This is a genomic window from Blautia sp. BCRC 81119 (assembly GCF_003184505.1).
In the GTDB taxonomy this organism is placed as follows: Bacteria; Bacillota; Clostridia; order Lachnospirales; family Lachnospiraceae; genus Blautia_A; species Blautia_A fusiformis.
Map to the genome: position 1 here is coordinate 1 of NZ_QJHD01000036.1, position 44,438 is coordinate 44,438.

The 44,438-nt window shown below is 42.6% G+C and carries 43 protein-coding genes and 3 pseudogenes; 4 read left to right on the top strand and 42 right to left on the bottom strand.

The genetic code is table 11. The features are described 5' to 3' along the window. The 13 genes and pseudogenes from DMI82_RS20160 to DMI82_RS17690 all read right to left on the bottom strand — a co-directional run. Positions 1-208 (bottom strand): annotated as a pseudogene (locus DMI82_RS20160) (hypothetical protein); the annotation flags it as partial. A 104-nt stretch (positions 209-312) separates the two neighbouring features. Further along, positions 313-459, bottom strand: coding sequence for a hypothetical protein (locus DMI82_RS19955; protein ID WP_158526511.1), 147 nt, complete (start codon positions 457-459; stop codon positions 313-315). 92 nt (positions 460-551) lie between these two features. Continuing rightward, positions 552-941: a ribosome silencing factor gene (rsfS, locus tag DMI82_RS17640; protein ID WP_021652066.1), complete on the bottom strand. Its 390-nt coding sequence runs from the start codon at positions 939-941 to the stop codon at positions 552-554. A gap of 6 nt (positions 942-947) precedes the next feature. Continuing rightward, positions 948-1,562, bottom strand: a complete 615-nt coding sequence (gene yqeK / locus DMI82_RS17645; protein ID WP_015525164.1) for a bis(5'-nucleosyl)-tetraphosphatase (symmetrical) YqeK — start codon at positions 1,560-1,562, stop codon at positions 948-950. Continuing rightward, entirely contained in the window at positions 1,549-2,190 is a 642-nt protein-coding gene (gene nadD, locus DMI82_RS17650; protein ID WP_021652068.1) for a nicotinate-nucleotide adenylyltransferase, read from the bottom strand. The genes yqeK and nadD overlap by 14 nt, the downstream gene beginning before the upstream one ends. Positions 2,191-2,206: 16 nt before the next feature. Continuing rightward, positions 2,207-2,497: a ribosome assembly RNA-binding protein YhbY gene (yhbY, locus tag DMI82_RS17655; RefSeq protein WP_021978046.1), complete on the bottom strand. Its 291-nt coding sequence runs from the start codon at positions 2,495-2,497 to the stop codon at positions 2,207-2,209. Positions 2,498-2,508: 11 nt separating this feature from the next. Further along, on the bottom strand, positions 2,509-3,801 hold the full coding sequence (obgE, locus tag DMI82_RS17660; RefSeq protein WP_110104101.1) for a GTPase ObgE: 1,293 nt from the start codon (positions 3,799-3,801) through the stop codon (positions 2,509-2,511). A 64-nt stretch (positions 3,802-3,865) separates the two neighbouring features. Further along, entirely contained in the window at positions 3,866-4,153 is a 288-nt protein-coding gene (gene rpmA / locus DMI82_RS17665) for a 50S ribosomal protein L27 (RefSeq protein WP_015525168.1), read from the bottom strand. A 5-nt stretch (positions 4,154-4,158) separates the two neighbouring features. Beyond that, entirely contained in the window at positions 4,159-4,479 is a 321-nt protein-coding gene (locus DMI82_RS17670) for a ribosomal-processing cysteine protease Prp (RefSeq protein ID WP_015525169.1), read from the bottom strand. Positions 4,480-4,491: 12 nt separating this feature from the next. Continuing rightward, positions 4,492-4,797, bottom strand: coding sequence for a 50S ribosomal protein L21 (gene rplU / locus DMI82_RS17675; protein ID WP_015525170.1), 306 nt, complete (start codon positions 4,795-4,797; stop codon positions 4,492-4,494). 141 nt (positions 4,798-4,938) lie between these two features. Continuing rightward, positions 4,939-6,162: a ribonuclease E/G gene (locus DMI82_RS17680; protein WP_110104102.1), complete on the bottom strand. Its 1,224-nt coding sequence runs from the start codon at positions 6,160-6,162 to the stop codon at positions 4,939-4,941. Continuing rightward, positions 6,146-6,862 (bottom strand): TIGR03936 family radical SAM-associated protein, encoded by a 717-nt coding sequence (locus tag DMI82_RS17685; protein WP_334292737.1) that lies wholly within the window; start codon positions 6,860-6,862, stop codon positions 6,146-6,148. Before DMI82_RS17685 ends, DMI82_RS17680 begins: the two co-directional genes overlap by 17 nt. After that, positions 6,837-8,708: a TIGR03960 family B12-binding radical SAM protein gene (locus DMI82_RS17690; protein WP_110104122.1), complete on the bottom strand. Its 1,872-nt coding sequence runs from the start codon at positions 8,706-8,708 to the stop codon at positions 6,837-6,839. The genes DMI82_RS17685 and DMI82_RS17690 overlap by 26 nt, the downstream gene beginning before the upstream one ends. A gap of 603 nt (positions 8,709-9,311) precedes the next feature. Between DMI82_RS17690 and DMI82_RS17695 the strand changes: the two genes are divergently transcribed. Continuing rightward, positions 9,312-10,148: a tyrosine-type recombinase/integrase gene (locus tag DMI82_RS17695; protein ID WP_158526512.1), complete on the top strand. Its 837-nt coding sequence runs from the start codon at positions 9,312-9,314 to the stop codon at positions 10,146-10,148. On the opposite strand, the gene DMI82_RS17700 is transcribed toward DMI82_RS17695, so the two are convergent. From DMI82_RS17700 to DMI82_RS17755, 12 genes and pseudogenes are all read right to left on the bottom strand, one after another. Then, a complete protein-coding gene (locus DMI82_RS17700; protein ID WP_021652076.1) occupies positions 10,145-11,488 on the bottom strand; it encodes a tyrosine-type recombinase/integrase in 1,344 nt (447 codons plus the stop codon). The two genes, DMI82_RS17695 and DMI82_RS17700, sit on opposite strands and share 4 nt — an antisense overlap. A 17-nt stretch (positions 11,489-11,505) precedes the next feature. Next, on the bottom strand, positions 11,506-12,678 hold the full coding sequence (locus tag DMI82_RS17705; protein WP_110104103.1) for a site-specific integrase: 1,173 nt from the start codon (positions 12,676-12,678) through the stop codon (positions 11,506-11,508). 446 nt (positions 12,679-13,124) lie between these two features. Then, on the bottom strand, positions 13,125-14,450 hold the full coding sequence (locus DMI82_RS17710) for a hypothetical protein (protein WP_129974506.1): 1,326 nt from the start codon (positions 14,448-14,450) through the stop codon (positions 13,125-13,127). A gap of 374 nt (positions 14,451-14,824) precedes the next feature. Beyond that, entirely contained in the window at positions 14,825-15,958 is a 1,134-nt protein-coding gene (locus tag DMI82_RS17715) for a hypothetical protein (protein ID WP_118752692.1), read from the bottom strand. A gap of 153 nt (positions 15,959-16,111) precedes the next feature. Next, positions 16,112-16,408, bottom strand: a complete 297-nt coding sequence (locus DMI82_RS17720; RefSeq protein ID WP_021652613.1) for a hypothetical protein — start codon at positions 16,406-16,408, stop codon at positions 16,112-16,114. A 157-nt stretch (positions 16,409-16,565) separates the two neighbouring features. Further along, a pseudogene (locus DMI82_RS17725) lies at positions 16,566-17,216 on the bottom strand (IS982 family transposase); the annotation flags it as partial. Between the two features lie 3 nt (positions 17,217-17,219). Next, complete coding sequence (locus DMI82_RS17730; RefSeq protein WP_021652615.1) at positions 17,220-17,531, bottom strand: carboxylesterase family protein; 312 nt, start codon at positions 17,529-17,531, stop codon at positions 17,220-17,222. Positions 17,532-17,563: 32 nt separating this feature from the next. Further along, positions 17,564-18,025, bottom strand: a complete 462-nt coding sequence (locus DMI82_RS17735; protein WP_021652616.1) for an NUDIX hydrolase — start codon at positions 18,023-18,025, stop codon at positions 17,564-17,566. Between the two features lie 22 nt (positions 18,026-18,047). Further along, a complete protein-coding gene (locus tag DMI82_RS17740) occupies positions 18,048-18,974 on the bottom strand; it encodes an AEC family transporter (RefSeq protein ID WP_110104105.1) in 927 nt (308 codons plus the stop codon). A 39-nt stretch (positions 18,975-19,013) separates the two neighbouring features. Next, entirely contained in the window at positions 19,014-20,462 is a 1,449-nt protein-coding gene (locus tag DMI82_RS17745; RefSeq protein ID WP_110104106.1) for a DNA/RNA helicase domain-containing protein, read from the bottom strand. Between the two features lie 21 nt (positions 20,463-20,483). Further along, positions 20,484-21,185 carry a DNA alkylation repair protein gene (locus tag DMI82_RS17750; protein WP_110104107.1) on the bottom strand — a complete coding sequence of 234 codons (702 nt, stop codon included), beginning with the start codon at positions 21,183-21,185 and terminating at the stop codon, positions 20,484-20,486. Beyond that, positions 21,182-22,498 (bottom strand): Na+/H+ antiporter NhaC family protein, encoded by a 1,317-nt coding sequence (locus DMI82_RS17755; RefSeq protein ID WP_330409312.1) that lies wholly within the window; start codon positions 22,496-22,498, stop codon positions 21,182-21,184. The genes DMI82_RS17750 and DMI82_RS17755 overlap by 4 nt, the downstream gene beginning before the upstream one ends. A gap of 314 nt (positions 22,499-22,812) precedes the next feature. Between DMI82_RS17755 and DMI82_RS17760 the strand changes: the two genes are divergently transcribed. Then, positions 22,813-24,396 carry a glucose-6-phosphate isomerase gene (locus DMI82_RS17760; RefSeq protein WP_044962188.1) on the top strand — a complete coding sequence of 528 codons (1,584 nt, stop codon included), beginning with the start codon at positions 22,813-22,815 and terminating at the stop codon, positions 24,394-24,396. A gap of 87 nt (positions 24,397-24,483) precedes the next feature. Beyond that, positions 24,484-25,314, top strand: coding sequence for a Cof-type HAD-IIB family hydrolase (locus tag DMI82_RS17765; protein ID WP_110104109.1), 831 nt, complete (start codon positions 24,484-24,486; stop codon positions 25,312-25,314). Between the two features lie 96 nt (positions 25,315-25,410). On the opposite strand, the gene DMI82_RS17770 is transcribed toward DMI82_RS17765, so the two are convergent. From DMI82_RS17770 to DMI82_RS17805, 8 genes and pseudogenes are all read right to left on the bottom strand, one after another. Continuing rightward, entirely contained in the window at positions 25,411-26,853 is a 1,443-nt protein-coding gene (locus DMI82_RS17770; RefSeq protein WP_110104110.1) for a DUF6935 domain-containing protein, read from the bottom strand. A 294-nt stretch (positions 26,854-27,147) separates the two neighbouring features. Then, a complete protein-coding gene (locus DMI82_RS17775) occupies positions 27,148-28,404 on the bottom strand; it encodes a competence/damage-inducible protein A (protein WP_110104111.1) in 1,257 nt (418 codons plus the stop codon). A gap of 31 nt (positions 28,405-28,435) precedes the next feature. After that, a complete protein-coding gene (gene pgsA, locus DMI82_RS17780; protein ID WP_015525184.1) occupies positions 28,436-28,975 on the bottom strand; it encodes a CDP-diacylglycerol--glycerol-3-phosphate 3-phosphatidyltransferase in 540 nt (179 codons plus the stop codon). Then, positions 28,959-30,296, bottom strand: coding sequence for a 30S ribosomal protein S12 methylthiotransferase RimO (gene rimO, locus DMI82_RS17785; RefSeq protein WP_021978070.1), 1,338 nt, complete (start codon positions 30,294-30,296; stop codon positions 28,959-28,961). The genes pgsA and rimO overlap by 17 nt, the downstream gene beginning before the upstream one ends. 100 nt (positions 30,297-30,396) lie before the next feature. Beyond that, a pseudogene (rpoZ, locus tag DMI82_RS17790) lies at positions 30,397-30,651 on the bottom strand (DNA-directed RNA polymerase subunit omega); the annotation flags it as partial. Between the two features lie 53 nt (positions 30,652-30,704). Further along, on the bottom strand, positions 30,705-31,325 hold the full coding sequence (gmk, locus tag DMI82_RS17795; protein WP_110104112.1) for a guanylate kinase: 621 nt from the start codon (positions 31,323-31,325) through the stop codon (positions 30,705-30,707). Then, positions 31,318-31,590, bottom strand: a complete 273-nt coding sequence (locus DMI82_RS17800) for a DUF370 domain-containing protein (protein WP_110104113.1) — start codon at positions 31,588-31,590, stop codon at positions 31,318-31,320. Before DMI82_RS17800 ends, gmk begins: the two co-directional genes overlap by 8 nt. Positions 31,591-31,635: 45 nt before the next feature. Next, positions 31,636-32,514 (bottom strand): YicC/YloC family endoribonuclease, encoded by an 879-nt coding sequence (locus DMI82_RS17805; RefSeq protein WP_015525190.1) that lies wholly within the window; start codon positions 32,512-32,514, stop codon positions 31,636-31,638. Between the two features lie 149 nt (positions 32,515-32,663). On the opposite strand from DMI82_RS17805, the gene DMI82_RS17810 reads away from it, so the two are divergent. Beyond that, positions 32,664-34,415, top strand: coding sequence for an Rqc2 family fibronectin-binding protein (locus tag DMI82_RS17810; protein ID WP_110104114.1), 1,752 nt, complete (start codon positions 32,664-32,666; stop codon positions 34,413-34,415). Positions 34,416-34,593: 178 nt separating this feature from the next. On the opposite strand, the gene DMI82_RS17815 is transcribed toward DMI82_RS17810, so the two are convergent. From DMI82_RS17815 to DMI82_RS17855, 9 genes are all read right to left on the bottom strand, one after another. Then, complete coding sequence (locus tag DMI82_RS17815; protein WP_110104115.1) at positions 34,594-35,832, bottom strand: AGE family epimerase/isomerase; 1,239 nt, start codon at positions 35,830-35,832, stop codon at positions 34,594-34,596. A gap of 169 nt (positions 35,833-36,001) precedes the next feature. Further along, the gene (locus tag DMI82_RS17820) at positions 36,002-36,205 is read right to left on the bottom strand and encodes a hypothetical protein (RefSeq protein ID WP_015525195.1); all 204 of its coding nucleotides are present in this window, start codon (positions 36,203-36,205) and stop codon (positions 36,002-36,004) included. 147 nt (positions 36,206-36,352) lie between these two features. Beyond that, positions 36,353-37,639, bottom strand: coding sequence for a chloride channel protein (locus DMI82_RS17825; protein ID WP_110104116.1), 1,287 nt, complete (start codon positions 37,637-37,639; stop codon positions 36,353-36,355). Between the two features lie 78 nt (positions 37,640-37,717). Further along, positions 37,718-38,374 (bottom strand): TVP38/TMEM64 family protein, encoded by a 657-nt coding sequence (locus DMI82_RS17830; RefSeq protein ID WP_110104117.1) that lies wholly within the window; start codon positions 38,372-38,374, stop codon positions 37,718-37,720. A gap of 91 nt (positions 38,375-38,465) precedes the next feature. After that, positions 38,466-39,827: a radical SAM protein gene (locus tag DMI82_RS17835; RefSeq protein ID WP_110104118.1), complete on the bottom strand. Its 1,362-nt coding sequence runs from the start codon at positions 39,825-39,827 to the stop codon at positions 38,466-38,468. 289 nt (positions 39,828-40,116) lie between these two features. After that, positions 40,117-40,326, bottom strand: coding sequence for a tyrosine-type recombinase/integrase (locus tag DMI82_RS20740; protein WP_207724838.1), 210 nt, complete (start codon positions 40,324-40,326; stop codon positions 40,117-40,119). A gap of 112 nt (positions 40,327-40,438) precedes the next feature. Next, positions 40,439-42,016, bottom strand: a complete 1,578-nt coding sequence (locus DMI82_RS17845; RefSeq protein WP_110104120.1) for a recombinase family protein — start codon at positions 42,014-42,016, stop codon at positions 40,439-40,441. Then, on the bottom strand, positions 42,013-43,704 hold the full coding sequence (locus tag DMI82_RS17850) for a recombinase family protein (RefSeq protein WP_110104121.1): 1,692 nt from the start codon (positions 43,702-43,704) through the stop codon (positions 42,013-42,015). The genes DMI82_RS17845 and DMI82_RS17850 overlap by 4 nt, the downstream gene beginning before the upstream one ends. Position 43,705: 1 nt before the next feature. Next, positions 43,706-44,242, bottom strand: coding sequence for a DUF4368 domain-containing protein (locus DMI82_RS17855; protein ID WP_242981870.1), 537 nt, complete (start codon positions 44,240-44,242; stop codon positions 43,706-43,708). Positions 44,243-44,438: the final 196 nt, after the last annotated feature.

Consider the following 44,438-nt stretch of genomic DNA (forward strand, 5'->3'; position numbering starts at 1 on the left):
TTTCGCCAAAGAAATCTGCGCCACTTCTAAAACGCTCTATAATCCTTTTGTCCCTATTTGTTAAGGGCTTATTCTCCTGTATTTGTTGCTTGAATCTATGTGCCATAGACAGTTTAAGAACCCACTTTGTATATTCTGTATGTTCTTCTTCTGTCCATTCCGATTCAGGCTTTTTGAATTTTATGACATCTGGCTTAAAATTTTTCATAATATATCCGGCATAGTCTGCGACCGGAATTGTTTTAGGTATTTCGTTATTTATAATTATATTTCCTCCACATCTTCTTTTTCCCTGATATTTCCAAATGTTAGTTATTGGTCACAAGGGATTGTTTCCCACTTGAATGAAAATTTCACATCTTCTAAAGTAGGGTTTTTCTTTATTTTTACGAGATTTTTTAGGTATTCATTTAATTCTTTTTTGTTTTTTAGGTAGATTTTAGCTTTAAATTTTTTCATTTTGCCTCCATTAAAAAAGCGTATCACCGGTTTTGCCAGTAATACGCTTCGTTTTGTTGGTTGGTTTGCTACAGAATAATTGTTTTTACAAATTATAGAAAAATGCTAGTTACTTCTGTACAATTCTCACCAAGAAATTCTTCCGCATCAAGAATCTTGCCGTCTCTCCAAATCCTCTCAAGATCGTAGAAAAGTCTGTTTTCCTCATCAAAGATATGGATGATCATATCACCGTAATCCATGAGGACCCAGCTGGAGTTTCTGGTTCCCTCGATCTGTTTTGCTTCATATCCGGCACGGCCAAGCATTTCATCTGCATTGTCAACCATTGCCTGTACCTGATTCTGGTTGGAAGCACTTGCGATCACAAAATAATCTGCGATCACGGAAACCTCATGGATATCAATGATCTTGATATCCTTTGCTTTTTTATCATCCAGTGCCTTGCAGGCGATCCGGACCATCTCTTTTTCGATACTCATAGAATTTTAATCCTCCTGTCTGTTGGCTGCATCCTGCATTTTTCTGTCATGGAGTTCTTTATAATAAACATAAGCATCCCTGGTCGTACTGTCGATTTCCTTGGGATTTTCCTCCAGATATTCCAGTGTATCCTTTAAAATCTCATACATACACTCATCCAGATCTTCAAAAGCAATCTTTCGCACCTTCGCAAGATTCGGAGCTTTGTCACGCATTGGTTCAATATAGTCTGAAATATATACGATCTTCTCAAGAAGGCTCATTCCCGGTCTTCCTGTTGTATGATAAGTGATCGCTGTCAGGATCTCTTCGTCTTTAATATCATATTTACTGCTGGCCACATAAGCCCCCAGTTTGGCATGAAGAAGAAACGGATGATCCTTTTCAAAATCTGATACCGGAATATCATGCTGGCTGCACAGCTTCAGTTTCTTTTTATTAGGAATACACTTTGCACTGTCATGAAGAAGTCCTGCAGCCTGTGCATCCTCCAGATCATAATCATAAACCATGGCAAGCGCAGCACAAGTGTACATAACCCCCATTGTATGCTCAAATCTGGCCTCATCCAGATATTTGGAAAGTTTCTTTTTTATCTTGATAAAATCATATTTTCCCATCTGAATCATTTCCTTTATAGATATCGTTTTTCTCAATATAGGAAATCACAGGCTTGGGAACATAATAGCGGAGACTCTGCCCGCTTTCATGCCAGGAACGGAGCAGCTCACTGGAAACATCAATATTCATGGTATCCAGTCGAATAAAATTCCCGTTATACTTCTGTGACAGAAGTTGCATCTGCTGATCAAGTTCCTTCAATGGAGTATGATCTCTGGTTGCCACTACCAGTACTGCTTCCTGACAAATGCGTTCCGGTTCCATCCAGGTATCAAAATTAAAAAGCGAATCTGCACCGATGATAAAATAATACTCTGTGTCCGGATTCGCTTTATTCAGCTGTTCCAGAGTCCGGTAAGTATACGTATAGCCTTCCTCATGCATCTCGATCAGAGACAGCTCAAAGTGAGGATTATCCTCTATGGCAAGACGGACCATTTCCGCACGCTGTTCATCAGTCGCTCTGCCCTTACGGTTCCGTTTATGAGGTGGATTTCCGCAGGGCATGAACAAAACTTTATCAAGCTCAAGCTGTTCATAGGCTTTTTCTCCCAGGATCAAATGCCCCATATGAATGGGATCAAAAGTACCACCCATGATTCCTATTTTTTTTGTTGCTTTGCTCATTTATAACCTCCCGAGATTACGGAAGAATGATTTTTTTCTTGTCCTTTTTACCTTCTCTGTAGAGAACGATCTTTTTACCGATCACCTGTACTACCTGAGATCTTGTTCTCTCTGCAAGAACCTGTGCCATTTCACGTGGATCCTCCAGACAGTTCTGAAGAACGCTGATCTTGATCAGCTCTCTTGCTGCAAGAGCTTCCTCAACAGCAGCGGTATTTTCAGGAGTAAGACCACCCTTGCCAAGCTGAAGGATCGGATCCATTGTCATGGCAAGGCCTTTTAAATATGCTCTCTGCTTACTTGTCATTGTCATACCTCTTATTTATAATAATCAAAATCAAAGCCATACATACGAACCGTATCGCCTTCCTGGATACCGGCTTTTTCCAGTTCCTCCAGGATACCGCCCTCTTTCAGGAATTTCTGGAAGAAGGCAAATCCCTTCTCAGAATCCAGATTTGTATAGCCAAGCATTTTTTCAATCTTAGGACCTTCCACAAGGAATACTTCCGGATCTTCCTCGCTGCGCTCCACAGTAAACGGAAGATTTTCATTTACAAGAACATCTTCCGGGAAGAATTCCTGTTCAAACACTACCGGTTTCATCGGGCTCTTATCCAGAAGCTCTTTCACATGGAAAAGGAGTTCTCTGACACCCTGCCCGGTAACGGCTGAAATTGGATAAACCGGAATACCCTGTGGCTCAAATTCTGCTTTCAGTTGATCAATAGGGCTTTCTTCGCCATCATCAAAAATACAGTCAATCTTGTTGGCTGCGATCACCTGCGGTCTTGCTGCAATTTCCGGATTGTAGGCCTCCAGTTCTTTATTGATCTTGTGGATATCCTCCACTGGATCACGACCTTCTACGGAAGCGGCATCTACAATGTGGATGATAACTCGTGTACGCTCAATATGACGGAGGAATTCATGTCCAAGCCCCACACCTTCCGATGCACCTTCGATCAGTCCCGGGATATCAGCGATAACAAAGCCGCCGTTATCAGTATCTACAACGCCAAGATTAGGGCTCAACGTTGTAAAATGATAGTTAGCGATCTTCGGCTGTGCATTTGTCACACGGGAAAGGAAGGTAGATTTACCTACATTCGGAAAGCCTACCAGACCAACATCTGCGATCACTTTAAGCTCAAGGAGAACCTCAAGCTCCTGAGCCGGCTGTCCAGGCTGGGCATATTTCGGTACCTGCATGGTAGCTGTTGCATAGTGCTGATTGCCTTTTCCACCACGACCGCCTTTTAATACGACCTGTCTACGATTCTCACCGGACATATCCGCGATGACCTTGCCGGATTCCGCATCCATGATCACCGTACCTTCCGGAACCTTCAGGACCACATCCTTACCGTCTGCACCATGGCAGCGTTTTTTACCGCCTTCCTGGCCATCCTCAGCTTTATATTTTCTTCTGTGTCTGTAGTCTCCGAGAGTATTCTGGCCCTCGTCGATCTCAAAAATCACATCACCGCCACGGCCACCATCGCCGCCATCCGGCCCGCCATTAGGTACATACAGCTCACGTCGGAAGCTTACATGTCCGTCGCCGCCTTTACCGGAGCGGATAATGATCCTTGCTCTATCTGCAAACATATTACACCTCTATTCCAAAAAAAGGCTCCAAACCGGATCGATTTGAAGCCTTTTACCTATTTCATTACTCTGCGTCTACAGGAACGATAGAAACCTGTTTCTTATCGCGACCTTTTCTTGTGAATCTTACGACTCCGTCTGTAAGTGCAAATAAAGTATAGTCTTTACCGCAGCCTACGTTTTCACCTGGGTGAATCTTGGTTCCGCGCTGTCTGTAAAGAATGTTTCCGGCTTTTACAAACTGTCCGTCTGCTCTTTTCGCACCTAATCTCTTAGACTCGGAATCACGACCGTTCTTTGTAGAACCAACTCCCTTTTTATGTGCGAATAACTGAAGGTTCATCTTCATCATTGTTGTTACACCTCCTTGACTTTTACTGTCAAATATCGATTGTTATAACTACCAGCAATTTCCGTCAGACCGAGAAGTAAGGAATCCATAAGGAGCATCCCCCGTTCAGAAAGATCATTTCTGAAATGAATGGAAACAAATCCATCCTTTTCCTGCACATCAAATTTATCATCTGTGAATTTCTCAAGAGAATTCACCGTGGTAATGATCAGTGCAGATACCGCAGCACAGACAATATCCTGTCCGGCTTCTGCATAACCGGCATGTCCCTTCGAAATAAATTCTTCATAAGATCCGTTTTTCTTTCTGACTTTAATTGTAATCATGATGACACCAGATTAACCGTTAATCTTTTCGATCTTAACTTTGGTGTACTGCTGTCTATGTCCGTTTTTCTTGTGATATCCAGTTTTGCGTTTGTATTTGTAAACGATGACCTTGCGATTCTTACCGTTTTCAACTACAGAAGCGGTAACACTGGCATCTTTTACATCCTCGCCAACCTTTAATCCGTCATTGCTGACTGCGATCACGTTGTCAAATGTTACGGTTTCACCAGCTTCTACACCGAGCTTTTCAACTTTAATTACGTCACCCTCGGCAACCTTGTACTGTTTACCACCTGTTGCAATAATTGCGTACATCTGTGGCACCTCCTAATTATTTACTCGCCAAATTCGGTGGCTCCTGTTCTGAAACTGAAGCTCTTTAACCTCTTTGTGCGGCATACTCAATTATCATAACAGTGACATACTGTTATGTCAATAGTTTTTTTGATATTTTTATTATTTTTTTGTAAGCTCACGAATGTCCTCGATCACCGGACGTCTTACTTTCTTTCTGGTCATTTCCAGGATATGCAATGGTGTGATATCAATGGCCCTGCTCTTTATCGGATCCTTTCTGAGAAGCTTCTGTAAAACATGAAAGAGTTCATCTCTGTGATCCGGATTTTCCATGTTGATAAAATCGATCAGGATAATACCTGAAAGATTACGCAGCCGCAACTGCCGGCCGATCTCCGCTGCCGCTTCCAGATTGATCTTACGGAAGGTTTCTTCCATTTTCTTCTTTCCGATATATTTTCCACTGTTTACATCAATGGATACAAAGGCCTCCGTCTGCTGGATCACCAGAAATCCGCCGCTGTTCAACCATACTTTTTCTTTCTGGATCGCATCCAGTGCGGTTTCCACGCGATACAGCTTATAAAGCGGAAGAAGTTTGTCCTGATAAAAACGAAGCTTTTCTTTAAGCTCCGGGCTGATCTCTTCCAGATATCCTAGGATCATTTCTCTGATTTCCGGCACATCGGTAATGATCTCATCCAAGTCACGACCATAAGCATCCCTTACAGCAGCCACATAAAATGGTTCTGTCTCCAGTACAAGACTGAAACAGGTACGGTTCCGTCCCTGAACTACGGCTTTATGGTAGCGGCCCTTCAGCCACTCCAGTTCCTTCAGGATCTCTTCTTTGGAAGCGTCTGCGGCATTGGTCCGGACAATGATACCGAATTCCTTATCCGGACGCTCTGCTTCCTCTTTCAGCCATCCGCTGAGGCGATGGCGATCTTCCAGTGCCAGCTTGGAAGACAGACCAAACTTTTTATCTCCTGTAGTGAGAACAAGATATCTTCCCGTAAAATTCAGATTGGATGTCAGTGCCGGAAGTTTTCCCTTCATGGCATCCCTGCTCACCTGTACCAGGAGCTCATCTCCAGGCCGCAATGGTCCGTTTCCTTTTCTTCCTGCGGAAAAAACAGCTCTCTGTGCCTCTGCAAGAGAATAGTAGCATCTCTTTCCAGGCTCGATCTGCACAAAAGCCGCCTGGATATTGGATGCGATATTTTCGACCTGTCCGGTGTATATATTTCCAAGAATGGATTTTTCCTGATCGGATTCCAGTCGGATCTCAACGATCCGTTCCTCCTCCGAAAGAGCCGCTACTGTACAGGGCACACCATGGATCTCCATTCTTGTTATGATCAGTTTACTCAATTTCCTCACCTAATGATTCCAGAGTCACAAAACGTGGGCTTGCATTTTCTCCTTTATCGGCATACATTTCCAGACGTTTCACTGTGAAGGCAAATTCCGGAAGTTCTTCTCCAATCCAGTGGAAAAAGGTGTTTGTTACCATCTCCGGCTTCGTATAATTAGAGCTTGCAGATGCCAGCATATAAAAGAACCCATTCTCTCTTACTTCCATTTTATAGATATTCGGACGAAGATCGATCTCCTTTTCGCTACGCTTGGTCTGCTTGGTCACTTTGATCTCCGGCTGTGCCAGAAATTCTTTCACACGGCTTTTCCAGTCAATAGAAGGCTCTTTGCCCGGACGGAACTCCACAAGATAATCTGCTGCTGCCACCAGTGCCATCGCTTTACCCGCTTTTCCATCCTCTACCTTGCGGACGCTAACGATATGCATCCCCTCTGCCATCTGTTCCTCCAGACGGGCTGCGATCTCTGCAGTAGGCATATCTTCTGCCATTTCCAGGTCAAAATAATCTCCGAGACTCTCCATCCCCACTCCAAGTGGAACCGCAAAAGACATGATCATATGCGGGCTGTATCCACCGGAAAACGCTACCGGGAGCTCTGCACGACGAAGCGCTTTCTGGAAATAACGCATGGTATCCAGATGTCCCACAAACTTCATAGGACCCTCTTTGCTGAATTTAATTCTTACCTTCAAGGCAGACACCTCCTTTAAATTTCATAGCTCCACATGCAGAACATTTCTGACGGCAGTTTTCCGTCACAACACCCTCTTTTGCACGCTGCCATTCACGCTCCAGGAATCTGCGGCTGACACCGGTATCAATGAAATCCCATGGAAGGATCTCATCCAGGCTTCTTTCACGAAGTGTGTAGAATGTCATATCCACTCCGCATTCAGCCATAGCTTCCTTCCAGATATCATAATCAAAATTTTCTGTCCAAGCATCGTAAAGGGCACCTTTTTCATAAGCCTTCAGGATCACATCCGCGCATCGTCTGTCCCCGCGTGCGAGAAATCCTTCCAGAGCTGTTACATCCGGTTCATGCCAGTTATAACGGATACTTCTCTGATTCAGCTGGGCGCGGACTTCATTTTTAACCACCTTGGCTTTTTCCACAAAATCCTGCTCTGTATACATTGGTGCCCACTGAAATGGGGTAAACGGCTTCGGCACAAAGAAAGATGTGCTGACGTTGATCTGTACCTTGCCTTTACGCTGTTCTTTCGGAACCACCTCATAATAGGTCTCTGCGATCTTCTGTGCCAGATGAGCAATTCCCTTCATATCGTCTTCTGTTTCTGTGGGAAGACCGAGCATAAAGTAAAGCTTCACCTGATTCCAGCCACCCTTGAATGCTTCGCCCGCACCATGGAGGATCACTTCCTCTGTCAGACCTTTGTTGATAACGTCACGAAGTCGCTGAGAACCGGCCTCCGGAGCAAAAGTCAGGCTGCTTTTCTTTACATCCTGCACTTTACTCATAACATCCAGTGCAAACGCATCGATCCTGAGAGATGGTAAGGAAATATTAACAGCCTTTCCATGAAACTCTTCGATCAGGAAGTTCACCAGTTCTTTCAGCTGGGAATAGTCACTGGAGCTTAAGGAACTAAGGGAAATCTCTTCGTGTCCTGTATTTTTCAGCATGATACGCGCCGATTCCTTCAAAGTCTCCACATCACGTTCACGGGTCGGACGATAGATCATACCTGCCTGGCAGAAACGACAGCCTCGAATGCATCCTCTCTGGATCTCAAGAGTTACACGATCCTGTGTTGCCTTAATGTGAGGAACGACCGGTGCCTCCACAGCACGATATTCCTTTTCCATATCAATGATCAGCTGTTTCTGGACCTTCTCAGGAACACCATCCGCCGTCGGTGCAAAGGATGCGATCGTGCCGTCTTCTTTATAGGTAACTTCATAAAGAGATGGAACATAAATTCCAGGGATCTTAGCTGCTGCCAGAAGAAAATCCTTCCTGCTGCCACCAGCCTTTTTATTTGCCTTGTACGCATCAAAAAGTGCATCATAAACCGTTTCACCTTCTCCGATATAAAACATATCAAAAAAAGGTGCCAGCGGCTCCGGATTATACGCACAGGCACCGCCACCGATCACAATAGGAAAATCCTCACCACGGTCTGCACTTTTCAGCGGGATACCACTGAGATCCAGTACCTGGAGGATGTTGGTATAACACATCTCGTACCCGATCGTAATTCCAAGAAAATCAAAATCCCGGATAGGCTCCTGGGATTCCAGTGCAAACAACGGGATCTTCTCCTCCCTCATCACCTTATCCAGATCCGGCCATGGGGAAAAGAGCCGCTCACACCATACGTCCTCGCGCTGGTTGAACATGTTATAGAGGATCATCATGCCCAGGTTTGACATTCCGATCTCGTAGACATCCGGGAAGCACATTGCGAAACGGATATCTACTGCATTTTTATCTTTCATTACGGAGTTGACTTCACCGCCGATATAACGGGCAGCTTTGTCAACCTTCATTAAAATTTCATCACTAAGTGCTAATTTTCTCATTCTTTTCCTTTCAACAATTGTTACTTTCTGCCAAAACAGAGATTTTCCTGATGGTGGCATACCGTATCCTTTTTTCTGAATAAACTTGAAAAATAGTATGCATTTTCCAGGCCGTTTTGACTCAAAAAATGGCACATGGTCACTTATGTTTTTATTTTAGCATATGCCGTTAATTATCTTATTATAATACAGGTCATTTCATAAATTCAAGGGAAATCGTTTGCTTTTTCCAAAGTGCTAAAATTTGTCTTTTTTCATTTCGGAATATTCTAAGTAAAAAATTTTTTCATTTTGTCAAAAATTGATAAAAATGGAGGGATAATAGAATGCAAATCATACATATCAGTAATGTAAGAGTTAAAAGCAGAAATTAAATCCGCTTATAACTGACCAAAAAACGGCCTGTAATGGCTGATGACAGAAAAGAAAAAAGACATGAAAGAAACAACCGAAAAGAAAGAAGGCATCACTTTGGAAGATTACCTGGAATACTGGTACTACAACAATTACCTTCCCACTTCAACCAGCAGCAGTACAGATGCTTACTACCGCTAGATGATTTTTAGTGTTATTGAGCCGAATCTTCCAGCTATGGGGCTGCCCGTGGAAAAGACATATGCGATATTCCTGAATGCACTTTTGGAACGTGTGAGCATAAAAAGCGAAAATACGGCAGCTTCTTTACACCGTTTTCTCCGTATTCTCATAACAAATGGGCTTGGAAACAAAATTGGAAATCTGTGGCTTTTCCTGGATTTGAAAAATTATTCTGCAATTGAGAAAGAATTGATCCTTTATACGCCGGAACAGCTTTCCTGTTTCCTGTCAGCTGCAAAAAATGATACGGCTTCCCATTATCTTGAATTTGCCCTGGCACTTTACTGCGGACTGAAAGCCGGGGAAATCCTGAACCTTAAGTATGACAGTTTTGATCTGAGAGCAGGTACTGTTACCGTAACTGGGATGCATATCAGAAATTATAGTACCAATGAGCATTATGAATCAAAAGCAGGACAAGAAAAATACAGTAACAGAAAGCTCCGTGGTGAAAGTAACTACCGCACCCTACCTGTGCCAGATTTCCTTTTTGATGAAATTAAATGCAGAAAATCTCAGAATGAGCGCATCCATAAAAAATATCCAGGCCTGGCTGAAAAAGATGTTCTTTGTCTTGGACCATACGGAAAGACAAAGACACTTCCAGCATTAAACACCAGATTGAAAAAGATTACGCAGGCTGCAGGCCTGCCTGGTATCACAATGGGAGATCTTCGCTATATGTATCTTGCCAGTCTTATAAAAGAAGAAAAGCATATTAAAAGGATCATGGAGCTCTTTGGTTATACAAACCCCAGCCGGATGCTGACCCTGTGTCAGCAGATTGCGGAACCGCAGGGAGAACTTTCCACTATGAAATTTATATTACCAGTGATGTTTTAAATGGAATAAAAATTATTCAAAAAATATTCCCTGTAGACGGAATCTCCTGGGAGCAGGTAGACATCTGTTTCTTTCCAGCTACGGGGAACAGGTAGAAGACGGTTCGTAGAAACATATTCCCCGATTGCGTGAGAAATGTCATAAACGTCCGGCTCTTTTACAAACACGTAAACTTTCTTGGTGAAATCCGGGCTGTAATGTCCCAGACACTGAGAAATTGTTTTGATATGGACCTGATAATCAGACAGAATTGTCGCATAGGTATTACGGAATTTTCTCCATTCAAGTCTTGGAAATTCACATTGTTGCAGAATCCGATTATAAGCATCTGTATAAAATCTGCGATTATAGCAGCGTCCATCTTTCTGGCAGCAGATATATCCCAGATTCTGAAAGCCTGGATCTTCTGCTTTGCGTTTTTCATACCGCTGCCGTTCCAGCAGAATCTCGTCAAGGACAAAGTCTGCCAGTTCTACCTGCCGGTGGCTCCTCGCTGTTTTCAGCTGGATTTCCTGCGACAATGCTGGCCGCTCTATATGAGAGTTTTCCGGATACAGACTTCTTCCGAGCTGACGTGTCACGGTAAGTTTTTTATTAAGAAAATCAATATCTTCATATTTCAGTCCGATCGCCTCCGATACTCTGAGACCGGCAGTAACGGCAAGAAGCATAGGAAGATAGATCTGTGGTTCCTGTTTCCGGCAGAGATGTAAAAGATGCGCATCCTGTTCTACTGTATATACGTTTGCTTCTGTTTTCGTTTCTTTTTGAAAAAGACCGGATTTCTTTAATTCATAATTGAGACCGCTGTATATGTTTACTGGAAAATAACTCCGTTCCTGTGCATAGCGCAGAGACCCTGATATCATTCCGATGGCGGTACGCTGTACATTTCTTGAAGGAATCTTCCGTAATGCCCGGATCAGGTCTTTTCTCTGCAGACAATCAAGTTTTTGGTGTCCGATCACGGGAAGGATATGATTATTCAAGATGCTGCGATAAGAAGTATAGGTATTATAGGAAATTCGTTTTTCTCCGATCATATGATGATAAAACCAGTATTCGTAGAATTCCCTGACTGTATAAGAAAAAGGGATGAAAGTTCCCCTGGCAATGTGCATCAGTGCAAGATCCCTTTCCATACGGGCCGTCTGCTTGTCAGATGAGGTTCTCTGTACCGTCCTAACATCACCGGATTCAAAAACCAGTTGAAGACGGAAACAGTATTTTTTCCTGGATGCCAGGTAAACCACATCTCCCAGTGATCGTCCAGAAATAATATTTCCATAGAAAAAGGGTTCTTTTACGGCTGGAAACAATGGATATTTTTTCTTTTGCATAAATAGATTTCTCCTTCTCACCGCTCTGTTCCGGATTCAAAAACAGGATCCAAGGTGTTTCCGATGACTATGCCTATTTCGGGTTCCTCACATGGGAATATACTACAAAATGCCAAAGTCGTATTTAGTTTTGTATGACCGAGAATGGCAGAAATTGTCTCCAGGGAGAATCCCTGTTCCATAAGAAAACGGGCAAACATATAGCGGAGGTCACCCATACAGACTACAGGGAGGCCGGCTTCTATTGCGATCTGTTTTAAAGAAACCCCAAGTGTGTTGTCGGATTTTGTCTTTGCAGCCGGGCCAAGACAGATGCTGGATTTATATTTGGTTTCGGATGGATATTTTTCCAGGATAGAAAGGTTCTTTTTTCTGCGTATGGCAAGTTCCTGGAAAATAAAAGAAGGGATTTTTAAGGTACGGTTTTGTCTGGTTCCGGAAAGCTTTTTGAACTGATAGCCATCTTCTGTATTACGCTGTATGGTATATATACGCTGTATTTTTACTGTACATTCTTTTTTATGGAAATCTGAATATCTAAGCCCAAGAATTTCTCCTTTTTTCAAGCCACAGAAAAGTGCCAGCTGAATCTCCAGATAACTGCTGGAATGTGAAGCTACGTCCAGAAATCTGCGAAGCTGTTCGTTGGAATAAAACGTTACATTTCTCACAGGCTCCGGATAATGTCTGATCTCCTGAAAGTTAATATCCGGAATATAGGAATTATAGTAAGCGAAACGCAGAGCCGTATGAAGAAGCCGGTAAGCGTAATATCCTCCATTGGTACAGACTTTTTGACAGTCTCCCAGAACTTTATTAATATAACCGGTACTGATGCAGTCAAGGAGGATATCTTTGTGAAGATGCGGCAGTATGATCAGTTCTATCACCCATCGATTACGCAACTGGGCACTGGAACTGTTAAAAATCGGTGTATAGACATCTCTGAGCCAGTAATTCAGGTATTCCGAAAAAGTAAACGGCATGTTCCGGGATTTTTTTAACCTGGATATTTGATCCTGGTAAGCATCCATGGACTGCTGGTAACTCTCTAGGGCGTCTTCCTTTGATGAAAAACCGGCACTGCTGCCATATTCAATAGTGCAGATGAGGGAATTCACAGTTTTAGTGAGATGTCTCCAGGTGCCATTTTTTTCCTGAAATACGGGAGTTCTTGTGTGTTCTTGCATTTCTTGTTTTTTCCTTTGTGTGTTATTTCCTTATCGTAAAGATATTTTACATTTTACCATAAACAGATCATGTATCTTTTGCAATCCATATCTAACTCCTCAGTAGTCATTTCTTTCGTATGATTCTGTAATACGTTGCCAGTAGTTCTACCTCGATAAGAATAGATGAATGAATATTCCGGTCAGCAAGTCCATACTATCCAACTATTAGGAAAATGATTGGCAATTATGTAGAATACAAGAAATCTCACAAATGCAAAGCCGACTTACTCCCCACAAAGCGGCTCTGGGCTTGGAATTCACTCAATTCTTATCAATTGTAAACAAGCCAAGCAAACGATATACAAACAAGTGCTTTTGTGTTAATGTTCTCTAAATACAATAAAAGAGTAGAGAACTTATTGATATGCCCCATACCCTTATTCTATTATTTTTGCGTATAATTTTTAAACAACTTTAGAAATTATCATTACATTTGAAAATTTTATTTCATATCCTGCATCAGCAATTCCCATAAGTAACGCTGCCAGAAACGCCGGCGTAAATCCTATGCTTTCAATAAAATTCTGAACATTAAAAATCCTATAGTAGGATTTCCCATTTGGGGCTGTACATATCTCAACTTCATTCAGCAATTCTATTTTTTTTATAACAATCTCAAAATAACTTTTTGATTCAAATATTGGTCTGATTTCTGATTCCAAGAAACTTTTCATTTTTGTAATATCATCCAGGCATATCAAAGAATAATGCTCCATATATTTTTTGAAAAGAAACGGCGTATCAATAACAGAAAGCATATCTTGATACATTTTTCTAAAATATTGCAAAACAAAACTTTTATTTAAATATGGTTGGTTTGTTAAAAATTGTGGGGAATGCTTTTTTTTCATATCATTATATATTTTTTCTATCGCTATGCAATGTTCTTTGAAACTTTTCTCCGCACTTATCCCCTTAGTTCTTTCTATCAGAAAGTAATTTTCATTTCCAATAAACTGAATATGATTCAGTTCATTAAATTTGTTCTTTATTTGATTATAGTTACTAACGATTTGTTCCTTTCCAAAATCATCTCTAAGGCTTATATAAAATTGCTCGATTAAATCTTCCATATCTTTTGGGATAAATCCTTTAATTTTACGTGTTCCATTCCATTCAATACAATATTTTTCAAATATAATACTATACCCCATCCATTGACACAAATCATACATAAACTGGTTTGTACGGTCATCTGATTCATTATAATAATGGTACTCCATGTCATAGGAATAATGGTCACACCAAACTTGCAGATATTCTTTTGCAGATACACGTTTATCATTATACGAAACAAATTGATTCTCAGAAAACTTATCCCATTTATCAATACGCTTTTGGTTGAGATTTTTTGCAAATGCAACTTGCACTGCATGATACTCTGTCAGTTTCGCTGCTCGTAAATCTGCATATTTTACTATTCGATCCCAAATATGCGTGAATTCATGAAATAAAATAACTTTTAAATACTCCATAGGACATTTGGCCTTTAAATATTTTTCATTAATCCTTATTTCAAGTTCACTACTGAAAATTGGAGATACTGCCGCATCACATCCACGCATATTCATAAAAGTTATTTTTTTAATTTCCGGCAATTCGTAAAAGCTAATATATATCTTAAAATTTTCATATTCTTCATAGACCATCTTTCGCAATTCAGTTTCTCTCTTTTTTCGACGCTCTTTAATTTCGCCCTCTGATATCATTATAAAACTTCCTGTAATCATACTTTTTCCTGCCTTTTATTTTATTATCAAAAAATATATTTTCTTTAAGTCCTGCATCATCAACCACTAATGTTTTTATCATAGGTTACACTGTTGATTTCTAATCGTTGTACTTAATTAAGTAATTGTTATTCTTTCTTATCGTAAAAAGTTGCCAACAAACGCAAATCAAATCTGGCTGTAACTCCGGTACTATTATTAAACATATACTTTCTGCTGAAGAACTAACTATCAGATTTCCTGATAGTTACAAGGAACTCTCTTTATAATTGTTATAAAGGCTACTTGGAATAGATATCTTCTTTATTCTACTCTATAATATCATGTATTGCTTTATTCTGCGGCTTCGGTCAATACATTAGACTCATACATTTTTATACTGATCTCAAGGCATCCCGCAATAAAGTCTGTAAATTTTTGTTTGTAATGTTAAAGTTGTATTTCCATTCAACCAAAATGACCCCCTTATCTTGACATATTTTGCGTTTTTTCTCATCGAGAACTTTTCTATGCTCCAATGCTTTCTTTCCTCCAAAAAAATCTACATCCGTATAATGTTGTATTCCCTGATATTCTATTCCAACATTTAATTTGGGAATATAAATATCCAAACTTTGGGGAGAAAGCCATTCCGGTCTATATTGAAATATAGCATCTGAATAAGTTTTCTTTACTAATAAAAAAAGAGATTGTTCATGTTTCCATTTAGATATTATGATTCCATTTTCAATTAATTCTCCCTTTAAAATGCTCTTTGCTGTTTTCCAGTCATAATTCTTATCCCCTGCATTCTGTGCCTTAAGATACATAGCTTGTAAAAAAGGCATTAATGTATTTTTTAAATTCAAATACAATTCAAATTCTGATCTAAAAAAGCCCTTTTGCACTAATCCTTCTATATTCTTTCGAGTAGCATATATTATATATGGATTTGTGTCCTTTCTTGTAACATAACCCTGATAATGCATTAAACTATTAGGAACTCTCATAGTATATGCGTAAGAATCATTTCCACAGCATTCCAAATAATAGCATAAATGAACTCCCAGCAATTTATATCCACCGAAGTTCTCTCCCAATACTGCTGAATAAACTAAGTGATTCATTAATTCTATTGTTTCTTTTTTATCGCGACAAAAAATAGCCAAATGATTAATTGTATCATCATCCGGTAATAAATTTTCTATTACATAATCCTTTTTAGCTTCTTTTTTTATTAATGCTTGTATCATAAAATAATTAGGTGTATATGACTCTGGATAAATAAAAGCAACATCTGAATCATCAATATTATTAAACTGCTCTAAAAAGCTCTGTACATATTTATTAACAACATATTTATACGAATTCTCTTCTAATATTGTCTTTTTTGCATCATCCCACTCTTTCAGTGTTTGCCTCCACAAAAATTTTTCATATCCGGATTCAATAAAATCATCTTTAATTTTTTCTATTCCAACATTATATTTTGAAAAGGCTTCTTCTTTCAAAAATTCATTTAAATTCATTTTAATCTCCATTCCGCCGCCTTCGGCAGACGGCACAAATAGCAATGAAAGTGTTCCAACTCTCTACACTGAAGTAAAAACAGTAGCGTTATCATTCTTAGCTCTGTTAGGCGGAGTCTTTTTAGACTTCATTTCCGCTTTCTCATTCAGACTTCACAACTCAAGCAACTGAGGAAGAGAAAATTTATCGGTATCTCCAAGATTTACGATCTTTTTCATCAGCTCATTATATCCCAGAAGCGCATTCATTGGTGTTCGGATATCATGAACGTTTTCCATCAAATCGTGCCTTTGAGAATCTGTATAAAGCTTTCCTAATATGGAAGCCTGTTTGATAATTGCCTTTGGATTCAGAACTTCATATATATGCTTCAACAGCGTTGATCTTGACATTTGGAATTTGTATTTTATAAATAGGTAAGCCCAAAAGCAGACCTGCCCATCTTCCATATTTATTTCATTATACACAAATATCTATCTGTTTTTTACAATACAGACCAACCAGTATTTCAGATATTATAATTTAACCTATTGTGCTATTTCAAATAAAATGTTTAAAAACTTGTAAAAGCCGCAAAAAATCCCTGTTTTTTGATAAACAAATTTTTTAGAATATCAGTTCTTTGATTTTTCCAAGTTCGCAGGTTTCACCGAAAATACTGTTTAATGCAATGCAGAGGTTGTATGCTAATACTTTATTAACCAAACGGGTGCATAAGCCCTGAAAGCTTTTGGCAAGTACTCTTTCAGCATTTAACTGACCGCTTAACTGTGAAAAGACAGTTTCTACCCGTCTTCTCAATTTGAAGATCAGTTGACGCACCGATTTTGGCCAGTTTTCTTTACTGTTGGAACGCTTGAGTGCAAAAAGACAGATCGTTTGTTCCTGCATTTCCTGCATGAGTTTTTCGCCAACATATCCTTTATCTGCTAAAATTGTAATATTTGAACAATTATCCACCAGATCTCGTAATCCTTCACGGTCATCTGTGGATGCCGGCGTAATCTCAAATGCAGTAATGTAACCTTCTAACGTGACCAGGGCATGCACTTTATAGCCGAAGTAAGTTTCCTTTTTAGAAGGGCACTTTCCGTAATCAGCACCCTGGCTGCGAAATGTTTTGCAGTATCGTGCACGTCCGAATTTGCAAACTGCAAGCGGAAAACTATCAATAATGCAATAAGAACTGACCGGAACCGGAAAAACAGAGAGCATCTTTTGTCTTAATAATTCGGTTGTCTGCATCAGAGCACGTCTCATTTATATATGGATAAAACGAACTCTTTTTCCAGTGTTTCCCGTAAATATAGGAGGGAAGAAAAATCCCTCTTCTTTTTTTCCAAGGAGAAAACCGCCTCCGTGCAGGTTAAACATGACTGGAAGTTTTCCTTCATAATTTCGGGGACGGTAAATATCCATGAAATGACAGGGCTTTCCATCTCCCATATAGTCAATGTCACAAATGAGTTCCACATCTTCCGGAAACGGATATTCCGCTTCATGTTTTTTCAGAAAATTATCAAGAAGTTTTTCTTTTTTTGCGGTTTGCTGTGCAATCATTTTATTAAACATGATTTCCCCTCCAGCTATGAAACAATCTACTATTAATACAAATGAATTTTCTTCTCTACAAGTCTGTCACCTTCATACTGCAATTTTACAGAAAAAAAGCGTTTTTCTCCTGAAAGGAGCAGATCAAGAAATACCTGATCCCCCTCCCATGCCGGAAGATTCGGCACCATGGCTTTGTCAACCCAGCAAAGTTCTCCCTCATCACATTCAATCAGTTCTCCTGCATATTCATCGGCCGTGAACACACACATAAGTTCTGATTCGCATTCACTGTTTATAAATGTCACCAGGCCACGGAACTTATAGGAGGTAAGTGTCAGCCCTGTTTCCTCTTTCACCTCACGAACAAGGCATTCTTCCGGAGTTTCCTGACTTTCCACATGCCCGCCAACGCCGATCCATTTGCCCTCATTCATATCATCCTGTTTTTTTACTCTGTGAAGCATCAGGAATTTATCATCGTTTTCTATATAACATAATGTCGTTGTCGTCATTTGATCCCTTCTTTCAGTTCCATCATCCTGCCACTGCCAGTGTGATATAAACCAGGATTGAGACCACACAATACAGAGAATTTGTTGTGGATGCATAAGCACTGCTCTCTTTCTTTCTCAGAAAAGTCTGCATACTGAATGTAGCAGGCGAGGACATATATGTAATAACCGCCAGGTTCAGAAGCCTGGAACCTCCTACCAAATATTTTACTGCCATGAGAACTCCCGCAATCATCACTGCCTGCAAAAGGATTCTCAGCAATATGGTTTTGAGGCAGGGGCTGATAAGTTCCGGCGCAAGTTCCATACTGTACCCAACTACAATAAGAATAATCGGCGTAATGGCCGTTGTCAGAATATTCTCCACACTGAGATAACAATTGCCAAAAGGACTGTCCAGAAGCCGGGTGATCATTCGTGTCAGTCCTGCAATAATTCCAAGAACCGTTCCTATAAAAGCAGGGGTTCGCAATGCACTGTAAAACAGGCTTTTTGCATTGATCTTTTCCCCGTTTTCCGTCTGTCCCAGCATTCCCATATACACACTGAATCCAAAAAGAAGTCCCGCAATATCCAGCACTGCAATCTGTGAAAGATTTTCGCTGCCACAAAGACTTGTATACAACGGGTAAGCCATCATTCCACCTTCATAGATACAGACCAGAAACGGAAGATATTTCTTATATGGCTCGTCCATAAATCTTTTCATCCAGAATCCTGCCCCAAATGAAATCAAGAGCATCACAAACATGATCAGAACCAGAATTCCGATCTTTCCACTGTACTCTGCTGTTGCCAGTGCATGAAAAATTGCCACAGGAAGCATAATATTTGTTACCAGTGTTTTCATGTTATTGACACCACTCTGATCTAAAAGTTTCCATTTTCTGCACAGGATTCCAAGAATGATCATCGCCAGTACAGGCAAAACAATCTCCAAAACTTCCATCTCTCTGTCTTCCTCTCCATTGTCTTTAATCTTTTGTTTTTATCTGTTTCTGTGCATCTGCAAAATCTCCATCATCACTTCATATAACGCCATATTCTCTCTCACCACCAGAGCCAGGCTCTCTTTCGCCTGATTCAAAAGATGAAAAAGTTTTCGTACACTGGAATATTTTTCCGCGGAGCACCTGGATCTTAAATATCCTTTTTCGTCGTAATAATACTGTTCATCCAGCAATACAACGATCTTCTCCGCATCTCTCACTGCCTGGATACCAAGCTGTCCAGAACCCTCTGGCATCCGCTGCTGATATCCCTGTCCCGCAAAATCATTCAGAAAATTTTCCACCTCGCGGTCATTATTGGCATACACCACTGCAATATGCGGATACCATCTGGGGCTTCTTTTTTCCGGCAGGTGCATCATGTTCTGGATAAAAGAGGAAAGTTCCGCATTGGTACGGATCCGGTTTGTCAGATGGAATTTCTGGATCTCCGGCAGATTTCCCAGGCTTTCCACAATGCTACGATCCATCTCTTCCGGTGAGATCACATCCTCGGAATCACTGGAAAAGATCACCGGCCTGTGCTCACTCCATGTAAGCAGAACCGATAATTTTTCCAGGGACAGAAGATGTGCTTCATCTACCAGAATGCTGCTGTAACAGCCAAGATCCGTCGTTCCGTCCAGCTGAGTATCTGCCAGAAAATCTATCCGCCGCAGACGTTCATGAAGAATCTTCCATTCTTTTCCCGCCTCTCCACAGTGAATGATACAGACTCTCTGGCGCACGGACAACTTCATCGCAATATCATAAAGCAACAATGTTTTTCCGGTTCCTGGAAGTCCGCTGAACCAGAAATATCCTCCTCTTTCTCCACGTATTCTCTTCAGAATCTGCCGTTCAATATCTCTCTGCTGGGAAGTAAGGAAATACTCTTTTTTGAGAAAACGCTCCGGTTCTGTCAGTGGAGAGATCAGATAAAGCTCTGCCTGAAACAGATCCTCGATATCTTCCTCATAGTCCGGGCTTTCTTTCCCCAATGCAATACATAGCTGTTTCCAGTCCCCCTCCACAATGTGATCGTGATTGGTCAGTCTCACCAGACGATCTTCACTGCTGATATAGGTATAAGACAGGATCGATTTCCCAAAAACAGACAGATAATACCGGTTCTGAATCAGCTGTCTTCGAATGGCCTCATCCGATACACTGCCGCTTTTCAGTTCAATATTTACGATCTGATCATCCTTGATCTGAAGGAGATCAAACTCCTTTCCAAGCTTCGGGATCTGGAACGAATAAAAAAGCCGGAGCTTATATACCTCTTCCATATGCAGTTCCAGTTGCTTCACCAGTGCTTTCATACTTTCCAGTTCCCACTCTTTGATCCTGAGAAAAAAATCTCTGCTGGAAAGCTGGCGTTCCAGCTTCTGGACACATTCCATATTCTGATTTCTTGTAAGTGCATAGATCGATATTGCCTTCATATTTTAACCCTTACCTGCTGTTTATTTCTTTATCCGCAGTGTCCTGAGATGATCCTTCTGCTCCTGTGTGATCCGGTAGCTTTCAATGGATTTCTGGATCGTCTTGTTATGAGTCCAGATATCCATTCTCTGCTCTTCCAGGAATGGAAGGATCTTCTCATACTGTTTTGCCAGTGCTGTAGCAAAATACCAGGCTCGCATCATATTTACATAATATTCTTCCGAGCGGATCGCTGCCACTTTCTCCGGATATTCCGGTTTAAATCCTTCGTCCAGATAATGGCGCATCAGCATACTGATCCCGAACCGGATAGTATAGGGCTGATCCGATTCCATCCAGCGATAAACCTCCCGGATAAATATATCACGGTGTTTTTTCATCATATGGAGCGTCAGCAGATCACAGGTCGCCCAGTTATCAATATACGGAAGAAAACGCTCCAGTTCTTTCAGACATTTATCATAATCTCTGATCTGCTCGATCAGCAGGCCATGGAGATTATTTTCCTCATAATACTGATGAGGAAGAACCTTCAGGAACATTTCGGATCTTTCTGTTTTTCCAAATTCTTTTGCAAATTTCCGGAGTATCGGTGTCCGGATACCGATGATCTTTTCTTTCTCCACAGTCGGAACCAGCCTTGCATGAAAATCCCGATATCCTGTATCCTGCATTTCAAACAGTCTTTTCCGGACATCCCGGATCATCTCTTCCTGATTCATTTATCATCCCCGCCTTTTATACCAAAGATCGCGATCAGAGAACTCACCAGCAGAAGCATGGGGTAAAACAGTTTCGGCATGATCTGAAAAGCAGAAAGCTCAAATCCCAGTTCCTTTGCCGCAGAAATGGCAACCAGCATCTGGGCTCCATATGGGATCACCCCCTGGAAAATACAGGAAAATGTATCCAGGATAGAAGCTGTCTTTCTGGAAGTGATCTTATATTCCAGCGCCATTTCCTTTGCAATGGGGTTGGCCATAACAATGGCCACCGTATTATTGGCTGTTGCGATATCCATAGTTCCAACCAGAAGTCCCATACCAAGAAGTCCGCCTTTTTTCCCTTTAAAAACTCTCTGTATTCCAGAAAGCAGTGCTTCAAAGCCTCCATGCTCCCGGATCAGCGCACACATGGCTGCTACAAGGATAGCCACCATACAGGTCTCGAACATTCCAGAAACACCGGATCCGATATTGGTCAGAAGCTCCACTGGCGTGATATGTCCTCCAAGAAGCATAATAAATGCTCCGGAGACAATTCCGATCAGAAGTACCACAAATACATTGATGCCGATAATCCCGCCAATCAGCACCAGAATATATGGAAAGATCTGTATAAGATGATAATCCTGTACCACTCTTCCCTGGATCTCTGTCTGAAAAGACAGGATAAGGATCAGGATCAGTGTAACAACAGCTGCCGGAAATGCGATCCAGAAATTTTCCCGGAATTTATCTTTCATCTGACAGCCCTGACCGTTGCAGGCTGCGATCGTGGTATCAGAAATAAAAGAAAGGTTGTCACCAAACATGGCTCCTCCCATCACCGATGCCACACAAAATGCCATATCAAAACCGGAAGCTTTGGAAACCGCTACCGCAATAGGGGTAAGAAGCGTGATCGTCCCAACGGAAGTTCCCATAGCCACAGATACGAAGCAGGCAACTACAAACAATACCGCAACAGAAAAACGTGCCGGTATCAGAGAAAGCATACAGTAGGCCACACTTTCTGCACTGCTGCGCCCCACAACACCCACAAAAGAGCCTGCGGTCAGAAAAATCAGAAGCATGGTGATGATATTTTTATCTCCTACTCCTTTTGCCATAAGCTCCAGCTTTCTGTCAAAGCTGATCGTTCTGTTCTGAACACATGCCACCAGGATCGCAGACAGAAAAGCCACAACGATCGGTACATTATAAAATCCCATAGGGATCTTCATCACATACTCAAACAAAATCCCCAGTCCCAGATACAGGACCAGAAAAACACCGATAGGCAGCAGTGCGATCACATTTCCTTTTTTCTTCATTTCCTCCATAAAACAATTCCCTTCATCACTTATTATATTCCCGGTTTTTTTCTCCGGGTGATCTGTTTTCTATCATATCATATTTCCCCATTCCTGTCCTGTTGCTGACGGAAACTTCTTCATATTTCCGTCACGATCCTGTTATCTCTGATATTTTTTACCTTATTTAACAAGATTTTCACCAATTAAATCGTTCCTTCCGTTGAAATCCAAAGCTTTTTTCAGTATAATTGGCTGTAGACAATTGTGAAAAAGATATCCGAAGGATTTATGTTGATATCTCTGATCACAGTCATTAAAGGAGGAATATGATTATGGCAACATGGAAAAATCTGGACACTCTTGCTTCTTACAGCAAACTTAACAGTCTGAAAGATCACGTGAACATTGCAGAAGCAATGTCCGGCGAGCAGGGTGCAGAACGTGTAAAGAAGTACAGCGTACCGATGGCAGCAGGTCTGGCTTACAATTACGCAGCTAAGGAAGTGGACGAGACCGTTCTTGACGCACTTTCCAAACTGGCTGATGAGGCAGAACTGATCGAAAAATTCCAGGAATTATATAACGGCGCAGTGATCAACACAGGCGAGAAACGTATGGTCCTTCATCATCTTGCACGTACACAGCTTGGCGAGCCTGTTGTTGTTGACGGTGTGGACAAGCGAGAATTCTATGTAGCTCAGCAGAAGAAAGCTGCAGATTTTGCAAACAAAGTACATGCAGGCGAGATCACAAATGAAGCCGGTGAGAAATTCACTACGGTTGTACAGATCGGTATCGGCGGAAGTGACCTGGGACCGCGTGCATTATATATCGCACTTGAGAACTGGGCAAAGGCAAACAACACCTTCAAGATGGAAGCAAAATTCATCAGCAACGTTGACCCGGATGATGCAGCTGCTGTTCTTGCATCTGTAGATCTTGCTCACTCTCTTTTCATCGTTGTATCCAAATCCGGTACAACACTTGAAACTCTGACAAATGAGGCATTCGTAAAAGACGCCCTTACAAAAGCGGGCCTGAACCCGTCCAGACATATGCTTGCTGTAACCAGTGAGACCTCTCCTCTTGCAAAGAGTGATGAGTACCTTACCGCTATTTTCATGGACGACTATATCGGCGGACGTTACTCTTCCGTTTCCGGCGTAGGCGGAGCGATCCTTTCCCTTGCATTCGGACCGGAAGTATTCGCAGACATCCTTGACGGAGCTGCCGAGGAGGATAAGCTTGCAACAAATAAGAACATTCTTGAGAACCCGGATATGCTGGATGCCCTGATCGGCGTTTATGAGAGAAATGTACAGGGTTATCCTTCTACTGCAGTTTTACCATACTCACAGGCATTAAGCCGCTTCCCTGCTCATCTTCAGCAGTGTGATATGGAGTCTAACGGTAAATCTGTAAACCGCTTTGGTGAGCCGGTGGATTATGTGACCGGACCGGTGATCTTTGGTGAGCCAGGAACCAACGGACAGCACTCCTTCTACCAGCTTCTGCATCAGGGAACCAATATTGTTCCGCTTCAGTTCATCGGCTTTAAGAAGAGCCAGCTTGGTGTTGATGTTGATATCGAGAACAGCACAAGCCAGCAGAAGCTCTGTGCAAACGTTGCAGCACAGATCGTTGCTTTTGCATGTGGAAAAGAAGATGAGAACCTGAACAAAAACTTCAAGGGCGGACGTCCTTCCAGTATCATTGTTGGTGAGGAACTTACACCGAAGTCTCTGGGTGCGCTTCTTGCACACTTTGAGAACAAGATCATGTTCCAGGGCTTTGTATGGAACCTGAACAGCTTTGACCAGGAGGGTGTACAGCTTGGTAAGGTTCTTGCAAAACGTGTTCTCGCTCATGATACAGACGGAGCACTGAAAGTTTACAGTGATCTTCTTGATATCTGATAAACAGATAGGTACCGTCCCGGAAAATGTTTTTTCGGGACGGTTTTTCTGTATATGTGACCTTAACCGGGAAAGGAAAGCTTAAATATGCAGCAGATAAAAATGATCGGTCTTGATCTGGACGGAACTCTTCTGAATACAAAAAAAGAACTCACAGAAAATACCAGGCGCGTTCTCAGGGAAGCTATTGATGCAGGTATCCTTGTTCTGATGGCTACCGGCCGGCCATATACCGGCATTCCCGCGGAACTGAGAAATTTTCCGGGAATTCACTATGCTCTCACCTCCAACGGATCCAGAGTCCTTGATACAGACCATAATAAACTTCTTATCGAGCAGCTTCTTCCCATGGAAAGTGCAAAAAAAGCTCTCCGTATCTTTGAAAAATATGATACTTTAAGTGAGATCTATTTTGACGGCCAGGGATATGCAGACGCTGCCAAGCTTGATAATGTAGGAAAATACCATCACGACCCTAATATGTGGAATTATGTCCGTACTACCCGTATCGCGGTTCCGGACATCCAGGATGTCATTACAAAAGAAAACAGAAGCATGGATAAAGTCCAGGCGCTTTTTGCAGACATGGAGGAACGTGCCTCCGCCTGGAAGGAATTAAGTGAACTTAAGGAGCTGGAGCTTGTAGGCTCCTTAAGCTACAATATTGAGATCAACGCCGCCGGTGTCAACAAAGGAACCGCTCTTGTTGCTCTTGGCAAAATGCTGGGAATCCCAAGGGAATCCATTATGGCATGCGGAGACGGTGACAACGATGTCCATCTTCTCCGGGAAGTCGGTTTTGGCGTAGCCATGGCCAATGCACAGCCCCAGGTAAAAGAAGCAGCCGATTATATTACTGCTTCCAATGACGAAGACGGTGTAGCACGCGCCATTGAAAAGTTTGCGCTGCACCGATGAGATATTCTATTATGTATGCCAAAAAGGAACCGACAGTTTTTACGCTGTCGGTTCCTTTTTTAGAATGGGATTGAATAGCGGTACATTCACATTCGATCAATATTCATAGTTTCCTGCCGGCTGTTTGATCCTGGTAAGAAGATCATGCCAGGACTGATCCCAGATATACCATTTTCCGGTTTTGGAGTGCTTATATGTACAGATCCATCTGGAACTGTCGCTACCTGCAAAATCAGTAAATGATCTGTAGATCGCAGGAGTGGTCTGGGTCGGTTCAAAATACGGGATATCTTCACTGATGGAATTTCCCTTACCCGGAAGTGTGTCCTGTCTTAACGTAATGGAAATCGGTTTAGACGGAGTATAATTGTTGGCTGGAGTTGCTCCGTTCAGGTAAGAATTGCCAAGATATTTATATCCGTTATCCGCTTTCATACGATCCCTCAAAAAGTTTTTGTAATACTGAGTCATCTCTTTATTATTGAGATAAGAAATCATCTCCTCGCAGTCCGTCGGATTGGTCGGTGTCCAGGTACGATATGCAAGAATCAGCAGAGCCATGGTCTTATAGCGTCCGTCTGCCGTTGTGATATCATACTGTTTCAGCTCCTCTGCATTGGTCGGGATCGTGGTAAAGGTGTAAGTATAGGTATTTATCGTTACATTAATAACTTCCTTCTGTCCTTTATCATTGGTGATCTCTTTTTTTGCAGATTTAGTTCCTTTTGTAAGAACCGGCTCCACCTGTTTCTTTACTGTCTGTGTCACGTGGACAGTACAGCTGCCTCGCCAGGTACTCTTATCCCGGACCTGGATCTTTGTTGTTCCCACATTCACTGCCGTTACCTTACCTTTACTGTCTACAGTTGCAACAGATGTATCATCACTGGTCCATACAAGAATCTCTTTATAATTCTTTACCTGAAGCTGTCTCACATCACCTTTATTCATATTTAAGGTGGTGTCACTTAAAGATGGTTTCGGCACCGGTGTAGGTGTCGGCTTCGGTTTCTGCGCTGCTTTTACTGTAACCTTACAGTTGAATTTCTTCGTATTTGCCTTCGCTGTGATCACTGCTGTTCCTTTTTTCACTGCGGTGATCTTTCCTTTGGAATCCACACGTGCGATCTTCGGATTGGAAGAAGAATATTTCACCTTCACAGTTGTTCCTGTCAATTTAATGGCACTGGATTTCTTTTCTGTTAATGTCAGCGATGTCCTGCTGAGCTTCGGTGTTTCTACCTTTACAACACATTTATACGTTTTTTTGCTTACCTTTGCATAGATCGTTGCGGAACCTTTATTTTTGGCAACCACCTGACCTTTGCTGTTTACGGTCGCAACACTCTTTTTGGAAGATCTCCAGGCAACCTTCTGCCTGGTTCCGGTAACCTTAAGTGTTGTCTTCTCACCTTTTAAAAGAGTTACTTTTGTTCTGTTCAGTTTTGGTGCGGCGCTGACCGTCACACTTCCAAATGCCATCGTAAAAATAAGGCTGATCAGCAGCACAAAACACAATAGATTTTTTCTCTTTTTCATTCTGATTTCCCCCTTTCCGGTAAAACGTATATTTACGTCATATATTGCTTTAATCACATTTTAGAGGAAATCCCTTATAAAAACACTAGCACTTATGATAGTATCCTTGTAAATATGATCGTTTATATTCTTTCATCGCCCATACCGGGGCTTATTGTCAGGAAACAAAAATAAAACAGGACTGATTTTTGATACAGATACTTGAAATCGAAAGTTTCATCTGTTTAAAAATCAGTCCTGTTATATAAAAAATATCATGGTTGATCCGTAATAGCAGGCAGATCAAGACATTCGCTATCTGCTCATAATGATACAGTCACGTAACATCGCCAGTGCATGCGCTGTAGTCTGCTCGCGGATCCGCATGCGATTTCCTGTAAAGTGGAACTCTTTGGCAATAGCCTTGCCCTTATAGCAGCAGCCCATAAATACAGTACCAACCGGAGTTTCCTTTGTTCCGCCTCCCGGTCCTGCCAGACCCGTCACGGAAATACTGATGTCTGCTCCGGATGCTTTGCAGGCGCCCTTTGCCATTTCTCTGGCACATTTGGCGGAAACTGCCCCCTGCTCCTTCAGAGTACGCTTCTTCACTCCCAGACATTTATGCTTGGCCTTGTTACTGTAAGTCACAAAGCCATAGCCAAACACCTCAGACGCACCGGATACATTGACAATGCGCTGGGCGATCATACCGCCGGTAAGCGATTCCGCCAGGGAAAGCTTCAGATCTTTCTCTTTCAGAAGATCGATCACTGCTTCCTCCAGTGTCTTGCTCTCATCTGTAGCGAAAACATTCTCTCCAAAACGCTTCTTTAGCTCCTTGACAACCGGTTTGATCAGCTTTCTGCAGGCCTTTTCATTCTCTGCGCTTGCTGTCACACGAAGATGCACTTCACCGGTTTTTGCATAAGGTGCAATGGTAGGATTGGTCTGGCTTTCGATCAGATCCTGGATTTCCTCTGCTACCTGACTCTCACCGATCCCGCTGATCTTTACCATCTGGGACACAATGATCTCCGGCTGGTTTTTCTGCAGATATGGGACAACGTACTCCTCGAACATGGGCTTCAGCTCATTGGGAGGTCCAGGAAGAAGGATCGCGGTTTTTCCTTTTTTCTCAAGGATCAGTCCCGGAGCAGTTCCGTTATGATTGTCAAGAACAATGGCTCCCTCAGGAACCATGGCCTGTTTATAGTTGTTCTTCGTGATACGTCTCTGAGGATTGTTTTTCTCATATTCCTTCAGATATTTATCGATCAGTTTCCTTGAGTGGGAATCTTCCTTAAGAGACATTCCCATCAGATCCGCAGTTACTTCCTTGGTGATATCATCCTCTGTTGGTCCAAGACCTCCGGTGAGGATCACAACATCGGAACGATCCAGTGCAGTACGGATCACGTCACGCATACGGCCTTCATTATCACCTACTACATCCTGATAGTAAACACTTAACCCAAGCAGGGCGCATTTTTCAGAAAGATAGGCGCTGTTGGTATTTACGATATTTCCTAGAAGGATCTCGGTTCCTACGGATATCAGTTCTGTGATCATGAAAAGAAACTCCTTTCGTATACTCTGATCCCTACTCCTGCATGGAAAGGACCTTTCTGTTCTGCATGATATAAGTCAGCAGGGAAATAATGGTCAGTGCAACGGACAGCCAGATAAATATCTGTGTCAGCACTGCAAAAACACCTCCGAAATCCAGCATCAGAAGTATGATCATGATCATCTGGGAAACGGTTTTGAATTTTCCCCAGTAGTTTGCGGCAATGACAATTCCGTTCTCCGCTGCGATCAGACGGAAACCGCTAATGATAAATTCCCGTCCGATGATAATGATCACAACCCATGCCGGAAGCTTGTCAACCTCGATCATGCAGATCATGGCAGAGCATACCAGAAGCTTGTCTGCCAGCGGATCCATAAATTTTCCAAAATTGGTTATCAGATTATATTTTCTGGCAAGATGACCGTCAAACCAGTCTGTCACACTTGCTGCGACAAAAATCGCAAGACAGATCCAGCGGTTTGCTTCTCCTCCCCAGCCTGTCAGTAAGAAAACTACAAGAAATGGTACAAGTATCATTCTTGCAACTGTAAGTTTATTCGGTGTATTCATCGCTCAGCACTCCTATCAAATCATACTCAAGCGCACCTGTCACACGTACCTTTGCAAAATCACCTGTCATAAGCAGTTCGCCTGTCTGAACGAAAATGTATCCGTCAACCTTCGGTGCATCCCCGTAGGTACGTCCGATATAGGCACTTTCATCTGCAACTTTTCCTTCGATCATAACAAGAAGTTCCTGTCCGATACGGTCCTGGCCTCTGTCATAAGAAATCTCCTGCTGAAGCTCCATCAGCTCGTCTCTGCGTTCTTCCTTCACTTCTTCCGGAACCTGGTCTGCCATCTCTGCTGCCGGGGTATTCTCCTCCGGAGAGTAAGTGAAGACACCGAGACGGTCAAATTCCATCTCATCTACGAACTCCTTCAGTTCTTCATGGTCTTCCTCCGTCTCACCCGGAAATCCGGTGATCAGAGTTGTACGCAGTACGATATCCGGAATCTCCTTACGGAGCTTTCCGACAATATCGATCAGTTCCTGTTTGGAAGTACGGCGGCCCATTCTTTTAAGAATTCGGTCCGATGCGTGCTGGATCGGAATATCCAGATAATGACAGATCTTCTTCTCATCACGAATAGTTTCGATCAGTTCATCGTAAATCTCCTCCGGATAACAGTAAAGGATGCGGATCCAACGGATACCTCTGATCTCACAGAGCTTCTTTAAAAGAATGTGAAGAGATTTTTTGCCGTAAAGATCCTTTCCGTAAACGGTGGTCTCCTGTGCTACCAGGATCAGCTCTTTCACTCCCTGTTCAGCCATATCCTCTGCCTGGGCGATGAGGCGCTCCATAGGAACGCTTCGAAATTTACCTCTGAGCTTCGGGATGATGCAGTAGGTACAGTGCTTGTCGCAGCCTTCCGCGATCTTCAGGTAGCCGAAATGTCCACCTGTTGTAAGGACACGTTTGCTTCCTGTATCCGGCAGATAATCAATATCACGGAATTCTTCGAAATGATTTCCGGCTACTGCTTCCTCCAGAGCCTTTACGATGTCGCCGTAGGATGTGGTTCCAAGAACAGCATCGACCTCCGGAACCTCCTCAATGATCTCTTTCTGGTATCGCTGTGCCATACAGCCGGTAACGATCAGTGCATGGCAGCTTCCTGTTTTTTTGTACTCTGCCATTTCAAGAATGGTTTCCACACTCTCTTCCTTGGCATCCTTGATAAAACAGCAGGTATTGATCACGATTGCATCTGCCTGTGTTTCATCGTCTGTGATCTCATGACCTCCGGCTGTAAGAAGTCCCAGCATTTCCTCAGAATCCGCCAGGTTCTTGTCACAGCCAAGAGAGATGAATAATATTTTCATAAAACTACTCCGCTTCTGTCTGAGCTGCTTCTGCAGTCTCAGTGCCTTCTGCGGTCTCGCCCTCTGCTGCCTCAAGAGCCTCCTTCTCAGCTTCAAGAGCCTCCAGCTCTTCCTCTTCCTCCTGTCCGGGAAGGATCTTTACTTTGCCCTTGTAAAGCTCATCAATGGCAACGGAAAGCGGTTTCTTTCCTGCTGCACCCGGTACAAGCGGCTCTGCTCCTGCGATCAGCTGGCGGGCACGTTTGCTTGCTGCAAGTACAAGAGAATAACGGCTGTTCAGCACGAGAGCCTCATCGTCGTCCTCGTTGTTTGTGTTGATAGCCTCAATTAATTCTGAATAAGATGGATGTATCATATCTTTTCTCCCTTCTGTAACGGCAGGGCCGTATTTAACTTGTTAATTGGTATTTATAAAAAAGCTTCCGCTTCTTTCTGGATCCTGGATACAAAATCATGATTCCTGGATGTACGCATGCGCTCACACCGGATGGTCTCATGAAGTGTATCAACACATTCCTCCAGATCATCATTGATCAGGAGATAATCATATTTATCCATTCCTCTGGATTCTTCAACCGCTCTTCTGAGACGCCCGTTGATCACATCCAGAGTCTCTGTTCCGCGACCTACCAGACGGTTCTTAAGCTCCTCCATAGACGGCGGACATACAAATACCAGCAGTGTATCCGGAAACTTCTCACGGATCTTCATGGCACCCTGGATCTCGATCTCAAGGATCACATCTTTCCCTGCGGAAAGCTGCTCCTCTACATATTTGCGGGGTGTGCCATAATAATTCTCCACATACTGTGCATACTCGATCAGTCCGTCTTCCCGGATCAGCTGTTCAAATTCTTCTTTTGTGCGGAAGAAATAAGCCTCTCCGTCCTTCTCGCCTGGTCTTGGATTTCTGGTAGTAACAGAAACAGATAATGCATAATTGTCATATTTTTCCATCAGCCGTTTCATGGCAGTACCTTTTCCGGAACCGGAAAAGCCCGAAACAACAACTAAAATTCCCTTACTCATTTCCTTCCTCCTTCGTTTCCTCTCCATACGCTTCCGAAAATCTCCTGGCAATGGTTTCCGGCTGCAGAGCGGAAAGGACAAGATAATCATCGGAAGTAACGATCACTGCTTTTGTTTTTCTTCCCTGTGTGGCATCGATCAGAGTTCGTGTCCCCTTGACACTCTGTATCATGCGCTTTACAGGAGCGGCATCCGGACTTACCACAGCCACGATCTTGCGTGAATTGACAACATTTCCAAAGCCTACATTAATAAGTTTCGCCATTTACGCTCTCCCTTTCTGTCTGTGTACAGCCTGTTTCCTGTCCGGTTACTCGATATTCTGGATCTGCTCACGGATCTTCTCGATCTCTGTCTTCAGATCGATGGCCGCGTTGGATACAATAAGATCATTAGATTTAGACAGGATAGTGTTCGCCTCACGGTTCATCTCCTGTGCCATGAAATCCATCTTACGCCCCACGCCCTCGTTCTCATCCAAGATCTTTCTCATTCCGTGGATGTGGCTTCGAAGACGTACCGTCTCCTCATCATTGCAGATCTTATCTGAAAAAAGTATCACCTCTGCGGCGATCCTGGAATCATCGATCTGGTTATCTTCAAGTAGCTCGTGCATCTTGGCTTCCAGTTTCTCCCGATAAGCCTTCACTACTTCCGGAGAACGTTTTTCCACTACATCGACCTTTGCTTCCAGTCCGTCCAGCTTCCCAAGAAGATCCTGTTTCAGATTAGCACCCTCACGCTGGCGGGTCTCCACAAATTTCCGGCAGGCCTCATGAAGCGGACCCTCCAGAAAATTCCAGAGCTCTTCCTCATCCGGAGCCTGCTCTTCCATCGTAAACACATCCGGATATCTGGAAAGTGTGGAAACACGGATATCATTCTCGATCCCCAGTTCCTCACTCATCTGGTTCAGATAACCCAGATATTCCTTTGCCAGCTCTGCATTGTATTTCAGAGCCATTCCGCCCATTGTATAGTCTTCATAGGTGATGAACACATCGACTTTGCCGCGGCGGATATAAGTCTTCATCACATTTCGGATCTCTCCCTCAAAATAGCTAAGTCTTTTCGGCATTTTGATGTTCAGATCCAGATATCTGTGATTGACGGATTTCAGTTCAACAGAAACCTTACGCTCTCTGGAAACTGCTTCTGCCCTGCCAAAGCCGGTCATACTTTTTATCATGTTATCCTCCAATACTGCCTCTTAAGTTTATCAGCTGCTGATAAATACAGTAACTGATTGCATACGGATTTATTATAGTTCATTCCAAAACCCTAGTCAAACTCTTTTTTTACTGTTATAATGATTGATGTTGAAATGGAGGTAAAATCATGGCATTTGACGGAATTACAGTTTCTGCTCTCGTGGCAGAGATCGATGATAATTTAAAAGGCGGACGTATCAACAAGATCGCCCAGCCGGAAAACGATGAACTTTTGATCACAGGAAAGGGCGCAAATGGACAGAAACGTCTTCTCTTAAGTGCAAGCGCATCCCTTCCTCTGATCTATTTTACAGATAAGAACCGTATCAGTCCTTTAACTGCACCGAACTTCTGCATGCTTCTCAGAAAGCACATCGGAAGCGCCCGTATCCTTGATGTGAAACAGCCTGGAATGGAGCGTGTGGTGGAATTTGAGCTGGAGCATCTTAATGAGCTGGGGGATCCCTGCAGAAAGCGTCTGATCATGGAACTGATGGGCAAGCACAGCAACATCATCTTCTGTGACGAAAAGGGAATGATCCTGGACAGCATCAAACATGTCTCTTCTCATATGAGCTCTGTCCGTGAGGTTCTTCCCGGAAGAGAATATTTCATTCCCAATACCAGGGATAAAGAAAATCCGCTGACTGTTTCCGAGGAGGAGTTCACACAGCACATCTGTAAAAAGCCTGTGAATATTTCCAAGGCGCTTTACACTTCACTCACAGGTATGAGCCCGGTAATGGCTGAGGAGATCTGCTACCGTGCATCCATTGACGGGAGCGATGCATCGCAGTCCCTGGATGAGGCAGCCTGCACCCATCTTTATCATACCTTTCTCCGCCTTATGGAACAGATCCGGAACAGAGAGTTCACCCCAAATATTGTCTACCGCGGAGAGGAACCTGTGGAATACGGTGTCTTTCCTTATCAGCAGTTTGGCAGTGAATACCGCAGCGAAATCTTTGACAGTGTCTCTGTTATGCTGGAGACCTATTATGCTACCAAAAGTCTGCTGACACGTATCCACCAGAAATCCTCCGATCTTCGCCGTGTAGTACAAACCGCTCTGGAACGTAACCGAAAAAAATACAACATCCAGAAAAAGCAGCTGAATGATACTGCAAAAAAAGATAAATTCAAGGTCTACGGTGAACTGATCAACACTTACGGATACGGGCTTGAGGAAGGCTGCAGATCCTTTAAGGCACTGAACTATTACACCAACGAGGAGATCACTATCCCTCTTGACCCGACACTGACTCCGGCACAGAATTCCAAGAAATATTTTGATAAATACGGAAAGCTGAAGCGTACAGAGGAAGCCGTCACAGAACAGATCACAGATACGGAAAGTGAGATCTCTCATCTGGAATCTATCTCCAATGCTCTGGATATCGCCAGATCTGAAAGTGACCTTTCCCAGATCAAGGAAGAGCTCACTGAGTACGGCTATATCAAACGTCACTACACAAACAAAAAAGGCCAGAAAGCCCAGCCGAAATCCAAACCGCTCCACTACATATCCAGTGACGGTTTTGATATCTATGTGGGAAAAAACAATTTCCAGAATGATGAGCTGACTTTCAAGTTCGCAACCGGAAATGACTGGTGGTTCCATGCAAAGAAAATGGCTGGTTCCCATGTGATCGTCCGCACCAAAGACGGTGAACTTCCGGACCGTACCTTCGAAGAAGCAGGCCGCCTGGCAGCCTGGTACTCCAAAGGACACTCTGCTCCCAAGGTAGAGATCGATTATATCCAGAAAAAGCATGTGAAAAAACCTGCCGGTGCGAAACCCGGTTTCGTTGTTTATTACACCAATTATTCTCTCATGGCTTCTCCGGATATTTTGGATCTGAAAGAGGTTACGGAGTAATAACTATTCAACAAAAAACCTTCCTGTGTTTTCTTATTTCTTCAAGACCGGATACCTGTATCTCTGCAAGTATCTGTCCTGAGAAATTTTTCTGTAAACACAGGAAGGTTTTTTTTATTGAACATTCGCACTCCGCTTCGTTACATGCTCACGAACAAAAATCGCAAAACGATTTTGTTCAGATCTCCAGTTTTTTCTTCACTGCCGGTGCAATAGACGTATCTGCTTTATGATATGGGATCAGTGTAGACTGCAGTGCATGGTACAGATCGGATTTTCCGGGCCATACGGTTCCTTTCAGATGATTCTGCTCATCCAGCTGATGAAACCAGGAGCCGTTTTCGTGATCCATGACCACTTCATCCAGGTACTTCATAAACGCAGCATAATCTTTCGCATATTTCTTCTTACCGGTCACCTGATAAAGAACTGCAGAGGTATTGATCGCTTCCGCAAGAGTCCAGTGCATACGGTCATGTACCACCGGTTTGCCATTCCAATCTGTCGTGTATACAATTCCCGGTGCACCATCTGCGTTCCAGCCATCTTTTATTGCTGTTGTGTAAAGGTTTTCTGCTGCCTGAAGATGTTTTTCCAGTTTTTCTTTCTCTTCTCCACAGTTTGCAAGCGTCCACTGTGTGATCAGCCTTGCCCATTCGATTCCATGTCCCGGTGTTGCGCCGTATGGCTTGAACGGATCATCCGGACGGTCACGGTTGCAGTCAAGATCTGCCACCCATTCCTTCGTAAAATGTTCCGGGATCCTCCAGTTATTATCTTCTGCCCACTGGATCACATGATCAATGATCCTGCCTGCACGAATGTGATATTTTTTATCCCCGGTGACATCTCCTGCTGCCAGAAAAGCCTCTACCGTATGCATATTGGCATTTAATCCCCGATAATCATCCAGCACAGTAAATTCTGTATTCCAGGTGTCACAGGCCAGCCCTTCTTCTTCATTCCAGAAATGTCGGTCATAAACAGCCAATGCCTCTTCAAGGAGCTCTTTCGCCCCGGGCCTTCCGGCTGTCAGTGCGGAAGATGCAGCCAGGATCACAAATGCATGGGCATAACACTGTTTATTGGGCACAATATCTCCTTCCGGTGTTACACCTGCATACCAGCCACCGTTTTTTTCATCGTGAAGCTCTCCCTTCAGACCTTTCAATGCCGCATCCGCAAGCTCTCCGCTTCCCTCATGGCCAAGCATCAGACCCAGACTGTATACATGAGCCATACGACAGGTGATCCAGGTTTCCCGATTTCTGTCCTTCCATGGTGTTCCGTCGTCCCCCAGATAATAGGAACCTCCATTCGGTGAAGGAAACCGATGTCCGAAATTCAAAAGCTCCTCACAGGATGCTTTCAGGAATTCCCGGTTTTCTTTTGTGCTGATCTCATATTTGCTGTTCATTTCAACCACCCCATCTACTTTTTTCTTTAGGATACCATTCTTTTTTGGGGACTTCAATTCCTTTGGATTCTTTTGACAGATTGACGAAAAAAGGAGAATGCCCTATATGCATTCTCCTCATATCAGATTTCTTAATTCCATTACCGTAACGGTCACAGATATCCCTGTATTAATCTTCAAAACAGGTGATCACATAACGCTCACTTTCCATGATCACATCGGAAACATTGTCTCTGTCCCAGATCGCATCACTGATGATATCTTTCAGCTTATCATCCATAACGATATTAAAATTCTCCTCGATCACCTGAAACGGGACTCCCTCATTCTCCTGTGCATACTCCATGATAAAATCAAGAATCTTCTCTTCCATACCTTAAAATCTGCCTTTCTGTAAATACTAACGTTTAATATATTACATCAGATTTCCGCAGATGTCCAGATATTTTCCAGCCATGTCCATGCGGTATTCCATAAGATATTATGCCAGTATACACACCCCTTCACATTTCGTTCTATATCAGAATTTGGTATGTCGGTTCACATATTTTGCTTTATATTTGGAGTACACAATGGTCTGATCCTTGTAAAGGCCATAATATCCCGATGCTGCATAGCTGATAGATACTGCGATCAGATAGAAGGATACTCCCTTAAATCCAAACATTTCAAAAGCGATCAGGATCGAAGTGATCGGACAGTTGGTCACACCGCAGAAAACTGCTGCCATTCCGCAGGCTGCACAGATCGACGGAGAAATTCCCATAAGATTACCCATCACACAGCCAAAGGTAGCTCCAATGCAGAAAGAAGGTACGATCTCTCCCCCGCGGAATCCTGCGCGCATAGTCAGTGCTGTAAGCACCATTTTCCAGAAAAAGGCGAAAGTATCCGCCTGTCCGTTTTCCACCGCTTTTTCAATAAGCTCCGCACCAGCGCCCATATATTCATCTGTTCTCAGAATAAAGGTGACAACAATGACCAGGCAGGCGCCCACTGCAACCCTGACATATTTATTCTTAAACCATCTGCCATAAAGTCCTGCTGCACCATTCAGCGCAATACAGAACATAATGCTGACAACTGCACAGCCCAGAGCGATCACTCCCATTTTCAGGCCAGTTTCCACAGTCAGTGCCGGAATATCCGTCACATGAAAACTTTCCGGTGTGACTCCCATTCCGGCTGCAAATCCGGAAGCAATCAATGACGCGATCATACACGGCATCAGTGCTGCATAATACATCACGCCCACACTGACCACTTCCAGCGCAAAAACTGCCGCTGCCATCGGTGTTCCAAACAATGCGGAAAACGCCGCGCTCATGCCGCACATGACAATTACATGACGGTCCTCCTCGTCCAGATGGATCCATCTTCCAAGCTGGTTGGCAATACTTCCTCCAAGCTGGATCGCTGCTCCCTCACGTCCCGCAGAACCACCGGCAAGATGAGTCAGCGCCGTTGTGATAAAGATCAGAGGCGCAGAAAGGATTGGCACATCATCTCTGGAACGCACGGTAGAAAGAACCTGATTGGTCCCTCCATCCTCTTTTCCAAGCTTCTCATACAAAAATACAATGACAAGTCCGGATAATGGCAGCAAAAGAAAAATCCATTCATGCGCCTTCCGATAACTGGTCACTGCCTTCAACGTAAAAGAAAACAGTGTGCTGGCAGCACCTACGATACATCCTGTAATGACAGCAAAAACCAGCCACTTGATCAGATTTGAGATATCCCGGCTGATTCTTGCACTGTAATAATATAAATGTTCCTTTAATCTTTTGTTATGATCGATCCCCATGTTCCTTCCCTTCTTTTCTTTACTGTCTGCATTATACTACATTTTTCCTCTCAGTAAAAGCAGGAAGAGAAAGCCCTGTTATTTTTTCTTCCGTGAAATATGCCTGTGTATCAGGATCGAGAATACACTGATCATCACAAGAAGCACTGCGGAGAGCCAGAATGCCGGAGACTTCGGATTTTTGATATTTGCTCCAAATATTGTAGCGAGAATAACTCCCGGCAGCGTTCCAAGCACGCCACCTGCCATATAGGTTCCAAATGGAATCTTTTCAGCTCCGAGAAACAGACTCACAGCATCTCCCGGTAAAAAGTTCAATGTCCGCATAAAAAATGAAATATACAGGCAATTTCCGTTCTGGTAATCTACTACTGTTTTCAGTTTCGGATATTTAGCTGTAAGACTTTCCACCATGGATGCACCTGAGAAGCGTCCCATCCAATATGGAAGTGCCAATGTGACTGCTCTTCCCAGAAAGTTCACCAGAAGTGCTGTTCCTGTAGAAAACAGATGCCCTACAGCAAGCTGCAGGATCGCAATGGGGAATACAAAGGAAACACTTTTCACGGCATAAAACACAAGCATAAGCAATGCAGCCTTAACAGGTTCCTTCGGCGTATAGCGCAGAATCTTTTCCACAGACAGATCCTCTCTATAACGGATACAGAAAAGGAGAAGCACAAGAAGGAGCACCGCCGGCAGATATTTTCTGATGTTATCAATCATTTTTTTCATGGTCTGATCCCTCCGTTTTCAAAAAAAGAGCACCGGCACCTGTTTCCGGTACCGTGCTCTTTCATAAGTTCTGCTTTTTTAAGTTTCAGGATCAGCAGCCTTTCTTCGCTGCCTTTCTCTCCTGGTCTTCCTTCCACATTTCCTCTGCTACCGGCTTCCAGTTTTCAGCATACCGGTCACATTTCGCACAGAGATGCTCTGCACTCTCCGGTGACTGAAGATCTGTGGAATGTGCTCCGGATTTTTCTACCATTTCTCTCAGCTTCTGCGGATTTTCAAGCATCGGGCATGGACGGTACATATTGTCATTAAACGGCTGTCCGTCATGATATGCCATCATCATCGGAGACTGCAGTGCTTCCAGAAGTGTTTTCTCGCGGATATTGGAATCAGAATAATGGATAAACACACATGGATCGATATCGCCGTTTGCATTGATATGCAGATAGCGACGGCCGCCTGCAATACATCCTCCCACAAACTCTGCATCATTCTGGAAATCCATGGCAAACAACGGCTTTGTTGCACGGTATTTACGGATACGCTCATAGGTTTCTCTTCTCTGTGCAGGAGTAGGAAGCAGCTCCGGTGCTGCATCATTTCCAACCGGCATATAATGGAAATACCAGATAAAGTACGCTCCAAGATCGATCAGGCTGTCGTAAAATGCCTCTGATGTGATAGACTCGAAATTTGCACTCGTATAACATGCAGAGATACCAAATACAAGCTTCTTCTCTCTGAGAAGATTGATGGCCTTGATAACCTTCTGGTATACACCATTTCCTCTTCTGCCATCTGTTGCAGTCTCAAATCCTTCCAGTGAAATTGCAGGAACAAAGTTTCCTACCCGAAGCATATCATTTGCAAAATCCTCATCGATCAGTGTTGCATTTGTGAAGGAAAGGAAGATACAGTCATTATGTTTCTCGCAAAGACGGATCAGATCCTTTTTTCTTACAAGTGGCTCTCCGCCTGTGTAAATATACATATAAACGCCAAGCTCCTTACCCTGGCGGATGATGTCATCGATCTCATCGTAGGTGAGGTTCAGCTTGTTTCCATACTCTGCTGCCCAGCATCCTGTACAGTGCAGGTTACATGCACTTGTTGGGTCAAGAAGGATTGCCCACGGGATATTACAGCCATATTTCTCACGGCATTCATCCTGTTTCTTCCAGCCTGCAAGATTTGCATTGATAAAGAAGTTTGCAACCAGAGTTTTCATAACATGCGGATCAATATCAGTTACCAATCTATGAATAAACGGATAATACGGATGTTCCGGATTGGAAATGACTTCGCGGATCATTGCTCTCTGTGTAGGAAATCCACCACCGGAAAATTTATCTGCCCAGTCCATGATCTTGATAAAATTCTTATCCGGATCTTTATAAACATAATTGAATGCCTGTTCAAGTCCGAATTTCTTAAGTGTGTTCATTGCGCTCATACTATCTCTCCTTATTTCTCTCAATGTAAATATGCAATCTAGCTAAACGGACATCTTCATTCCGTCACACTGCATTTCGAGTACCAAAGCTTTCTTACTATCTTTGCCTGACTCATGGTGTTACTGTACGTTTTTTCCATTTGAATAACAATAGGCAATATAATTGGTATGACCGAAAACTAGGCAAATCTGTTAAAATGCCTAAATATTTTTTAATAATCCCTATAAATAAAGGGTTTTTAGGTCAATATTTGTGAGTTGACACCATTTTTACACCATTTTACCCAGGCTATTCAGCTCGCCTTCTTATAGTTTCGTTCATCGCATCTTCAAGCATTAATATATTGTGAGTTTTTTGAGATTCATTGATATCCGTATAGATATCAAGTGTAGTATTTACGCTCTTATGTCCTAAATATGCTTGTACAATTTTAGGATTGATACCTTCATCAAAGCATCTTGTCGCAAAAGTATGTCTTAATGTGTGTGGATGTGTCAAGTATAGGACAAAAAAAATTTTATTTTTTTCTGCCGAAGACTATCTGACGCTCCCATCAGGTAGTCCCAGCACCTCTATTATCTTTTGATAAGTCATTCTCGTCCTGCTCAAGTTATCTCTGTTCTGAAAAAATATCGTCAAAATTCCATTCGATTTCAATTTCATCCTGACTATGAACACGGATCACCTTGATAATCTCACGCAGCTTCTCTGTATCGAACTTCTGAATTCCCAAGAAATCTTTTAGTTTTATTTTATCAGGAAGTTCATTTTGTTCAAGAAGCTTTTTGCTATTCTCCGCATCTTCTATTTTTCGTTTGATTTCATCCAGCTGTCCACTTATCTTTTCAGCTCTCTGCTTATACAAATCACGATCCATACGACCATCTTTGTAATCATCATAGAGCTTCATCTTTTCTGAAGTCAATTGTCGGCTCTGTTTTTGCAATTCTGCAGTATTGATCTCTTTATATTCGCATTGACTTTTGGAAGATGTTTTCTTTTCTTTTTCCAACAATGACGCTGCATACTGATGGACAAGTTCAAGGATATTCTCCTCCAGCGGTTCCCGTCGGATCACCAGACTTCGGCACACAGGATCTCCATTGGTTCTGGCATCAGAGCATTTCAGCAGATGCTCTGTTTCTTTTAACAGAGAATGCCCACAGTTGGCACATATCAGCAATGCCGGCTGTTTTTTACGTCTTTCCAGAGTAAAATTGGTGCGTGATTCTGCAACAATTCTCCGTTTTTTCGGATGCATTTCATTTGCTTTTTCAAACAATGCCCTGTCTATAATTGCTGTATGATGATTTTCCAGGCGAACCCATTCTGTTTCATCATTCAGAACTGCTTTATGGGCAGTATGCATACTGCAACGTGTTTTGCCCCAGATTCTGGTTCCAATATAAATCTCATCCCGGACAATTGCCGCTACTGTCGTAGCACTCCAGTGTTTCTTTTTGATTGTATCAAACCTCTGGAACTGCACCTGATCCCCTCTTGATAATTTCTGCTCATCACAAGTGGCAATCGCCTGTCTGTTCAATCCCCTTGTAATATCTGCAAAACTTGTTCCTTCCGCTGCCATCTGAAAAATCATTTTCACGACTTTTGCAGCCTCCGGATCAACTTCCAGCCTTCCATCTTTTCCTTTTTTATAGCCATATCTGGCATTTACCGGAAGACGTGTGCCGTTTTTTGTTCTCGTCTGCATTGCTGATGAAATTTTCTTTGACAAATCCAGGCTATACATATTGTATACCAGATTCTGCAATGCTACATTCATTCCACCAGTCATTCCGTTGCTTGCTGCACTGTCATAGCTGTCATTAATCGAAATAAATCGAATCTGTAGAAGCGGGAAAATATATTCAATATAAAATCCAACTTCCAGATAGTCTCTTCCGAATCTGGAAAAGTCTTTTACAACTACACAGCCGATTTCTCCGCTTTTCATGTCATCCTGCAGCTGTTGAAATCCCTGCCGTTTAAAGTGAGTACCGCTGACACCGTCATCCACATATTCCGGGATATCTGCCTCAACAACACCCAACTGATCAATCACAAATGATTTTAACAGAATTCTCTGAGAAGTTACACTGTCGCTCTCTTTTTTGGCTCTGCCATCTACATTGTCATCCTCTGCGGACAAACGGATGTAAACAGCTGTTTTTCTAAGATCTGTCATCTTGACTGCGCCTCCTTCTCTTTCTTTAATTTCTGTAAATCTGCAAACTGATCGTCATATACCAGCTTGATCTCATAATCATACTTACCATGGATGATAATTGAATCCACAAAGGCATCTGCCATTTCTTTTGTCAGCTTACGCTTTGACATATAAGTATGTATCACATTTCCCCAGCCTTCTTCGATGTGGTAATCCTGGGAATAACGAACCTGTGCCGCTAATACTGTGTCCAGACGGCTCTTGATATTCTCAATTTCATTGGAATAGATCCGAGAAAACTGTATGTACTCTTCTTCCGTAATCAAACGTTCCGAGTAATCTTCATATAAATCCGATTTACGCTTACTGATTCGGCTTAGTTCCCGTCGAAGTTTCCCCACTTCTTTATCCAAAAGCAGGTACTGTGTCTGGTTTTTGGAAGCTGCATTCATTTCCTGAATCATTTTTTCTGTATCCAATACGGTTTTCATATGCGTTTGGATCAGGCGAAGAACATCGTCATCCACATATTCTTTTCTGACTCTGTGCCCTTTGCATTGCTTTCCTCCGGATTTATGGTTAGTATTGGCTCCGCAGATATAAAAGAATGTGCCATTTCTTTCTCTGGACAACGTCATGCGGTTGCCACAGCCTCCGCACCATATCTTTCCTGTATAGAAATTATGGTTTCGAATAGCCCCATTGTTCTGCTGATGTTTCTTCTTATAAGCTTCCGTATATTCCTGGATTTTAGATTGTACCTGTTGAAACAACTCTCTATCTATAATCCCTTCATGCGTGTTCTCCACATGCACCCATTCACTCTCTGGTCGATTTCTCTGTTTATTTCCCTGGAAAACACTTTGCTGATATTTTCCAAATACAGAATCACCTGTGCAATGAACATCCTGAAGAACTCGTTTCACTTCATAATTATTCCAGGGTTTTGACTCCGGAAGCGGCTTTTCACCAGTTTTATAGAATTTTCTCTGTAAAGTCGGCGATAAAACTCCATCTTTATTGAGCTGTCTTGCAATATCACTATAGTTCCTGCCATCCATATACATAGAAAATATACTTTTCAGATGATCTGCTGCTTCTTCATCAACAATCAACTGATGATTGTCTTCTTCTGACTTTCTGTAACCATACGATTCCCAGGCACTTGTAAATTTTCCCTCTTTCCAAAGTGCTTTTTTTGCGCTGCTGCTCTTCTTGGCAAGGTCTTTCGAATAGAATTCATTGATAATATTCTTAAGTGGAACTGTAAGATCTACACCCTCTCTGAAGGAATCGAAATCATCTGTCACAGCCAGGAATCTTACATGGAAAAACGGGAATACTCGTTCAATATAATTGCTGGTTTCGACATAATTTCTTCCAAGTCTGGACAAATCTTTTACAATAACACAATTGATTTTTCCATGCTTGATATCTTCCATCATCTGTACGAATCCAGGACGGTCAAAATTTGTACCTGAATAGTCTGAGTCCTTATAGACTTCCGCAACCGAAATATCTTCTGTATCTGCTACAAAGTTTTTCATCAATTCCACTTGAGTTTCTATCGTTCCTCTTTCTAATGTTTCTTCTGTTTCCATTGAAATTCTGGCATACAATCCTGCCCGGAACGGTCTGCTCACCTCTGTCTGGACGGTTGCACTGCTGACTACTTCCGGAATGTTTTTCCTGCTCTTTCGTGCCATTTTATACAACCTCCTTTACCTTGATCTGCAGATTATTATCATTATCTATTACCGTATCAACTCCCATAGCGGGTAATTGATTCAGCAATGTCTGATAACAATCATCAAAATCAAAAGTGATTTCTATATCCTTTTTATCATATATTCTGATTTGCCTGATCAGTTCTACCACCACAGTGCGGGACAGTTCTTCAATATCCTGATATTTCACAAAATAATCCAGCCAGGTATTGGCATTGTCTGCTTTTTCTAACTCACTATCCATTTCTTTCTGGATCACACGGATACTCTCTTCCGCATTTCTAAGCCTCTTTCCATAGGCTGCATGAAGCTCTACATAGTCTTCTTTTGATACAATGCCCTCTTTCATATCCGAATAAAGCATCATCCGTAACTCCTTACAGCGTTCTGTCTCCTGCTTTTTCTTCTCCAGCCTGTCCTGCAGCTTCTTCATATTGATCTCCTGAAATGGCACAGTACCAATAAATTCCAGGACTCTTTTCAGGTGCAGGATATTCTGGATATGCTGTTTTAGCATCACCAGTACGGCATCTTCCAGATCCTTTTCCGGTATTCTATGACTGGAACAACGTTTTGTTTCTTTATTTGTGGAACATGAGTTAAACCAGATAGGGATAAAAATAGATATGTATCGGCAGGAGTACAGATTTACTCCTGCTTTCGCCTTTATTCAGGCGGTTTGACGTGTAGTACGCTGCATATATTCCCTCTCC

Excerpts from the sequence above, each read along its gene's own strand:
- DMI82_RS17735 (WP_021652616.1), bottom strand. The coding sequence starts at position 18,025 with ATGACGACAACGACATTATGTTATATAGAAAACGATGATAAATTCCTG.
- rsfS (WP_021652066.1), bottom strand. The coding sequence starts at position 941 with ATGAGTATCGAAAAAGAGATGGTCCGGATCGCCTGCAAGGCACTGGAT.
- DMI82_RS17755 (WP_330409312.1), bottom strand. The coding sequence starts at position 22,498 with ATGAAGAAAAAAGGAAATGTGATCGCACTGCTGCCTATCGGTGTTTTT.
- rplU (WP_015525170.1), bottom strand. The coding sequence starts at position 4,797 with ATGTACGCAATTATTGCAACAGGTGGTAAACAGTACAAGGTTGCCGAG.
- DMI82_RS17855 (WP_242981870.1), bottom strand. The coding sequence starts at position 44,242 with ATGCTAAAACAGCATATCCAGAATATCCTGCACCTGAAAAGAGTCCTG.
- DMI82_RS17690 (WP_110104122.1), bottom strand. The coding sequence starts at position 8,708 with ATGAGAAAATTAGCACTTAGTGATGAAATTTTAATGAAGGTTGACAAA.
- obgE (WP_110104101.1), bottom strand. The coding sequence starts at position 3,801 with ATGTTTGCAGATAGAGCAAGGATCATTATCCGCTCCGGTAAAGGCGGC.
- DMI82_RS19955 (WP_158526511.1), bottom strand. The coding sequence starts at position 459 with ATGAAAAAATTTAAAGCTAAAATCTACCTAAAAAACAAAAAAGAATTA.
- DMI82_RS17765 (WP_110104109.1), top strand. The coding sequence starts at position 24,484 with ATGCAGCAGATAAAAATGATCGGTCTTGATCTGGACGGAACTCTTCTG.
- rimO (WP_021978070.1), bottom strand. The coding sequence starts at position 30,296 with ATGAAAATATTATTCATCTCTCTTGGCTGTGACAAGAACCTGGCGGAT.
- yhbY (WP_021978046.1), bottom strand. The coding sequence starts at position 2,497 with ATGACAAGTAAGCAGAGAGCATATTTAAAAGGCCTTGCCATGACAATG.
- DMI82_RS17700 (WP_021652076.1), bottom strand. The coding sequence starts at position 11,488 with ATGCAAAAGAAAAAATATCCATTGTTTCCAGCCGTAAAAGAACCCTTT.
- DMI82_RS17750 (WP_110104107.1), bottom strand. The coding sequence starts at position 21,185 with ATGAATCAGGAAGAGATGATCCGGGATGTCCGGAAAAGACTGTTTGAA.
- DMI82_RS17810 (WP_110104114.1), top strand. The coding sequence starts at position 32,664 with ATGGCATTTGACGGAATTACAGTTTCTGCTCTCGTGGCAGAGATCGAT.
- DMI82_RS17775 (WP_110104111.1), bottom strand. The coding sequence starts at position 28,404 with ATGATCACAGAACTGATATCCGTAGGAACCGAGATCCTTCTAGGAAAT.
- DMI82_RS17815 (WP_110104115.1), bottom strand. The coding sequence starts at position 35,832 with ATGAACAGCAAATATGAGATCAGCACAAAAGAAAACCGGGAATTCCTG.
- gmk (WP_110104112.1), bottom strand. The coding sequence starts at position 31,325 with ATGAGTAAGGGAATTTTAGTTGTTGTTTCGGGCTTTTCCGGTTCCGGA.
- DMI82_RS17770 (WP_110104110.1), bottom strand. The coding sequence starts at position 26,853 with ATGAAAAAGAGAAAAAATCTATTGTGTTTTGTGCTGCTGATCAGCCTT.
- DMI82_RS17830 (WP_110104117.1), bottom strand. The coding sequence starts at position 38,374 with ATGAAAAAAATGATTGATAACATCAGAAAATATCTGCCGGCGGTGCTC.
- DMI82_RS17705 (WP_110104103.1), bottom strand. The coding sequence starts at position 12,678 with ATGCAAGAACACACAAGAACTCCCGTATTTCAGGAAAAAAATGGCACC.
- DMI82_RS17715 (WP_118752692.1), bottom strand. The coding sequence starts at position 15,958 with ATGAATTTAAATGAATTTTTGAAAGAAGAAGCCTTTTCAAAATATAAT.
- pgsA (WP_015525184.1), bottom strand. The coding sequence starts at position 28,975 with ATGAATACACCGAATAAACTTACAGTTGCAAGAATGATACTTGTACCA.
- nadD (WP_021652068.1), bottom strand. The coding sequence starts at position 2,190 with ATGAGCAAAGCAACAAAAAAAATAGGAATCATGGGTGGTACTTTTGAT.
- DMI82_RS17850 (WP_110104121.1), bottom strand. The coding sequence starts at position 43,704 with ATGGCACGAAAGAGCAGGAAAAACATTCCGGAAGTAGTCAGCAGTGCA.
- DMI82_RS17820 (WP_015525195.1), bottom strand. The coding sequence starts at position 36,205 with ATGGAAGAGAAGATTCTTGATTTTATCATGGAGTATGCACAGGAGAAT.
- DMI82_RS17745 (WP_110104106.1), bottom strand. The coding sequence starts at position 20,462 with ATGAAGGCAATATCGATCTATGCACTTACAAGAAATCAGAATATGGAA.
- DMI82_RS17710 (WP_129974506.1), bottom strand. The coding sequence starts at position 14,450 with ATGATTACAGGAAGTTTTATAATGATATCAGAGGGCGAAATTAAAGAG.
- DMI82_RS17845 (WP_110104120.1), bottom strand. The coding sequence starts at position 42,016 with ATGACAGATCTTAGAAAAACAGCTGTTTACATCCGTTTGTCCGCAGAG.
- rpmA (WP_015525168.1), bottom strand. The coding sequence starts at position 4,153 with ATGATGAAGATGAACCTTCAGTTATTCGCACATAAAAAGGGAGTTGGT.
- yqeK (WP_015525164.1), bottom strand. The coding sequence starts at position 1,562 with ATGGGAAAATATGATTTTATCAAGATAAAAAAGAAACTTTCCAAATAT.
- DMI82_RS17805 (WP_015525190.1), bottom strand. The coding sequence starts at position 32,514 with ATGATAAAAAGTATGACCGGCTTTGGCAGGGCAGAAGCAGTTTCCAGA.
- DMI82_RS17760 (WP_044962188.1), top strand. The coding sequence starts at position 22,813 with ATGGCAACATGGAAAAATCTGGACACTCTTGCTTCTTACAGCAAACTT.
- DMI82_RS17835 (WP_110104118.1), bottom strand. The coding sequence starts at position 39,827 with ATGAGCGCAATGAACACACTTAAGAAATTCGGACTTGAACAGGCATTC.
- DMI82_RS17730 (WP_021652615.1), bottom strand. The coding sequence starts at position 17,531 with ATGTTTAATAAAATGATTGCACAGCAAACCGCAAAAAAAGAAAAACTT.
- DMI82_RS17825 (WP_110104116.1), bottom strand. The coding sequence starts at position 37,639 with ATGGGGATCGATCATAACAAAAGATTAAAGGAACATTTATATTATTAC.
- DMI82_RS17740 (WP_110104105.1), bottom strand. The coding sequence starts at position 18,974 with ATGGAAGTTTTGGAGATTGTTTTGCCTGTACTGGCGATGATCATTCTT.
- DMI82_RS17800 (WP_110104113.1), bottom strand. The coding sequence starts at position 31,590 with ATGGCGAAACTTATTAATGTAGGCTTTGGAAATGTTGTCAATTCACGC.
- DMI82_RS17720 (WP_021652613.1), bottom strand. The coding sequence starts at position 16,408 with ATGGAAGATGGGCAGGTCTGCTTTTGGGCTTACCTATTTATAAAATAC.
- DMI82_RS17670 (WP_015525169.1), bottom strand. The coding sequence starts at position 4,479 with ATGATTACAATTAAAGTCAGAAAGAAAAACGGATCTTATGAAGAATTT.